General features: G+C 43.8%; 49 protein-coding genes (1 of these 49 cut by a window edge). 25 read left to right on the top strand and 24 right to left on the bottom strand.

The window, feature by feature from the left end:
• The 3 genes in view from lolC to lolE are tightly spaced (at most 2 nt apart) and all read left to right on the top strand, a layout consistent with a single transcriptional unit that may run on beyond the window.
• Nucleotides 1-591 carry the final stretch of a lipoprotein-releasing ABC transporter permease subunit LolC gene (gene lolC, locus L3V27_RS11560; RefSeq protein ID WP_237311887.1) on the top strand. 618 nt of this gene lie to the left of the window's left edge, so 591 of the gene's 1,209 nt are visible here — the last part of the coding sequence; its start codon lies beyond the left edge, outside the window; its stop codon occupies nucleotides 589-591.
• Nucleotides 584-1,291 (top strand): lipoprotein-releasing ABC transporter ATP-binding protein LolD, encoded by a 708-nt coding sequence (gene lolD / locus L3V27_RS11555; protein ID WP_005378457.1) that lies wholly within the window; start codon nucleotides 584-586, stop codon nucleotides 1,289-1,291. Before lolC ends, lolD begins: the two co-directional genes overlap by 8 nt.
• A 2-nt stretch (nucleotides 1,292-1,293) precedes the next feature.
• A complete protein-coding gene (lolE, locus tag L3V27_RS11550; RefSeq protein WP_237311885.1) occupies nucleotides 1,294-2,538 on the top strand; it encodes a lipoprotein-releasing ABC transporter permease subunit LolE in 1,245 nt (414 codons plus the stop codon).
• Between the two features lie 148 nt (nucleotides 2,539-2,686).
• On the opposite strand, the gene L3V27_RS11545 is transcribed toward lolE, so the two are convergent.
• Complete coding sequence (locus L3V27_RS11545) at nucleotides 2,687-3,196, bottom strand: DUF2062 domain-containing protein (RefSeq protein ID WP_006742150.1); 510 nt, start codon at nucleotides 3,194-3,196, stop codon at nucleotides 2,687-2,689.
• Between the two features lie 8 nt (nucleotides 3,197-3,204).
• Here L3V27_RS11545 and L3V27_RS11540 point away from each other — a divergent pair, with 8 nt between their 5' ends.
• Genes L3V27_RS11540 through kdsB form a run of 5 tightly spaced genes read left to right on the top strand, consistent with a single transcriptional unit; the run spans nucleotide 3,205 to nucleotide 9,171 of the window.
• The gene (locus L3V27_RS11540) at nucleotides 3,205-5,463 is read left to right on the top strand and encodes a DNA internalization-related competence protein ComEC/Rec2 (RefSeq protein ID WP_134646961.1); all 2,259 of its coding nucleotides are present in this window, start codon (nucleotides 3,205-3,207) and stop codon (nucleotides 5,461-5,463) included.
• A 31-nt stretch (nucleotides 5,464-5,494) separates the two neighbouring features.
• A complete protein-coding gene (gene msbA, locus L3V27_RS11535; RefSeq protein WP_005390646.1) occupies nucleotides 5,495-7,243 on the top strand; it encodes a lipid A ABC transporter ATP-binding protein/permease MsbA in 1,749 nt (582 codons plus the stop codon).
• A gap of 5 nt (nucleotides 7,244-7,248) precedes the next feature.
• Complete coding sequence (lpxK, locus tag L3V27_RS11530; protein ID WP_237311884.1) at nucleotides 7,249-8,256, top strand: tetraacyldisaccharide 4'-kinase; 1,008 nt, start codon at nucleotides 7,249-7,251, stop codon at nucleotides 8,254-8,256.
• Nucleotides 8,237-8,416 carry a Trm112 family protein gene (locus L3V27_RS11525; RefSeq protein WP_005390649.1) on the top strand — a complete coding sequence of 60 codons (180 nt, stop codon included), beginning with the start codon at nucleotides 8,237-8,239 and terminating at the stop codon, nucleotides 8,414-8,416. Before lpxK ends, L3V27_RS11525 begins: the two co-directional genes overlap by 20 nt.
• The gene (gene kdsB, locus L3V27_RS11520) at nucleotides 8,416-9,171 is read left to right on the top strand and encodes a 3-deoxy-manno-octulosonate cytidylyltransferase (protein WP_005390653.1); all 756 of its coding nucleotides are present in this window, start codon (nucleotides 8,416-8,418) and stop codon (nucleotides 9,169-9,171) included. Before L3V27_RS11525 ends, kdsB begins: the two co-directional genes overlap by 1 nt.
• A gap of 77 nt (nucleotides 9,172-9,248) precedes the next feature.
• Here the strand turns inward: kdsB and L3V27_RS11515 are convergent, their stop codons facing one another.
• The 9 genes from L3V27_RS11515 to L3V27_RS11475 all read right to left on the bottom strand — a co-directional run bounded on the left by L3V27_RS11515 (nucleotide 9,249) and on the right by L3V27_RS11475 (nucleotide 22,228).
• Nucleotides 9,249-10,808, bottom strand: coding sequence for a SpoVR family protein (locus L3V27_RS11515; protein WP_006742146.1), 1,560 nt, complete (start codon nucleotides 10,806-10,808; stop codon nucleotides 9,249-9,251).
• Between the two features lie 11 nt (nucleotides 10,809-10,819).
• A complete protein-coding gene (locus L3V27_RS11510) occupies nucleotides 10,820-12,091 on the bottom strand; it encodes a YeaH/YhbH family protein (protein WP_005390656.1) in 1,272 nt (423 codons plus the stop codon).
• A 47-nt stretch (nucleotides 12,092-12,138) separates the two neighbouring features.
• Entirely contained in the window at nucleotides 12,139-14,073 is a 1,935-nt protein-coding gene (locus L3V27_RS11505; RefSeq protein WP_005390658.1) for a PrkA family serine protein kinase, read from the bottom strand.
• A 486-nt stretch (nucleotides 14,074-14,559) separates the two neighbouring features.
• The gene (locus tag L3V27_RS11500) at nucleotides 14,560-15,060 is read right to left on the bottom strand and encodes a YfbU family protein (protein ID WP_005390659.1); all 501 of its coding nucleotides are present in this window, start codon (nucleotides 15,058-15,060) and stop codon (nucleotides 14,560-14,562) included.
• Nucleotides 15,061-15,196: 136 nt separating this feature from the next.
• Nucleotides 15,197-15,862 carry an energy-coupling factor ABC transporter permease gene (locus L3V27_RS11495; protein ID WP_006742143.1) on the bottom strand — a complete coding sequence of 222 codons (666 nt, stop codon included), beginning with the start codon at nucleotides 15,860-15,862 and terminating at the stop codon, nucleotides 15,197-15,199.
• A 154-nt stretch (nucleotides 15,863-16,016) separates the two neighbouring features.
• Nucleotides 16,017-16,757 (bottom strand): pyruvate formate lyase 1-activating protein, encoded by a 741-nt coding sequence (gene pflA, locus L3V27_RS11490; protein WP_005390663.1) that lies wholly within the window; start codon nucleotides 16,755-16,757, stop codon nucleotides 16,017-16,019.
• A 211-nt stretch (nucleotides 16,758-16,968) separates the two neighbouring features.
• Complete coding sequence (locus L3V27_RS11485; RefSeq protein ID WP_167394145.1) at nucleotides 16,969-17,946, bottom strand: lipid A deacylase LpxR family protein; 978 nt, start codon at nucleotides 17,944-17,946, stop codon at nucleotides 16,969-16,971.
• A gap of 152 nt (nucleotides 17,947-18,098) precedes the next feature.
• Nucleotides 18,099-20,375: a formate C-acetyltransferase gene (gene pflB, locus L3V27_RS11480; RefSeq protein ID WP_005390666.1), complete on the bottom strand. Its 2,277-nt coding sequence runs from the start codon at nucleotides 20,373-20,375 to the stop codon at nucleotides 18,099-18,101.
• A gap of 305 nt (nucleotides 20,376-20,680) precedes the next feature.
• A complete protein-coding gene (locus tag L3V27_RS11475) occupies nucleotides 20,681-22,228 on the bottom strand; it encodes a DUF3360 family protein (RefSeq protein WP_005390668.1) in 1,548 nt (515 codons plus the stop codon).
• Between the two features lie 457 nt (nucleotides 22,229-22,685).
• On the opposite strand from L3V27_RS11475, the gene L3V27_RS11470 reads away from it, so the two are divergent.
• The 6 genes from L3V27_RS11470 to L3V27_RS11445 all read left to right on the top strand — a co-directional run bounded on the left by L3V27_RS11470 (nucleotide 22,686) and on the right by L3V27_RS11445 (nucleotide 30,428).
• Complete coding sequence (locus L3V27_RS11470; RefSeq protein WP_085343553.1) at nucleotides 22,686-24,161, top strand: 54K polar flagellar sheath protein A; 1,476 nt, start codon at nucleotides 22,686-22,688, stop codon at nucleotides 24,159-24,161.
• Nucleotides 24,162-24,425: 264 nt separating this feature from the next.
• Nucleotides 24,426-25,196, top strand: coding sequence for an ABC transporter ATP-binding protein (locus tag L3V27_RS11465; RefSeq protein ID WP_005378438.1), 771 nt, complete (start codon nucleotides 24,426-24,428; stop codon nucleotides 25,194-25,196).
• Between the two features lie 82 nt (nucleotides 25,197-25,278).
• Nucleotides 25,279-26,049, top strand: coding sequence for an ABC transporter substrate-binding protein (locus L3V27_RS11460; protein WP_012841998.1), 771 nt, complete (start codon nucleotides 25,279-25,281; stop codon nucleotides 26,047-26,049).
• A gap of 81 nt (nucleotides 26,050-26,130) precedes the next feature.
• On the top strand, nucleotides 26,131-26,871 hold the full coding sequence (locus L3V27_RS11455) for an ABC transporter permease (protein ID WP_006742137.1): 741 nt from the start codon (nucleotides 26,131-26,133) through the stop codon (nucleotides 26,869-26,871).
• 3 nt (nucleotides 26,872-26,874) lie between these two features.
• Nucleotides 26,875-27,552 (top strand): ABC transporter permease, encoded by a 678-nt coding sequence (locus L3V27_RS11450; protein ID WP_053807157.1) that lies wholly within the window; start codon nucleotides 26,875-26,877, stop codon nucleotides 27,550-27,552.
• 155 nt (nucleotides 27,553-27,707) lie between these two features.
• Nucleotides 27,708-30,428, top strand: coding sequence for an ImpA family metalloprotease (locus L3V27_RS11445; protein WP_237311883.1), 2,721 nt, complete (start codon nucleotides 27,708-27,710; stop codon nucleotides 30,426-30,428).
• Nucleotides 30,429-30,525: 97 nt separating this feature from the next.
• Here L3V27_RS11445 and xthA read toward each other — a convergent pair whose 3' ends face one another.
• The 5 genes from xthA to dinG form a co-directional block, all read right to left on the bottom strand.
• Nucleotides 30,526-31,332 (bottom strand): exodeoxyribonuclease III, encoded by an 807-nt coding sequence (gene xthA, locus L3V27_RS11440; protein ID WP_048626179.1) that lies wholly within the window; start codon nucleotides 31,330-31,332, stop codon nucleotides 30,526-30,528.
• Between the two features lie 94 nt (nucleotides 31,333-31,426).
• The gene (rsmS, locus tag L3V27_RS11435; RefSeq protein ID WP_005378432.1) at nucleotides 31,427-31,591 is read right to left on the bottom strand and encodes a pleiotropic regulatory protein RsmS; all 165 of its coding nucleotides are present in this window, start codon (nucleotides 31,589-31,591) and stop codon (nucleotides 31,427-31,429) included.
• On the bottom strand, nucleotides 31,591-32,136 hold the full coding sequence (locus L3V27_RS11430; RefSeq protein WP_012841995.1) for a primosomal replication protein: 546 nt from the start codon (nucleotides 32,134-32,136) through the stop codon (nucleotides 31,591-31,593). Before L3V27_RS11430 ends, rsmS begins: the two co-directional genes overlap by 1 nt.
• Nucleotides 32,133-32,918, bottom strand: a complete 786-nt coding sequence (locus L3V27_RS11425; RefSeq protein WP_005390688.1) for a TSUP family transporter — start codon at nucleotides 32,916-32,918, stop codon at nucleotides 32,133-32,135. The genes L3V27_RS11430 and L3V27_RS11425 overlap by 4 nt, the downstream gene beginning before the upstream one ends.
• Before the next feature lie 14 nt (nucleotides 32,919-32,932).
• Nucleotides 32,933-35,008: an ATP-dependent DNA helicase DinG gene (gene dinG / locus L3V27_RS11420; protein ID WP_237311882.1), complete on the bottom strand. Its 2,076-nt coding sequence runs from the start codon at nucleotides 35,006-35,008 to the stop codon at nucleotides 32,933-32,935.
• Nucleotides 35,009-35,523: 515 nt separating this feature from the next.
• Between dinG and L3V27_RS11415 the strand changes: the two genes are divergently transcribed.
• Together L3V27_RS11415 and L3V27_RS11410 are read left to right on the top strand one after the other, a co-directional pair.
• Complete coding sequence (locus L3V27_RS11415; protein WP_006742133.1) at nucleotides 35,524-36,555, top strand: porin; 1,032 nt, start codon at nucleotides 35,524-35,526, stop codon at nucleotides 36,553-36,555.
• Between the two features lie 76 nt (nucleotides 36,556-36,631).
• Nucleotides 36,632-37,309, top strand: coding sequence for a DUF2057 family protein (locus tag L3V27_RS11410; protein WP_012841993.1), 678 nt, complete (start codon nucleotides 36,632-36,634; stop codon nucleotides 37,307-37,309).
• Nucleotides 37,310-37,394: 85 nt separating this feature from the next.
• On the opposite strand, the gene L3V27_RS11405 is transcribed toward L3V27_RS11410, so the two are convergent.
• On the bottom strand, nucleotides 37,395-38,096 hold the full coding sequence (locus L3V27_RS11405; protein ID WP_237311881.1) for a pseudouridine synthase: 702 nt from the start codon (nucleotides 38,094-38,096) through the stop codon (nucleotides 37,395-37,397).
• Between the two features lie 311 nt (nucleotides 38,097-38,407).
• On the opposite strand from L3V27_RS11405, the gene L3V27_RS11400 reads away from it, so the two are divergent.
• Entirely contained in the window at nucleotides 38,408-40,633 is a 2,226-nt protein-coding gene (locus tag L3V27_RS11400; protein ID WP_237311880.1) for an NADP-dependent isocitrate dehydrogenase, read from the top strand.
• 187 nt (nucleotides 40,634-40,820) lie between these two features.
• Here the strand turns inward: L3V27_RS11400 and cspD are convergent, their stop codons facing one another.
• The gene (gene cspD / locus L3V27_RS11395) at nucleotides 40,821-41,039 is read right to left on the bottom strand and encodes a cold shock domain-containing protein CspD (protein WP_005378407.1); all 219 of its coding nucleotides are present in this window, start codon (nucleotides 41,037-41,039) and stop codon (nucleotides 40,821-40,823) included.
• A 704-nt stretch (nucleotides 41,040-41,743) separates the two neighbouring features.
• Here cspD and clpS point away from each other — a divergent pair.
• Nucleotides 41,744-42,064, top strand: coding sequence for an ATP-dependent Clp protease adapter ClpS (clpS, locus tag L3V27_RS11390; RefSeq protein ID WP_031780157.1), 321 nt, complete (start codon nucleotides 41,744-41,746; stop codon nucleotides 42,062-42,064).
• Nucleotides 42,065-42,114: 50 nt separating this feature from the next.
• Nucleotides 42,115-44,382 carry an ATP-dependent Clp protease ATP-binding subunit ClpA gene (gene clpA, locus L3V27_RS11385; protein WP_005390700.1) on the top strand — a complete coding sequence of 756 codons (2,268 nt, stop codon included), beginning with the start codon at nucleotides 42,115-42,117 and terminating at the stop codon, nucleotides 44,380-44,382.
• 135 nt (nucleotides 44,383-44,517) lie between these two features.
• Here clpA and infA read toward each other — a convergent pair whose 3' ends face one another.
• The 3 genes from infA to aat form a co-directional block, all read right to left on the bottom strand.
• On the bottom strand, nucleotides 44,518-44,736 hold the full coding sequence (infA, locus tag L3V27_RS11380) for a translation initiation factor IF-1 (RefSeq protein ID WP_001040192.1): 219 nt from the start codon (nucleotides 44,734-44,736) through the stop codon (nucleotides 44,518-44,520).
• An 81-nt stretch (nucleotides 44,737-44,817) separates the two neighbouring features.
• The gene (locus L3V27_RS11375; RefSeq protein WP_145474280.1) at nucleotides 44,818-45,519 is read right to left on the bottom strand and encodes an arginyltransferase; all 702 of its coding nucleotides are present in this window, start codon (nucleotides 45,517-45,519) and stop codon (nucleotides 44,818-44,820) included.
• Complete coding sequence (gene aat / locus L3V27_RS11370; protein ID WP_237311879.1) at nucleotides 45,516-46,223, bottom strand: leucyl/phenylalanyl-tRNA--protein transferase; 708 nt, start codon at nucleotides 46,221-46,223, stop codon at nucleotides 45,516-45,518. The genes L3V27_RS11375 and aat overlap by 4 nt, the downstream gene beginning before the upstream one ends.
• 39 nt (nucleotides 46,224-46,262) lie before the next feature.
• On the opposite strand from aat, the gene L3V27_RS11365 reads away from it, so the two are divergent.
• Both L3V27_RS11365 and aroA read left to right on the top strand, forming a co-directional pair.
• Nucleotides 46,263-46,739 (top strand): glycine zipper 2TM domain-containing protein, encoded by a 477-nt coding sequence (locus L3V27_RS11365; RefSeq protein WP_085343563.1) that lies wholly within the window; start codon nucleotides 46,263-46,265, stop codon nucleotides 46,737-46,739.
• A 290-nt stretch (nucleotides 46,740-47,029) separates the two neighbouring features.
• Nucleotides 47,030-48,310, top strand: a complete 1,281-nt coding sequence (aroA, locus tag L3V27_RS11360) for a 3-phosphoshikimate 1-carboxyvinyltransferase (protein WP_104971467.1) — start codon at nucleotides 47,030-47,032, stop codon at nucleotides 48,308-48,310.
• Between the two features lie 65 nt (nucleotides 48,311-48,375).
• Here the strand turns inward: aroA and L3V27_RS11355 are convergent, their stop codons facing one another.
• Nucleotides 48,376-48,624: a YciN family protein gene (locus L3V27_RS11355; RefSeq protein WP_005387884.1), complete on the bottom strand. Its 249-nt coding sequence runs from the start codon at nucleotides 48,622-48,624 to the stop codon at nucleotides 48,376-48,378.
• Nucleotides 48,625-49,061: 437 nt separating this feature from the next.
• Here L3V27_RS11355 and topA point away from each other — a divergent pair, with 437 nt between their 5' ends.
• From topA to L3V27_RS11335, 4 genes are all read left to right on the top strand, one after another.
• A complete protein-coding gene (gene topA / locus L3V27_RS11350; protein ID WP_237311878.1) occupies nucleotides 49,062-51,692 on the top strand; it encodes a type I DNA topoisomerase in 2,631 nt (876 codons plus the stop codon).
• Nucleotides 51,693-52,302: 610 nt separating this feature from the next.
• Nucleotides 52,303-53,520: a glucose-1-phosphate adenylyltransferase gene (gene glgC / locus L3V27_RS11345; protein ID WP_104971468.1), complete on the top strand. Its 1,218-nt coding sequence runs from the start codon at nucleotides 52,303-52,305 to the stop codon at nucleotides 53,518-53,520.
• Nucleotides 53,510-54,967 carry a glycogen synthase GlgA gene (gene glgA, locus L3V27_RS11340; RefSeq protein WP_074191078.1) on the top strand — a complete coding sequence of 486 codons (1,458 nt, stop codon included), beginning with the start codon at nucleotides 53,510-53,512 and terminating at the stop codon, nucleotides 54,965-54,967. The genes glgC and glgA overlap by 11 nt, the downstream gene beginning before the upstream one ends.
• 110 nt (nucleotides 54,968-55,077) lie before the next feature.
• Nucleotides 55,078-55,881: an alpha/beta hydrolase gene (locus L3V27_RS11335; RefSeq protein WP_006742124.1), complete on the top strand. Its 804-nt coding sequence runs from the start codon at nucleotides 55,078-55,080 to the stop codon at nucleotides 55,879-55,881.
• A gap of 37 nt (nucleotides 55,882-55,918) precedes the next feature.
• Here the strand turns inward: L3V27_RS11335 and L3V27_RS11330 are convergent, their stop codons facing one another.
• From L3V27_RS11330 to L3V27_RS11320, 3 genes are all read right to left on the bottom strand, one after another.
• The gene (locus tag L3V27_RS11330) at nucleotides 55,919-56,239 is read right to left on the bottom strand and encodes a hypothetical protein (protein ID WP_005390719.1); all 321 of its coding nucleotides are present in this window, start codon (nucleotides 56,237-56,239) and stop codon (nucleotides 55,919-55,921) included.
• A 20-nt stretch (nucleotides 56,240-56,259) separates the two neighbouring features.
• On the bottom strand, nucleotides 56,260-56,946 hold the full coding sequence (locus tag L3V27_RS11325; RefSeq protein ID WP_046874737.1) for a TVP38/TMEM64 family protein: 687 nt from the start codon (nucleotides 56,944-56,946) through the stop codon (nucleotides 56,260-56,262).
• 115 nt (nucleotides 56,947-57,061) lie between these two features.
• Nucleotides 57,062-57,652, bottom strand: a complete 591-nt coding sequence (locus L3V27_RS11320; protein ID WP_237311876.1) for a TfoX/Sxy family DNA transformation protein — start codon at nucleotides 57,650-57,652, stop codon at nucleotides 57,062-57,064.
• Nucleotides 57,653-57,671 lie beyond the last annotated feature (19 nt).

Below are 57,671 nucleotides of genomic sequence, written 5' to 3'. Positions count from 1 at the left end.
ACGGATGCATCTAAGCTGATGCGTTTTCCGAAAGACACGGTTTCTGGTTGGCGTGTCTTTTTCTCTGATCCATTTATGGTGACGGATTTTGCTGATCAACCCATGCCTGACGGGTGGCAATGGAGTGATTGGCGCGAGCAGCGTGGTGAGCTTTTCCAAGCGGTGAAAATGGAAAAGAACATGATGGGACTCATGCTAGGTCTGATAGTGGGCGTTGCTGCATTCAATATTATCTCCGCCTTAATCATGGTGGTGATGGAGAAACAATCAGAAGTCGCAATATTGAAAACTCAAGGCATGACTCAATCTCAAGTGATGACCATTTTCATGGTACAAGGGGCGAGCAGCGGTGTAATTGGCGCGATTGTCGGTGGCGCTGCGGGCGTGATCTTGTCACTTTACCTGAATGCGATTCTTGAATCTGCCGGTGTGGCGCTATTCAGTTTCGGTGGCCATCTACCTATTTTGATTGATTCACTGCAAATTCTTTTAGTGGTGGTGTTGGCGATTGCTCTTAGCCTCGCTGCTACGCTTTATCCTTCTTATCGAGCATCTTCTGTTAAACCTGCTGAGGCACTTCGCTATGAATAAGCTATTAGAATGTCGTGATATTCGTAAAGTCTACCGAGAGGGTTCGTTAGATACGGAAGTGTTGAAAGGCGTAAGTTTCGATATCGACAAAGGGGAGTTGGTTTCTATTGTTGGCTCTTCTGGTTCGGGAAAAAGTACCTTATTGCATATTTTAGGGGCGTTAGATGACGCAACTCATGGTGAAGTTGATTTTCTAGGGCAAAACCTATCGGCTTTAAGTTCGAATAAACAGGCGGCTTTACGCAACAAGCACCTTGGTTTTGTATACCAGTTCCATCACTTGTTAGCTGATTTTACTGCGCTTGAAAACGTGGCGATGCCACTGATGATTGGCGGCGCTAAAGTAGCGGATGCAAAACAGGCGGCTAAAGCGTTGTTAGATAAAGTTGGTTTGAGTCATCGGATGCAACACAGGCCTTCTGAGTTATCGGGCGGTGAGCGTCAACGTGTTGCGATTGCGCGTGCATTGGTGAATAAGCCTGATCTGGTTTTGGCCGATGAACCTACGGGGAACTTAGATCACAATACGGCACTGTCTATCTATGATTTGATGCGCGAGCTCAATAAAGAGTCAAACATTGCATTTTTGGTTGTCACGCATGACAAAGAGCTGGCAGCGAAAATGGATCGTCAAATGCACATGCAAGATGGTTTGCTCGTAGATCGTTTTGTGACTGATACTGCGTCTGCGGAGGGCTAATTTTGTTTTCATCTTTAGCATTGATGATTGGTGGTCGCTTCAGTCGAGCGAAAAAGCGCAACAAGATGGTGTCTTTCATTTCGCTTTCTTCAACGATTGGTATTGCGGTTGGTGTAGCCGTGATCATTATCGGTCTTTCTGCAATGAATGGCTTTGAGCGCGAGCTGCAATCGCGTGTGTTGTCAGTTATTCCACACGGTGAGTTGGAAGGCGTTAATGGTCCGCTTCATAACTACACCAAAACGATGAATCAAGCCCTAAACCATGAAGATGTTGTTGCGGCAGCGCCGTACGTTCGTTTTACGGGGTTAGCAGAAAAAGGCAGTAAGCTAAAAGCGATAGAAGTTCGTGGCGTAGAGCCTACTTTCGAGCAAGCGGTGTCGAGCTTATCGAATTTTATTGACCAAGAAGCTTGGCAAAACTTTTATGCCGGTCAGAAGCAAGTGATCTTAGGCCGAGGTGTTGCAAACGAGCTAAATGTCGCAGTGGGGGATTACATTACGTTGATGATTCCGCAAACAGGCGGCGCAAACAAAGTGCAGGCTCCCAAGCGTGTGCGCGTGAAGGTGTCTGGGTTCTTAACGTTGAATGGCCAAATAGACCATTCTTTAGCGTTAGTGCCATTAGCGGATGCTCAGCAATACGCGAGGTTAGGGGATGGGGTCACTGGCATTTCACTAAAAACGGATGATGTTCTCAATGCGCCTTCTATTGTTCGTGAGGTAGGTAGCATGGTGGATGTTTACGTGTATTTGAAAAGCTGGCAGCAAAAGTTTGGTTTTTTGTATCGCGATATTCAGCTCGTACGCACCATTATGTACTTGGTGATGGTACTCGTGATTGGTGTGGCATGTTTTAACATTGTGTCTACGCTGATGATGGCAGTGAAAGATCGAGCCGCAGAAATTGCAATTTTGCGAACAATGGGAGCAAAAGATAGCCTAATCAAACGTATCTTTGTTTGGCAAGGCGTGTTCTCTGGTGTATTTGGCAGTCTCGTCGGCAGTGTTATTGGTGTCTTAGTGGCGTTAAACCTGACTCCGTTAATTAAAGGGTTAGAGAGCTTAATCGGTCATCAGTTTTTATCGGGTGATATTTACTTCGTCGACTTCTTACCATCACAGTTACACTGGCCAGACGTAGCATTGGTGTCGGTGACGGCGATCGTTTTGAGTTTGCTTGCAACGTGGTATCCCGCTTCTCGCGCCGCGAAGTTAAATCCGGCAGCGGTGCTGAGTTCTAAATAACCAACCGTTTTACAATACGAGAAAAGCAAAAAGGACCGAATTCGGTCCTTTTTTGTATTTATCCAACTTGAGCGACATCGTGTTTCATTCTAACTGTTAGGTGCCCCTCAACTGATAGCGCAAATGCTGATTTTTATGCAGTAACGTCTTATCTTATTTTGCGTTTTTGCCAGCTCCGAACCACTGAGTAGCGCCAAAGTCCTCTAATGCCGAAGTAGCCAATAATCGCGGATATGACACCACAGATAGCACAGCCTAATAAGAATGGAGGGCCAATAGTGCTCATCTGTTGCATGATGAACTCCCACGAAAGTTCAAAGTGGAAAGGTTGCGGAGGAACATGCATCACTAAAGCGCCAAGCTTATACGCAAAATAAAATAACACAGGCATGGTGATGGGGTTGCTTATCCATACCAAAGCGACGGAGAGAGGTAAATTGACGCCAAGCATGATTGCCAAACCTGCAGCCATGATCATTTGGCTTGGTAGCGGAACAAATGCCATAAATAACCCGACAGCAAAAGCCCCAGATGCCGAGCGACGATTTAAACACCACAAGTTCGGGTTGTACAACACATTGCCGAAGACCTTCAATGCTTTTTGGCGTTTGATCAATTCATGATCTGGCATGAAGCGTTTTATCAGCTTTCTAGGCATAGGACAGCATGACTCTCTCAGAAAAAAGTTGGACCTTGGCGTTATTTGTAGCGAGCGTAATTTCGTCAGCTTGGTGGCCGACAATACCAGATTGGCGTTGGCTGCTGCTGGGAATAATAACCACTGGCTCAATAATCAAATTACGTCGTGGCTTAATTAGCATAGGCGCAATTGCGGGCTTTATGGTTGTCATCGTCCACGGCAATGTATTGGAGTCTCAGAGACAAGCCCTTTTTCAAGCAGGGGAGAATATTACCATAATTGGTAAAGTTGACAGCCCTTTTACGCAAATAAGTCACGGATATGAAGGCATTGTGGCTCTAAAAAAGGTAAATTCTCAAACTCTGTTACCTTTTCTTAAACCTAAAATCCGTCTTATTACGCCTTTTCCACTCGATGTTAACAGTGAGTTTACGACATCCGTCTCGTTAAAGCCGATTACAGGCCTACGCAACGAAGCTGGTTTTGACGCTGAAAAGCACGCAATGGGTAAAAGTATTATCGCACGCGGTGTTGTTAACAAGGATGTTACCTGGATTATTCGTTCTACTACATCTTTGCGCCAAGCCATTATCGCTGATGTTTCGGAGGATGTGTCCTCCCTTCATCATTTCTCGTTAATAAATGCGTTAGTTTTTGCCGATCGCTCTTGGTTATCTAAGGAGGATTGGCAAGCACTCAGAGACAGTGGTTTACTGCACTTGGTCTCGATTTCGGGCTTACATATTGGTATGGCGTTTACTTTTGGGGTAGTGGTGGGCGGTGCCATTCGTTATGCGTTACCTCAATACCAGCTATTGCCTAGCTTATGTGGGCTGATGTTTGCCGTTGCCTATGCTTGGTTAGCGGACTTCTCATTACCTACTACCCGCGCGGTGTCTGTATGTGTTATTTACGTCGTTCTCAAATATACCTTAGTGCACTGGGCTTCCTGGCGGGTACTTTTGCTCGCGGTAGCGCTACAACTGCTTGTTCAACCTTTTGCATCGTATAGCATGAGTTTTTGGTTATCGTATTTGTCAGTTTGCGCAGTGCTGTTTGCAATCAATTTGATTCGGCATCAAAACGGGGGCTGGAAGGCGAAGTTAAAAGTGTTATTGCTTACTCAATTGATGTTGAGTGCGTTAATCGTGCCTATTAGTGGCTATTACTTTTCTGGTTTCAGTTTGTCATCAATTGCATACAACTTGGCGTTTATTCCTTGGTTCGGATTTATCGTTGTGCCTTTGATGTTTCTGGCCCTGTTCTCATCTTTATTTCTTGAAATGATAGCAAAGCCTCTGTGGCAGTTGGTGGACTGGTCATTGCAGCCATTGAGCACGTCAATTCAGTACGCGATAGGCTCCTGGCAACCCATTAGTATAGAAATGACAGGGTTGATTCTGGCGGGAATTATTTGCTTGGTGTTTCAACGATTCATGTTTCAGTACGCGTGGTGTTTGTTACTTGGCATTGTAATTAGTATTAAGCTCACATCGGAATATGATCAGCAACATTGGCGCATTGATGTACTAGATGTGGGCCATGGCCTTGCGGTGATTGTAGAAAAAGACGATAAAGTGTTGCTCTATGATACAGGTAAAGCATGGCAAAATGGCAGTATTGCGGAGCAGGTCGTCACTCCGGTCTTGCATCAACGAGGTTATGAAAGCATCGATACGATGATCCTCAGCCACTCCGACAATGACCATGCAGGAGGACGCTTGTTCATTGAAGATTCCTTTTCGCCACAGCGCAAACTCAGTAGCCAAAACTTTATCGGATATGAGTCTTGTACTCGCGGCGATCATTGGAAATGGCAAGGGTTAAATATAGAAGTACTTTGGCCTCCTGCTCTTGTTCAACGTGCATATAATCCGCACTCTTGTGTACTACGCCTTACCGACCCTATTTCTACGTTCAGTATGCTTTTTACTGGTGATATTGAGACCATTAGCGAGTGGATCTTGCTCAGGGAGCCTGAAAAGTTAAAAAGTGATGTGATGTTGGTCCCTCATCATGGTAGTAAAAGTTCGTCGAATCCTCGCTTTATTGAGGCGGTAAAACCGAGTGTGGCCGTTGCTTCTTTGGCAAAAAATAATCAATGGGGAATGCCGGCAGAACATGTTGTTGCAGCATATCGCAAGCTTGACATTACTTGGCTTGATACTGGGGAATATGGTCAGGTAAGCTTCTCTATTCACCGTGATAATTGGCGCTCAGAAACCAAACGTAGCGATACATTTGAGCCTTGGTATAGGCAGATGCTGCGTAAGGGAGTAGAATGAGAGTCTTAATGTAAGAAAATAAAGCACTTCTATGTCGATAAATACTGATGAAACGACTTGGCAGACGTTTAAGCGTCTATGGCAATTTATTCGCCTTTACAAGTCAGGTCTTGTCGTTGCAGTCATTGCATTAGTTATTAATGCTATATCAGATACCTATATGATTTCCCTATTAAAACCATTACTAGATGAAGGTTTTGGGAACGCTGAATCTGATTTTCTACGCACGCTTCCATTGATTATTTTTGCCATGATGTTTGTCCGTGGCATAAGTGGATTTGTCTCCACATACTGTTTGAGCTGGGTATCCGGCAATGTGGTTATGCAAGTCCGCCGTATGGTATTCAATCACTTTATGCATATGCCTGTGTCTTACTTCGATAAGGAAAAGACGGGCAATTTATTGTCACGTATTACCTACGATTCAGAGCAAGTATCTGCGGCAACTAGCCAAGCGTTAGTGAGCATCGTTCGCGAAGGTGCAAGTATCATTGGCCTGTTAGTCCTGATGTTTTACAACAGCTGGCAGTTGTCGTTAGTGCTGTTTGCTGTTGCTCCTGTTGTCGCGTGGGGTATTGGTGTCGTTTCTAAACGTTTTAGAAAAATATCCAAAAATATGCAGACAATGATGGGCAACGTGACTGCGTCAGCAGAGCAGATGCTGAAAGGCCATAAAGTCGTGTTGAGCTACGGCGGCCAGGATATCGAACGTAAACGATTTGAAAAAGTCAGCAACCAAATGCGTCAACAAAGCATGAAGTTGGTGACAGCTCAAGCAGCGGCTAACCCTATCATCCAAATGATTGCGTCACTTGCTATTGTTGCCGTTCTTTACTTAGCAAGTATTGACTCGATTAAAGAGCAACTGACTCCAGGTACATTTACCGTTGTCTTCTCTGCGATGTTTGGTTTGATGCGTCCGCTTAAAGCGCTTACTAACGTTACCTCTCAGTTCCAACGTGGTATGGCCGCGAGCCAAACGCTCTTTGCGTTGATTGACCTTGAGCCTGAGAAAAACGAAGGTAAGTTGACAGTTGAACGCGCAAATGGCGATGTTTCAGTTAAAAACGTAAGCTTTACTTATACTGGCGCAGAAAAGCCAGCATTGGAAAATGTCAGCTTCGATATTCCAAGAGGGAAGACCGTTGCGCTGGTTGGTCGTTCCGGTTCCGGTAAAAGTACCATCGCGAACTTGTTCAATCGTTTCTATGATGTTGATAGTGGCTCCATCACATTAGACGGACATGATATTCGTGAATACGAGCTAAAGAACTTGCGTCAGCAGTTTGCGCTAGTATCACAAAATGTTCATTTATTTAATGACACGATTGCAAACAATATTGCTTACGCAACGGATGGAAAATACGAGCGCAGTGATATCGAGAAAGCGGCAAAACTCGCGCATGCTATGGAATTCATCAGCAAAATGGATGATGGGCTTGATACCATGATTGGTGAAAATGGCGCGAGTCTATCTGGCGGTCAACGTCAACGTGTCGCTATTGCACGTGCTCTATTGCGTGATGCACCGGTATTGATTCTTGATGAGGCGACCTCTGCTTTGGATACGGAATCCGAACGCGCTATCCAAGCTGCATTAGATGAACTGCAGAAAGACAAAACGGTACTCGTGATTGCGCACCGCTTATCCACAATCGAGAAAGCCGATGAAATTCTTGTGGTTGATGATGGCGCCATCATTGAGCGTGGCAACCACGCCGATCTTATTGCAAAAAATGGTGCGTATGCACAACTGCACCGTATTCAGTTTGGTGAATAGACGCGGTGGTTGAAAAAATCTGGTTTGAAAACCATCCAATAAAATACCTCTTGTGGCCGCTTTTGTGGCCACTGAGTGTATTATTTGGAGCAATAAGTAAGTCTAAGCGAAAGCAATATCAAGCAGGCCGTAAGCAAGTCTACAACGCGCCTATCCCTGTTATTGTTGTCGGCAATATCACGGCTGGTGGTAATGGCAAAACACCAGTTGTGGTTTGGCTTGTTGAGCAACTGCAACAGCTTGGGCTTAAGCCAGGGGTTGTTTCTCGTGGCTATGGAGCAAAAGCGCCTGCCTATCCGTTAGTTCTAAAAGAAGATACGCCTGCGAAACATTGTGGTGATGAGCCTAAGTTGATTCATCGCCGCACAGGAGCGCCTGTTGCGGTAGACCCGGTGCGTTCAAATGCTGTGAAAGCACTGTTAGAGTCAGGTGTAGATATCATTATTACGGACGATGGGTTACAGCATTATGCGTTAGGCCGTGATATTGAGTTAGTGATTGTGGATGGGAATCGCCGATTTGGGAATGAAAGCCTCATTCCGCTTGGCCCACTTCGTGAAGGGGTCGAGCGTCTTGCTGAAGTCGACTTTATCATCACCAATGGCGGTCAAGCACATACGGGCGAAATCGCAATGACTTTAGCGCCATCTAAAGCCATTAACCTCAAGACTAAGCAACTTGTGGAAGTTTCTGAGTTAAAAGAGCTAGTGGCATTTGCAGGGATTGGGCATCCACCACGATTTTTTCATACATTAAACTCGATGAACGCAGATGTTAAAGTCACAAAAGGTTTTGCTGACCATCAAGACTTTGACCAACAAGAATTAGAAGCATTGGCTCAACAAGGAGCCAATGTGATTATGACCGAGAAAGATGCCGTCAAGTGCAGCCATTATGCGCAAGATAATTGGTGGTATCTGCCTGTATCTGCCCAGTTTGAACCAAACGATGCAGAGCAAATTTTAAAGAGAATAAAAGAGGTTAAAGCGGCTTATGGATCACCGTCTGCTTGAGATTGTAGCTTGCCCTGTTTGCAAAGGTAAGCTGACGTACGATAAAGAGAATCAAGAGTTGATCTGCAAATTGGATCGCCTCGCTTACCCGATCAAAGAGGGTATTCCCGTTCTGCTGGAGCCTGAGGCTCGTACTATGAGTATGGATGAGGGACGCTAATGTCTTTTACGGTTGTCATTCCTTCGCGTTACGCATCGAGCCGTTTGCCTGGTAAACCGTTGGCGGATATTGGCGGTAAGCCAATGGTTCAGTGGGTTTACGAGCAAGCGCTACAAGCGGGTGCGGAAGATGTTATCGTGGCAACTGATGACGAGCGTGTTGCTGATGCTGTCTCGTCGTTTGGTGGTAAAGTCTGTATGACCTCTCCCAATCACGAGTCAGGTACTGAACGCCTTGCTGAAGTTGTTGAAAAGATGGCTATTCCTGCAGACCACATTATTGTTAATGTGCAAGGGGACGAGCCTTTGATTCCACCGTCTATCATTCGTCAGGTTGCTGATAACTTATCGGGATGTGATGCTCCGATGGCGACATTAGCCGTAGAAATAGACTCGGAAGAAGAAGTGTTCAATCCGAATGCAGTTAAAGTTGTGGCTAATGAGCAAGGCTATGCGATGTACTTTAGCCGAGCAACTATCCCTTGGGATCGCGATAACTTTGCCAAACAAGACAAAATCATTGCCAACCCATTAATGCGTCATATTGGTATTTATGCTTATCGAGCTGGTTTTATTAATACGTATGTAAACTGGGCTCCGAGCGCATTGGAGCAGATCGAGTGCCTTGAGCAACTACGAGTGCTTTGGTACGGTGAAAAAATTCATGTAGCGGTAGCGAAAGAAGCGCCAGCAGCCGGCGTTGATACGCCAGAAGATCTAGAGGCGGTGCGCGCTATTGTGGCGAAGCAAGCATAACTAAAGGTCACATTGAATTAAGAACGAGAAAGGCTCCTGAATTAGGAGCCTTTTTGTTGCTTATATCCAAGTATTAGTTAGATGTTTGTGTCATATTGGTTCCGTTTAGGGCAGGTCGCTAAGACTTCTCGGTGACCTGTGTCTTTTACTTCTTGCAGAATGACATCAAATCCCCACAATCGGTACACGTGTTTCAGAACTTCTTCATAACTGTCATCAAGCGGGATTCGGTTATGAGGTACGTATTGCAACGTGAGTGAGCGATCACCACGAACATCGACATTAAATACCTGAATGTTTGGCTCAAGATTAGATAAGTTGTACTGAGCGGCTAAGGTTTCTCTAATGCGTTTATAACCCATCTCATCGTGTATCGCGGCGACTTCAATAAAGTTTTTGTGGTCATCATCGTTGATCGCAAACAGCTTGAAATCACGCATTAATTTCGGAGAAAGGTATTGGCTAATGAAGCTTTCATCTTTGAAATTATGCATCGCGAAATGTACCGCATCTAACCAATCTGTTCCTGCCAAATCCGGAAACCACTCCTTGTCCTCATCAGTTGGTTCTTCACAGATACGTTTAATATCTCGGAACATTGCAAAGCCCAAGGCGTATGGATTAATACCATTAAAGTAAGGGCTATTATAAGGCGGTTGAGCTACCACACTGGTATGGCTATGTAAGAACTCTAGAATGAACTTTTCGGATACCAAACCCTCATCGTAAAGATGATTGAGAATGGTGTAATGCCAGAATGTTGCCCAGCCTTCGTTCATGACCTGCGTTTGTTTTTGCGGATAAAAATACTGACTGATTTTGCGTACAATCCGCACGACTTCACGTTGCCACGGCTCTAGTAGCGGGGCATGCTTTTCGAAAAAGTAGAGCAAGTTTTCCTGAGGCTCGCTTGGGAATCGCTCTTTAAGATCTTCCTCTTTGGTTTTGGCTCTTGGTACTGTGCGCCACAATTCATTCACTTGAGACTGTAAGTATGCCTCGCGTTCTTCTTGTCGCGCTTTCTCTTCGGTAATGGAGATTTTCTCTGGTCGCTTGTAACGATCCACACCAAAGTTCATTAAGGCGTGGCAGGAGTCGAGCAGTTTTTCCACTTCCTGTACTCCATATCGCTCCTCACATTCAGCTAAATACTTTTTGGCAAACAGCAAATAATCGATGATGGAGCTAGCGTCCGTCCAGGTTTGGAACAGATAATTACCTTTGAAGAAAGAGTTGTGCCCGTAACAAGCGTGAGCAATCACTAGCGCTTGCATTGTCACGGTATTTTCTTCCATCAAATAAGCGATACACGGATTGGAGTTAATGACAATCTCGTAGGCTAACCCCATTTGACCATGCTTATAGTTCTGCTCCGTTTGGATGAACTTCTTACCAAACGACCAGTGGTTGTAATTGATGGGCATACCAATACTTGAGTAGGCATCCATCATTTGCTCGGAAGTAATCACTTCTATCTGGTTAGGGTAAGTGTCTAGGCGATAGTGTTGTGCGACACGCTTAATCTCTTTGTGGTAGCGTTCCAACAGCTCAAATGTCCAATCCGGTCCATCTGGCAGCATTTTACTATTACGCTTCTTAGGCGCCTCTCCTGAGAGGTTTTTCGTTGCGGTACTCATCGCTAGCCTCCTTACGCCGTTTCTTTTTGGAATAGTTCACGGAAGACTGGGAAAATATCCTCCACAGAGCGAATGTTTTTCATTGCGAAGTTCGGAAATTCATCGGTAAGCTTTTCGTACTCATGCCATAGAGTTTGGTGCGAGCGTCGCGTAATTTCTATGTAGGAGTAGTACTGACAGTTTGGCAGTAGTTTGTTCACTAATAGATCGCGGCATCTTGGCGAGTCATCTGCCCAGTTATCGCCATCGGATGCTTGCGCAGCATAAATGTTCCATTGTCCAATTGGATAGCGCTCTTTTACGATTTCGTCCATCAGTTTCAATGCGCTGGATACAATAGTGCCCCCGGTCTCTTGCGAGTAGAAGAACTCGTGTTCGTCCACTTCTTTCGCTTGGGTGTGGTGGCGAATGAAGACAACGTCTACATTCTCGTAAGTACGAGTTAAGAACAGGTATAACAGAACGTAAAAACGTTTTGCGATGTCTTTTGTTGCTTGATCCATCGAGCCCGATACGTCCATCAAACAAAACATCACAGCTTGACTAGAAGGTACAGGGCGTTTTTCATAGTTTTTAAAGCGTAAGTCGAAGGTGTCAATAAATGGAACCCCCTCAATTTTCTTACGCAGCTCTTCAATTTCAGCCTTCAAGCGGTTCTCTTCAAACTGCTGAGCGGGTTCAATGTTTTTGATGCGAGCAAGTTCATCTTCTAGCTCTTTGAGAAGACGTTTCTTACCCGCGGTCATTGCCGTACGTCGTGCAAGAGATTGTTGCAGCGAACGTACTACCGCAATGTTTGAAGGGATACCAGCAGTTTGAAAGCCTGCGCGGTGCGTTTTCCATTCAGTAATTTTGGCAATTTGGTTTTTTTCTAGATTAGGCAGCTCGAGATCTTCGAACAAAATATCGAGGTACTCATCTTTTGATATTTGGAATACAAATTCGTCTTGGCCTTCTCCATCTGGACTGGCATTGCCTTCTCCCGAGCCACTACCTTGACCGCCACCTTTGGGACGCTCAATTTTATCACCAGTAATGAATTGGTCATTGCCGGGATGAACTCGTTCGCGAACACCACCTTTGCCTTGATGAAAGATCGGCTCATTGATGTCTTTGTGAGGGATAGAGACGTCTTCGCCCGTTTCCGTATTCGTAATCGAGCGTCGATTCACTGCGTCTGCTACCGACTCTTTTATTTGCTCTTTGTGGCGCTTCAAGAAGCGCTGTCGATTAACAGCGCTCTTGTTCTTGCCATTGAGCCTTCGGTCTATAAATTGCGCCATGAAATAGCCCTCTTCATGTTTCACAAGCGACCTAACTCAATACTGGGTTAGGATGACTTACGTACTCGTAGGTACCACTCAGAAAGTAGGCGAACCTGTTTCTCGGTATAGCCTTTTTCCATCATGCGAGCGACAAAGTCGTCATGCTTCTTCTGATCTTCAGAAGAGGTTTTCGCATTAAATGAGATAACCGGAAGTAGCTCTTCGGTATTGGAGAACATTTTCTTCTCGATTACTGTGCGCAGTTTTTCGTAGCTGGTCCAAACCGGGTTTTGACCATTGTTATTCGCTTTCGCACGAAGCACAAAGTTAACGATTTCGTTTCGGAAATCTTTCGGGTTAGAAATACCAGCGGTTTTCTCGATCTTCTCTAGCTCAGCGTTGAGTGAAGATCGATCAAATAGCTGACCAGTTTCTGGATCTCGGTACTCTTGGTCTTGAATCCAGAAGTCTGCGTAGGTGACATAGCGGTCGAAGATGTTCTGACCGTATTCAGAGTAAGACTCGAGATAAGCGGTCTGAATCTCTTTACCAATAAATTCAACGTAGCGAGGCACTAGGTAGCCTTTCAAGAACTCGAGATATTTCTCTGCCGTTTCAGCAGGGAACTGTTCACGTTCAACCTGTTGTTCAATCACATAGAACAGGTGTACAGGGTTGGCTGCCACCTCGGTTTGGTCGAAGTTAAATACGCGTGACAAAATCTTAAAGGCGAAACGTGTAGAGAGACCATTCATGCCTTCATCGACACCCGCATAATCACGATACTCTTGATAGCTTTTTGCCTTTGGATCGGTGTCTTTGAGTGTTTCACCATCGTAGACGCGCATTTTTGAGAAAATGGATGAGTTTTCAGGCTCTTTCAGGCGTGAAAGAATACTGAATTGCGCTAAAGTTTCGAGCGTGCTTGGAGAACAAGGAGCCTGAGACAGCTCACTGTTTTCGAGCAGTTTTTGGTAAATTTTCACTTCTTCGGATACGCGGAGACAGTAAGGTACTTTTACAATGTACACACGGTCGAGGAAGGCTTCGTTATTTTTGTTGTTACGGAAAGTCTGCCACTCAGATTCGTTCGAGTGAGCCAGAATCATACCGTCGAATGGAATCGCAGAAAGACCTTCAGTACCGTTGAAGTTACCTTCTTGCGTTGCCGTCAATAGTGGGTGAAGTACTTTGATCGGCGCTTTGAACATCTCAACGAATTCCATTAAACCTTGGTTTGCTTTACACAGCGCACCGGAGTAGCTGTAGGCATCTGGGTCGTCTTGCGAGTAATGTTCGAGTTTACGGATATCGACTTTACCAACCAGTGATGAAATATCTTGGTTGTTTTCATCCCCTGGTTCTGTTTTAGCAATACCGATCTGATCGAGAATTGAAGGGCGAACTTTCACTACCTTAAATTTAGTGATATCGCCGCCAAATTCATGAAGGCGTTTAGCGGCCCATGGCGACATAATCGAGCGAAGATAACGTTGCTCGATGCCATATTCTTTTTTCAAAATATCGCCGTCTTCCGTGGCTTTGAATAGACAGAATGGATGGTCATTCACTGGGCTACGTTCGCCATTAGCAGTAAGAACATAGATAGGCATCTGTTCCATCAAAGCCTTAAGTTTTTCAGCAAGTGAGGACTTACCACCGCCGACAGGACCGAGTAGGTAAAGGATCTGCTTACGTTCCTCTAAACCTTGCGCCGCGTGTTTTAGGTAAGACACAATTTGCTCTATGGCATCTTCCATACCATAAAAATCTTTAAAGGTTTCATAACGAGAGATAACACGATTCGAGAAGATGCGGCTCAATCTCGGGTCTTTTGCCGTATCAATTATCTCTGGTTCACCGATCGCCATCAGTAGGCGTTCTGCTGCATTAGCATAAGCGCTTTTGTCATCCTTACACAGGGCTAGAAACTCCTGTAACGACATCTCTTCATCTTTTGCAGCTTCATATCTTGATTGATAGTGGTCGAAAATACTCATGTCGCTTTCCCCTTTAATAGTCAGTCTACCGACGAACGTTGATTCAGGCTTTCCCACCTATTGTTATGCTCCTTGTTGTTTGAATATACGTCCTGTTATCACATTTGGTTCGTACAGAATGTAAGATTGGCGACACCAAAGACTTTGCTTTATGGACAGTTTTTTCATTACAACGGTGAGCGGTGGGTATGAATCTTTCAATCACAGCCTTTCTCTACTTAAGCCTAGTCGGGGATTTGCAATTTTGCTTAACAATTATGAATTTATTGCAAAAGTGACATTTGAATCACTCTTTCACTGAAGATGAATTTATGTCGTGAATAGGTGCAATAGAAATCAGATATTTGGCAAAGACAGAAGAGTCTCAGTGATTCATTGCTCTACATCGCACAAGGGAAGCGTAAGAAGGTGAAAAAGCAGCGGTAAGGTTGTGACAGGGCAAATAAAAAAGGAAAGCGAGTGCTTTCCTTTTCGTAGACGAATAGTTTATGCGCTGAAGATTTGTGCAAGCTCGTTTTCGCATAAATGGTACTGACGAGGGCAGTTGCGCCAAGTTTGTAGCATACGACGGTATTTATCCAGCATTGGCATTTGGCTGTTAAAGTGATGGTCTGCTTTATCAAATTGAGGGTACAGACCTTCAGAATCAATAAGGAAGCGTACGTAATGGACTTGTTGGGCCTCTGAAGCAATATCAAACCCAAGGAACTGCAAGCGGCGCTGATCCACTTTGTTACGATCTTCGGTATCGAGCATGTTGTAAGATTCTTGCATCGCGTGATACATCTCCATAACGTCGATGATCTCACGACACTCCGCTTCTGACAGACAGCCGAAATCTTTATTCAACTCACGCATTTGTAGCTCATAGCCACGTTCAACGATCGTTTGTAAGCGTTTGTATTTGGCCGCATTACTTGGATCAAGTTGAGACATAAGGTTGTATTGGTTTGATAGAATCAAACGTTGAGCGTTTGACATTTCCATGATGACCTCACTAGATATCTAATACATTTTTAATGTGCTTAGGTTAACGCTTAAGACATGAGTGAAACATGATCTCAACACATATTTAATACTAAAAAATGGCAAGAACTGTCACTTTTGACCAGTTTAAAAACACTTATTTATGGTAATGATTGTATATGTAGTCTCGGTCTGAAAATACTCTTAGCCACTCTGGCTTGAATACGGTTAAAACCGCCAGTGACATACCATTTAATAGGCCCTCAGGGAAGGCAAGCAACGGTACAAAAATAAAGTAGTTATGTTGAATGGTTTCCCAATCGTAATGACCAACCGATAAATGGTAAAAGGAGTTAATCAGCAGATGCAGGCTTCCTGTTATCGCGCCGTTGAAAAAACCTGCAACGAAGATGAACACAAAAATGTTTCTTGGCAAGTAGTGATAACTCAAAAGAAAGACGAGGTAACTAATGAAGATAGGAAGCAGGGCAGACAATACTAAAGACGTGGGTAACTGCAACAACGACACATCATGTAGCAGGTGGTTGACCAGCATTGCGGGGATACTGATTAGAAAGGCCATACGCCAACCATACATCATCGTCAGCGTTGTTAGCGCGAGAAAATGAATCTGTAGTCCTTCTTTTACGCCTGCTTGAGTTGCCCATAGGATGCTGAAAAAAAAGAGTGTTGCAAAAACGAGGTGCTGAAATGCTTTTTCCTTTTCAAGCTTGGGCCAAACTACTTTTTTCCAATCTGGTAGACAGTAGGCGAGCACTATCCAAAGTATGACAACCAGAGAGCCCAAGTTAAACCAATCCATGTTACTTCCTTCCTATGCGATCATGACGCAATCATTTCTATTGTTCTTTTTATACCTAAATCAACTCATAGAGATTCATTGAAGGTACTTAGGTATAGTTAAAAAAATACCAGCAATATGCTGGTATTTTAAAGAGGTTAGTCTTGCTGTTCACTTAGTATTTTACGTTATCGTTGTACTGCGCAAGAATGGATTGAATCTCGTCCATAGTTTCTTTCGGTGGAGGGTTTACCCCTTCGAGTGGGTATTCTAAGCCCAATGCTTCCCATTTATGGGCACCCAATTTGTGATAAGGAAGTAACTCGACCTTTTCGATGTTATCCATATCTTTAATAAACTCACCAAGCATGTGTGCTGCTTCAGGGTCATCTGTGTAACCAGGCACGACTACATAGCGAATCCAAGTTTTCTTTCCGATTTTTTGCAAGTAACGAGCAAAGTCCAATGTACGTCGGTTCGATACGCCGATGAGATCTTGGTGCACTTCATCTTTCATGTGCTTGATATCAAGCATTACTAAGTCTGTTGCATCCAGTACTTCATCAATAACATCAGTGTGTTTACGAACATAACCGTTCGTATCTAGACACGTATGAATACCTTCTGCTTTAGCTGCGCGGAAAAAGTCCCGTACAAATTCAGGTTGAAGCATCGCTTCGCCGCCAGAACAAGTAACGCCACCACCTGATGCATTCATGAAGTGGCGGTAACTTTTCGCTTCGGAAATGATCTCTTCAACCGTAACTTCTTTGCCATCATGCGTATCCCATGTATCGCGATTGTGGCAATACTTACAGCGCATCAAACAACCTTGCAAGAAGACGATAAAACGAATACCAGGTCCGTCTACGGTACCACATGACTCAAATGAGTGAATACGACCAGTTGTTGACATCTTTTGCTCTCATTACTAGTAAATTCTAGCTGTTATTTTATTACAAAAAGCAGGGTTAAAACAGCTTTGTCGGTACTAAAGGCAAGGTTATGTGAAGAAAGAAAATAGATAGACCAATCTAAATAAATGCTTGATCACAGGGTTGGTTAATACCAAACGAGAGAACTTGCCTTGTATTTAGATTGGTGTGGATACAGGGATAAGTCAGCTTTTAGAAAAAGGCGAACACAGAGAAGGAGCCTGTCCCATAAACATCAGTTTGGGATTCTTCATAATCTGGCGTTTTTATCGTAAAGGTTAGGCTTGCACCGTAATTTTGGTTATACCAAGTTGCACCCGCTACGGCGCTTGCTTGCCAATTTTGCAGTGTGACGTCGTATGGCGCGGATGGCTCAGGAATACCAGGGCGATCACCTTCGATGGTCATGTCATTGAAACGGTAACGACCTTCAAACCCCGTAAATAAGAACCAGCTTGAAGTATCCTGTGCGAGCATACTCGCTGAGAACGGGCTCTCAACACTAATATTGGCGGCTCCGATGCTGCTTGCTAGGTTTGTACCCCAACGAAACATGACGCCTTGAGAGACATCACTACGGAAGTTACCTGCATTGATGTCGTTAATGTTGGTGATTTCCCATTGCGTTTTTTGTTCTTCGCTGCGCATCAATTTATTAAATACGCGGTAGCCAAGGCTAAACGCCACTTTATCGTCGATCTGGTAATCCCAACCTTGTGGGTCAGTCGAGCCTGTTATGCCGTGAACGATTTCTTGCGCTTTTTCTGAAAGCGAACTTTCACCTGTTGCACCGATGGTGAAGTTGTAGCGGACGGCCTTATCATCAGTCAAAGAAAGATAGTTGATCTCAGTATGTAGATAACCCGCATATGGGCGATCATTGACCAGTGGATAATCCGCTTCAATGTCGCTCGGAGTCCACATTTTGTGGCCAAGAACCAACTCTATTTTATCGATATTGGCGTGTTCTGAGTCAGCCAGACTCAGCCATTTCCATTGGCTTTCTTGTTTCAGTTGGCCTGTTGCGTAGGAAAGAAAAATACCATTTGTGTAGTCTTGGTCGACGCCGAAAATACCATCATTGTCGAGTGTAAAAGAGACCGTAGACTTAGTGGATGCCATCGCAACTGGAGAAAGAAGAGTAAGAACAATTAATTTACTGAGTTTCATATACTTTATTTACTAACTTTTTTCGCATCATACGTAAGAATGTGGGCAAAATCTTTCGTAATATCACAACTTTCATTCAAGAAATAAAAAAAGGCTGATGCTTAGAAGCATCAGCCTTTGTTGTATCACTAAAACGTTATTTCATTAAAGTCTTATAGAGACTCTGTGAATGTACGTGCGATTACGTCAGCTTGTTGCTCTGCAGTTAGAGAGTTAAAGCGAACAGCGTAACCAGATACACGGATTGTTAGCTGAGGGTATTTCTCTGGGTGCTTAACGGCGTCTTCTAGAGTTTCGCGGTTAAGAACGTTCACGTTTAGGTGTTGACCACCTTCGATACCCGCTTCGTGGTGGAAGTAACCATCCATCAGACCAGCAAGGTTAGCGCGTTGTGAACCCTCATCTTTACCTAGTGCATTAGGTACGATAGAGAATGTGTAAGAGATACCATCTTGTGCGTCAGCAAACGGCAGTTTTGCAACTGAAGTTAGTGATGCTACGGCACCTTTCTCATCGCGACCGTGCATTGGGTTAGCACCTGGAGCAAATGGAGCACCAGCACGACGACCGTCAGGTGTGTTACCAGTTTTCTTACCGTAAACCACGTTTGAAGTGATAGTAAGAATTGACTGAGTAGGGATTGCATCACGGTAAGTCTTAAGCTTACGGATTTTGCCCATAAATACAGAAACAAGTTCACATGCGATATCATCAACGCGTGGGTCGTTGTTACCAAATTTAGGGTAATCACCTTCGATTTCGAAGTCGATTGCTAGACCGTCTTCGTCACGGATTGGCTTAACTTTTGCGTATTTGATTGCAGACAGAGAGTCAGCCGCAACAGATAGACCAGCAATACCACAAGCCATAGTACGTTTAACGTCACGGTCATGTAGAGCCATTAGTGCCGCTTCGTAGCTGTACTTGTCGTGCATGAAGTGGATAGCGTTTAGTGCAGTCACGTACTGCTTCGCTAGCCAATCCATGAAGTGGTCCATTTTCTCCCACAACTCATCGTAGTTCAGTACATCGCCTTCGATCTTCGGCATTTGTGGACCAACTTGGATTTTTAGCTTCTCATCCACACCACCGTTGATGGTGTAAAGCATAGTTTTCGCAAGGTTAGCACGAGCACCAAAGAACTGCATTTGCTTACCAACAACCATTGGCGATACACAACATGCGATTGCGTAGTCGTCAGAGTTCATGTCTGGACGCATTAGGTCGTCGTTTTCGTACTGGATTGAAGAAGTATCGATAGACACTTTCGCACAGAACTTCTTGAAGCCTTCAGGTAGTTGCTCAGACCAAAGAACAGTGATGTTTGGCTCTGGAGAAGGACCCATTGTGTATAGTGAGTTTAGGAAACGGAAGTTTGTACGAGTAACTAGCGTACGACCGTCAAGACCCATACCACCCATAGACTCAGTTGCCCAGATAGGGTCGCCAGAGAATAGATCATCGTACTCAGGAGTACGTAGGAAACGAACCATACGTAGTTTCATTACGAAGTGGTCGATCATTTCCTGAGCTTGTTCTTCTGTGATGCGGCCAGCAGCGATATCGCGCTCGATGAAGATGTCTAGGAACGTAGACGTACGGCCTAGAGACATTGCCGCGCCGTTTTGAGATTTAACAGCAGCTAGGTAACCGAAGTAAGTCCACTGGATAGCTTCTTGTGCAGTTTCAGCAGGACGAGAAATGTCACAACCGTATTTTGCAGCCATTTCTTTGATTTGACCTAGAGCACGGTGTTGCTCTGCGATCTCTTCACGAAGCTGCATTGTCATTTGTAGGTCTTCGCCGTTCTCGAAACGCTCTTGTAGAGAAGAGAACTGTGCGAATTTATCCTTCATTAGGAAATCAATACCGTATAGAGCAACACGACGGTAGTCACCGATGATACGACCACGACCGTATGCATCAGGAAGACCAGTCAATACGCCAGACTTACGACACGCCATGATTTGTGGAGTGTAGATGTCGAAAACGCCTTGGTTGTGAGTTTTACGGTATTCTGTGTAGATTTTCTTAACTTGTGGGTCAAGCTCGCGGTTGTAGGCTTTGCATGAACCTTCAACCATACGGATACCACCGTTAGGGATGATCGCACGTTTTAGAGGAGCGTCAGTTTGAAGACCTACGATAGTTTCTAGGTCTTTTTCGATGTAGCCTGCATCGTGAGCAGTGATGGTAGAGATAACTGAAGTATCAAAATCAACAGGAGCGTGAGTCGCGTTCTCTTGTTTGATGCCTTCCATTACCTTAGCCCAAAGCTTGTTAGTCGCTTCAGTACCTTCAGAAACTAGGAAAGATTCGTCGCCTTCGTACGGAGTGTAGTTCTTCTGAATGAAATCACGAACGTTTACTTCGTTTTGCCAGTCGCCTGCAGCAAAACCTTCCCAAGCTTTAGCAAATTGCTCTGCCATGACATACCTACCTTTTTAGTAGAAAAAAATACGTACTGCTTCGCCGTTGAGCCAGCTATCCCCAAGTTAAAGAGGGGAACAGTACACTCTTATGAATAACAATATTTATAGTCTTAAATTTAAATGTTCGAGTTACAAAACTATAAATATTGTCACTAGTTTTAACGTTTCTCTTTTTAAGCAACAGTTAGAGGTTAAACTAAAATTTTTTTGCAAACCTTAAACTAAATCAATAAATCCTCAAAAATCTCGATAAAAATGGGGTAGCGACTAGCGCTACCCACACATTTTCTGAACTGTCAGCTTTACAGCCAAGCTTGGATGCCATATTGGCCTTCAAGCATACCAACTGCAAGCATAGCAACTAAACAGATAATAAGTACGCTTACTGGGATCACAATCTTGTCTACAAACGACAAGCGAGACGCGCGCTCTTTATCACCAATTAAGCCGTTGTTATCTAAAAGCATAGTTAGTGCCCAAGCTAGAACAGGGTTAACGACTGCTGAACCAAAGATACAGATGCCTGCTGCTTGTGAATCTTTTGAGTCTTTCACCATCTGCATGCCTGCTTCAAGTAGTGGTAGAGAGACACCAACGAGAAGAGCAACGCGCATAACTGGTGGCCATACAGCAACATCCATAGGGAAACCAAGGATTGCAACAATAATACATAGAGAACCTAGTAAGATTGCACCGCCAGGAATAGGGCGCTTCGCGATTGCTGCAGGGATCATGTAAGTCCCCCAAGATGATGTGATGTTACCACCACCGACAGCGGTACCGACCATTTGGCGCACAGAACACATTGTCATTGTGTCATCAACGTCCATCAGTACTTTTTCACTCTTACGTGGGTAGTTCATTTCTTGGAAGATGCGGTGACCCAAGAAGTCAGGAGACCACATTGCTACAGCAAGAATTGCGAATGGTAGAGAAGCAATGAAGTGTTCCATATTAGGAAGACCAAGCATCCAACCTTCTTCTGTTGAACCCCACCAGTAGATTGGGTTTAGGTTTGGAAGACCCGTCTCGGTTACGAATTTAATATCGAAGCCTGCGCCAAGAACAAGTGCGATTGCAAGGCCAGTGAAGGCACAAACAGGGATTGCTAGCCAGCGTTTGTTCACTTTAGCAAGGAACGCGTATAGGCCAATAGTAACCGCAAGAACGATGAGACCGATGTAACCCATGCTACCTGCGGCAACTGTGTCGGATTGCAAACCAACAGCCCAAGCTTGAATGGAATTAATTTGGCTCATCGTTCCGGTTAAACCCAAGAAGATGAGAAGGCCACCAGCCGTACCTTCAGAGGTGAGGTTAACCAGTTTTGAACCACCTTTTAACAGGCTCAGAATTAAACCAAACACACCAATAAGAATTGCCAATGCAAGAGGGTGAGCACCAGCAAGCGCGATGGTACCAATAAGAGGGATCATTGGGCCGTGGTTACCTGCTAGGTTGGCTTTAGGGTTAATAAAGCCAGAAGCAAGTACACAGAAAAGAAGTGCAGGAATGAGCATCTCTACACGGGCAACTTCGATGGCGAAATCTTTGCCCAGATTAACATGGTCCCATGCGGCAGTTAGGCCTTCAGCCCAAGACATCATTACCGCAGAGTACATCGCGATAATACCAATCGTACCGGCAAGTGCTGGAACAAGATCTTCAAGTTCAAAACGGAAGTCACGACCTGGCAAGTTTAAGCCGAAACGACGCGGCTTCATAATTTGTAGTTCGTGGTCTAGGTAGTCTGAACGGCTTGCGAACTCAGATGCTGGACGATGAAGCTCACGGTAGCTCTTGGTCTCGATATCTGAATCAGAGTGCGTTTTGTTAACTGCGTCTGACATAGATTCCTCATATATTTAAAAGTTATGAATTCTTCATTCAATTGTGTTAATCCGCATCCTGCGGCACGCTTATGCTAGCTATTATTAGATTTGTTACACGTCGACATTGTGCCTAAGCATAGCTAATAACTTATTGTGTTGAGGCACAAAAAAATCCTCATCTTTTGGCAGGAGTCTAACAAGATAGCCATTTAGGGTGATTGATTTAGATCACTTTAAGAATGGTTGTGAAATAAAACTACAGAAAGTTTCTGGCATGCGAATGAGATGGTGAAATCTTGTGTAATTTCATTACACAAGTTGCATAAAATTAGAATTTGTTGCTCTTATCGTTCGAGGGATTCGGGGTAAATATCAATATTCATGATGATTATATAAAGCTGGCTTTATTCTTGCTTTCTACAGGGCAAAGACGATTTTTTTGGCTAATCATTGCCGCTCAGTTTAGGAAAAAGACATGAAACAGCTTAAAGTACTGCCACTAGTGGCAATCATCTCAGGGTTAATGGTCGGTTGTGGCGGCGGTGGCGGTGGCGGCGGTGGTGCTGCGCCGAAAACAGCGTTTACTTTTGATTTTGCTATACCAGCAACAATGACTGAAAGTGAAGCTACTGCGAAAGGTTGTACGGTGTATGACCACAAAACTGAGCTGAACGGTGATAAAACGGTTTTAACCTATAGCGCAGCGTCAAAAGAGCAAGTGACTAACTATGTTATCGGTTACTACTCTGATGCAGATGGCAAAAGAGCCGGAGACATCATCAAACCAACCACTGATAACTTTAAGTTTTATCTTGAAGATATTCCTGACGGCGGCTTTGTAACGTTTCAAGCAATAGAATTTAACGGTAGAGAAGCTCGCGTAAATACGTTTTCAAAAGAATTCTTACAAGATAAGAAACTACGTAATGCCACGTTTGCCCTTAACCGAGACTCTTTGAACAAGTGCTTTACTGGCGGTAACTTAGCAAGCAATAAGTTTACTAACCTAGATTACCGAAATGCTGAATCAGGTGGTGGAGACTACAACTTTGTCTCGCAAACCGATGTTTTCACGTCACCTAACCCTGATATGTTGCCTACCGATGAGCTTATGGGGCTTAAAGGTGAGCCTACGGCGTTGTTCCAGTATGAATCTGGTTCAAGCGACAAAGCGCTTTACCAGTATGGTATTGGGTCGTGGGGGACTGGTGAGATTGCCTTAGTCAGAGCGGATAATACGTCAAACATTTATTCGTCTTCTGATTATACTTACGACACTCTCCACATTGGTTTTATTACTAACGGCTTTGCGTATGATGCGCTGAAGCTAGATAAAACGGCCGTTGAATATAATCGCCCTAGCGCAACGAATAAAGAAACTTGGGTCTACATGGCGTTCTCAGAGAATCAAGTTAATGGTTGGGACTCTCTACTTAACGAAACGGTCTCTGATGGGTGGGATATTGACGTTGATCCAAGCTCTTACTTAAATATTGATAACCTGCCAAACACAAAACCAAGTGTATCAACACAAGGAAGTGCAGACTCGGTGATTGATCTGGACATGGGTTTAACATCGTCTACAGAAGGCTTTACTCGTGTCGCTTACTTTGCGGCTTCAGGCGACTATAAAGTCACACATCGTATTTTCACAAAGAGCGACAGTGACTCTGTTGTTGTTCCTGAGCTCCATTACTACAATTTCCCAACATCAGCCGTTAACGGTTTGAAAGTTTCAGCTTCGGACGATTTTAATCGCACTGCTTTGGTATTGAGTGACGATAGCAATATCGACTCTAAAGTTTTCATGAGCTTCTTTTCTAATGGTGAAGCGTCAGAGCCTGAGCTAGATGAAGACTTGGATGGCATCATTACTTCTGAAAAAGAAGGCCTAGAAAATGAAGTGACATTACGTACTTCAAACTCATTGGTAGTCAGTCGTTTTAATTAATTCATTACGACCCTAAATAAGTTTCAATTAACACTTTTGTAAATTTATTAAGCCCCTTCTAAAGGGGCTTTTTTATATTTAATATTCAGCTTTTGAAGAATAAGTTGCTATATATTGCATATTAATTTGGCTATCGTATCTTTCTATTCGAATTATTTAGGTTAATAATTTGTTGCAAGTTTCAGGGTGTGGTGCTAATTTGTTCCGAATTAGAGAGGGCGGAGTCCCTTAATTGCAGTGACAAAAACACAGGGAGTAGAGCGCATGAATGATGTACCAGCGCTAGATATAAAAGACCTGCACAAAACATTTGGACAAAATGAAGTTCTCAAGGGAATTTCTCTTGCCGCGCACAAAGGAGATGTCATCTCCATCATTGGCTCTTCCGGTTCTGGTAAGAGTACCTTTCTTAGATGTATCAACTTGCTAGAAACGCCTACCGCAGGCGAAATTTGGGTGAATGGTGAATTAATCCAAATGAAGAACAACCGAGCAGGGGAATCCGTTCCTGCTAATGAAAAGCAAGTGCAACGTATTCGCTCACGTCTAGCGATGGTGTTCCAAGGTTTCAACTTATGGTCACACCTGACAGTACTAGAAAACGTGATTGAAGCCCCTGTTCATGTTCTAGGCGTACCAAAAGCCCAAGCGATTGAAAACGCAGAAGTCTTGCTTAAGAAAGTAGGCCTGTATGAGCGTAAAGACTATTATCCTGGGCACTTATCTGGCGGTCAGCAGCAACGTGCCGCTATTGCCCGTGCGCTAGCAGTTGACCCTGAAGTGATGTTGTTTGACGAGCCAACCTCTGCGCTTGACCCAGAACTTGTTGGGGAAGTATTAGGGGTAATGAGAGATTTGGCAGATGAAGGACGAACCATGCTGGTGGTCACGCACGAAATGGCGTTTGCGCGAGACGTATCAAACCATGTGATGTTCTTGCATCAAGGCTTAGTGGAAGAACAGGGAAATCCAGCTAAGCTATTTACAAACCCGGATTCGGAACGATTACAGCAGTTTATCTCATCCATTTACTAATATTTTTAGGCGGCAGACTATTGCCTCCTAAGCCAGCACAACAAACAAAACGAAATAAAATAGCAATCACAGGAGTATGGAAATGAAAAAGTGGTTATTAGCAGCAACGATCGCTGCAACGGCAGTATCTGGTGTCGCTCAAGCGAAAGAATGGAAAACAGTTCGCTTCGGCATTGAGGGTGCTTACCCTCCGTTTAGCTGGACAGAAACGGATGGTTCTCTGAAAGGCTTCGACGTAGACATGGCCAACGCGCTTTGTGAAGAAATGCAGGTGAAATGTAAGATTGTCGCGCAAGATTGGGATGGCATCATTCCTTCTCTATTAGCGCGTAAGTACGACGCAATCATCGCTGCGATGTCTATTACTGAAGAACGTAAGAAGAAAGTCGATTTCACTGGCAAATACGCACTGATTCCAAACAAATTTATTGCCAAGAAGGGTGCGAATCTGGATTTTGACAACCTAGATGGCAAGAAAATCGCCGTTCAACGTGCAACAACACACGACAAATATCTGACAGATAACTATGGCGATAAAGTAGAAATTGTTCGTTACGGTTCTTTTGATGAGGCTTACCTAGATTTAGCCAATGGTCGTGTTGCCGCTGTATTGGGCGACGCCTCTGCTCTAGAAGAAGGTGTGCTTAATAAAGCGGGCGGCGACGCGTACGAGTTTGTTGGTCCGTCATTGACCGATCCTAAGTGGTTCGGTGAAGGTTTTGGTATTGCCGTGCGTAAACAAGATAAAGATCTAACGAAGAAATTGGACGCGGCGATAATTTCACTACGTGAGAAAGGTGTTTATCAAGAAATTGCTGGTAAATACTTTAACTACGATGTGTACGGTGAATAAACCGTAATTAAGCGACCGTTGGCTTGTTCCTAGAAGTAGTCAACGGTCGATTTTTTGAGTTTAGGGATTAGGAACTCACCTATGCTAGATTTACAAGGATACGAAGCTTCGATTTTAAAAGGGGCTTTAGTAACGATAGAAGTTGCAGTGCTTTCACTCCTTCTTGCGGTGATCTTAGGTATGCTTGGCGCACTAGCTAAGTTAGCGCCTTACAAATGGGCAAGGGCGATTGCCACTCTTTACACCACCGTCATTCGCGGCATTCCAGATTTGGTTCTGATGATGCTGATTTTCTTTGGTGGACAAATACTTTTAAACAATAGCCTGTACTCCATTAACGAAACGCTCAATGAGTGGTTTGCTTCGAGTGATCCAAACCATGAATGGACGTCTTACTTACCCGACTATATTGATGTCAGCCCATTTATTGCAGGTGTACTCACGATTGGTTTTATCTTTGGTGCCTACATGGCGGAGACTTTTCGCGGAGCGATCATGGCGGTGGACAAAGGTGAACTAGAAGCGGCGAAAGCTTATGGTATGAGCTCAGCCTTATCGTTTAGAAGAATCTTACTGCCTCAGATGATTCGTCATGCATTACCTGGATTTGGTAATAACTGGTTAGTGTTACTCAAGACCACAGCGTTAGTTTCCATCATCGGCCTGGATGACATGGTGAGAATGAGCTCGTTGGCGGCAGGTACGACGAAAATGCCGTTTACCTTTTACATGGCTGTCGCGCTCATCTTTCTGTTTTTTACCAGCGTTTCGACCGGGCTACTCAAGCTTGTTGAGCGTAAGTTCAGTATTCATGCGAGGTAAGTTATGGATTTTTCTTTGATTATTGAAAGCTTCCCAACTTATCTTCAGGGACTTTGGACGACAGTTTGGCTGGTAGGATTAGCGTTGGTTATCGGTTTGTGTGTCTCGATTCCATTAGCTGTGGCACGTAATAGTGCGAATTATGCCTTTAGCTTACCTTCTTGGGGATTCATTTACTTTTTCCGTGGAACACCGTTGTTGGTCCAGTTGTATTTGATTTATTACGGTATGGATCAGTTCTTTCCTGTGAAAGATACCTTGTGGGAAAACGCCTGGTTTTGTGCTTTAGTCGCTTTTATTCTTAATACGTCGGCTTATACAGCAGAAATTATTCGTGGTGCGATTAATGGCTTGCCCAAAGGTGAAGTAGAAGCTGCCAAAGCGTATGGGATGAGTAAGTTTATGACATACAGACGTATTATCTTGCCGAGTGCACTGCGTCGAGCATTACCAGCTTATTCAAACGAAGTGATTTTCATGCTGCACGGTAGTGCGGTCGCGGGTATCGTTACCATTATGGATCTAACTGGCGCTGCGCGCTTAGTTAACTCACGTTACTATGCGCCATTTGAATCTTTCCTTACGGCGGGGCTGTTCTACATGGCACTGACGTTTATGATCTTGTGGTGCTTTAAAGTGGCAGAGAAGCGCTTCTTGGCATACCTACGTCCTTTAAGTTAATAATTAATGTCAGCAATGGTATCGGAATGGGTACCATTGCTTTTTGATGATTTTGTTATCTTCATTCCTATTTTTCCTACCGATACAAAAGACTATTTCTTTTTATTCATGTACTTACATTAATATCTGATAAACCCATTGTTTAGTAAGTAAAAATGAAAAAAACAATTCTATCGTTGGGCCTTGCCGCCGTTGCCACTGGATGTGGTGGGGGAGAGGGAGAGTCACAATCTAATGCTCAAGTAAAACCAACGCCAGCTCCAGTTCAACAAGCTCTGGAAACTGGTAATGCACTGCTCGTTTCTGATCCGAACGATTTCATCCGAGAAAGTCGGCAAGTTGTGGAAGGGCACAAGAAACAGTCGAATACGATCAAATCTGCAATTGCGAAAAACCTTTCTGGCCTTTATTGGGATCCAACCCATGATGCAGCGATCTTGGCACCTCAGTATGGGTTCAACGACACCATCTTGATGACCAACAAGGCCATGGCTAGCGGTTATAAAGATCAGGCGTTGTCAATTGGCGTTGCTGGAGAAAACGCTAATGGTCAACGTTATGCGCTATTAGGTAGTAACCCATTTAGAACGGCACAACGCTTTCCCGAGTCTTCGAATGCAGCGATGACTCAATGGCTAAGCAACCTGGTCACTTGGTTGTCAGGCGGAACTACTTCAAACGTTGTCATCGCGCAAATGGATCAGTCTTATTACTTCCCTGATGAGCAAGCGACTCGGAATTGGCTGAAAGACAATGTTTCACAAGAGTTGGCGTTTAACGAGGCCAACCTATGCGATGGTTCGAAGCTACTTAGCTGCTTGCAAACCAATACTCCAAACTTATTGATCTTGTCACAGCATCTGCAATCTGGCGACACCAACCAACAAGTACTCGATGCTCTGGCATACGCTGAGCAAGCCCAAATTCCTGTTCTATACCTGCATTGGGATGGAGGACTAACTGAACTTGGCCGAGACATTTTGGAAAAATTCCATGTTGATTATGTGGGAGATAACTATTGGCGTAAGTTAGGCTTGGTTGATTGGGCGCCTTCATCACTCATGAACTTAGTGCCAGACTCTGTTGCTACGCAACAAGCGCTGTTGTCTCGTTTTGAATCTCAAAACTTCAATGTTGACTTGTCACAGTGTGATGACAAATCTTGTCCTGACACTGCGAATATGGAAAGTCAATTTTATGCAGGGGCAAACAGTATTCGCCATCGGTTGCAAAAGCTTGATGAACAAAAAGTAGATTTGTTTAATCAAGATGGCTACCAATACGAAAAACTCATGGTATTGCTGGCTGATCACTATCGTCAAACGGTTGTGTTCCCAATGGACAAACAATCAACCCAAACGACCGAATTCCTAAAATCGTATTTTGCCGATTACGTACAATACAACAGCCGAAGCGTGAACCCAAAACAACCAAATATGGGGAACTTCAGCCGTAGTGAGTTTAGCCCTGAAGTAAAGAGAATCAGCGCAACGATTAATATGGAATCAAAGCGTAACTTCCGCTCTGCTGGTGTGTATGCGCTTCCTGGGGAGACCTTTACGGTCACGCGCAATGACAGTAATGAAGTGACGACTAAAATTGTCATCAACAGTTTAAGAAGTGGCGCAACTCATGAGTTCAGCAAAGATGGATACACGCGACCAAAAATGCTGACTTCATTTGCTTACGAAGTTAAAGCGGGTGAAACCATCACGCTGACATCTCCTTATGGCGGCCCAGTACAGGTTCACTTTGACAAAAATGATATTCCGGTTGAACTGAGATTTAACCATGTGGCACAGCATCCTGTATGGAGAAGTGAGAAGGATAACGATGCGTTTATTCAGGAGCTTGAAGCGAATTTGTTCGATTGGGCTGAACTGATCACGCCTGGATTTGAGGTACATTCTAAACGTGACAAAATGCTTGAATCTGTCAACGATGAGATGTGGTCGACACCAGCTGAAATGGCGCTGGCGACAGAAGAGTATGTTCATAACTACCCACATGTCTTGGCTGGTTTCCAAGGGCCGGGTATCGATGAGGTTCCGGAAATTATCCAGTATGCCAAAAATCAAGGTTGGGAAATCGCCAATATTGATATGGTGAAGCATATGAACGCTGACCAAGCGACGTGTGGTTACGGCTGTTCTGGTAACCCATACGATGCTTACTGGTCATTCAGCCCACTCGGTCACGGTGATTTACATGAGCTTGGTCATGGCTTGGAAAAAGGTCGATTCCGATTTGCAGGCTGGGAAGGGCATTCAACGACTAATTACTACTCGTATTACAGTAAGTCTCGTTTCTTCCAGAATACGGGGAAAGTTTCAACTTGCCAAAGCTTAGATTTCAAAGGCCAGTTTGAATTATTGCAAGCAAGCCGAACTCAAGCGGATCCAAACGCTTACATGGCAGCGCAAAATCAAACTGGTTGGAGTTGGGGAGCTCGCGTTTACATTCAAATGATGATGGCGACGCAGCATGAAGGTGTACTGCAAAATGGTTGGCATTTATTGGCGCGATTGCACCTGATTGAACGTGAGTTTAACCGCTTAAAATCGGATGATGCGCTTTGGAATGAGAGACGATTGAGTATTGGTTTCGCCAACTACTCTCGTGAAGAGGCAAATAGCATCTCAAACAACGACTGGTTGCTTATTGCTCTGAGCTACATCTCTCAGCGAGACATGACGAGCTATTTAGATATGTGGGGCTTCTCGTTCACAGAAAAAGCGAAACAGCAGGTTGTGGCGCTGAATCTACCACCGATGCCTCTCACTTACTTTGCAAGCAGCAATACCGGCTACTGTCTGAACGAATTTGCTCAAACGCCAGTCAGTGTTGATGGTCAAACGGTTTGGCCGCTGAACTAGCTGAGTAGAAAGTAACTTGCATGAAAAAGGGAGACAGAGTCTCCCTTTTTCATGGGTTAAGCTTAGCGTTGAGTCCCGCTTATTGCTCAGTTATGTATTACTTGAACGTCGACCAAATTGGAGCGTGGTCTGAAGGTTTTTCAATACCGCGCAATTCATAATCGATACCCGACTCAATACATTTTTGCGCGAGAGAAGGGGTCGCCAAAATGACATCAATTCGTAGACCTCGGTTATCATCAAATCCGCGAGAGCGATAATCAAACCACGAGAATTGATCGTTCACTTCTGGATATAGCTTGCGGAAGGTGTCCTCAAAGCCCCAATCTAGCAAGGTTTTCAGCCATTCGCGCTCTTCCGGTTGGAATGAACATTTACCTGTTTTTAGCCAACGCTTACGGTTTGGTTCGCCGATACCGATATCTGCATCAATAGGGCTGATGTTGATGTCACCCATAACAATCAATTGCTCGTCACTATTGTGATGATCGTTTAGGTAAGTCATCAGATCTTTATAGAACTGACGTTTGTATGGGAATTTTGTTTCGTGGCTGATGTTATCCCCTTGAGGGAAGTAGCCGTTTAGCACCGTGACCTTTTCGCCGTTTTCATTTAAAAACGTTGCCATGATCATGCGCTTTTGGTGCTCTTCGTTATCCGTCGGGAACCCTTTTTGTACGTGTAGAGGTTCTTGCTTACAAAGCATTGCGACGCCGTAATGCGCTTTTTGACCATGGAAATACACTTTGTAGCCCATGGCTTCGACAGCTTCAATCGGGAATGCTTCATCGTGAACTTTAATTTCCTGAAGGCCAATCACATCTGGTTGGTGTTTGTCGATTAGCGCTTGGAGTTGGTGCAGTCGCGCACGTAGTCCATTGATGTTAAAGCTGATTACTTTCATTGTTTATCCTTTTTGAGGGCGTACTTTTTTATGAATAGTATCATTGTGCAAGAGCACTGAAAACGAGTCTCGGTGAAAGGAGCGAAACGTTGGGCTACTTTGCTTTTAATTTGTTTTCTAAGTCGTTTTGCACGATCTTCAAAGCGTTAAGCGCAACTTCTGGATCTATCTCATTGCTCTCAAGTAAATAGATCAAATCGACAGCCAATTTGATCTCTTCAGGTGCGTCATCTAAAGGCGAGGTTGGTTGATCGGCCATTATTGGTGTTTTTCCCTATGTGTAATTTGGTTCTCTAGTTTCAGAAGCGCTGCCTCACAACGTGCCAAACGTTGCTCGGTCGCTAGTAACACTTTCTGAGCCTCGGCACGCATAAAACTAGGAGCGGTTTCGACAGCACGTTCTTTTTCTAACACCATTTCGCGCAAGCGTCTTGCCCACTCTTGGTGTTGAGCGAGTTCCTGATAAAGCACGTTAATAGGCTTGCGGAAATGGCTGCTATGTTTGATCTCATTCTTGCGAATTTTGGTGGTAGAAATCTCGCGTTGAATCGCACCTATTTGCGCTACTAACCGTTCAGTGAGGTACTCAGCACGCAAAGCGGTGAGCTTACCTTCATTTTGCTCACGCACAATCGCATCCAGCGTGGCTTTTGCTTCTTTTACGCAAGGAGTAAGTAAGCGAGAGCGACAACCAAATAAGCGCTCATCAAAAAGCGGAACATGGTGTTCGCCTCTTTGACGGTCAAGAACAGCGGCTTGCTTCGCCATTTGTTCTAGGTTTTCCTGGAGTTGAGAAATGTTCATGACAAACCTACAAACCATGCGTCATAAGCCAATTTTATGGCCAGTATACTGACGACAGTAACAAATACAGGGCGAATGAATTTAGAACCAAACCGAATGGCGGAATGCGCGCCAACAAAAGCGCCAGCCATTAAACATACCCCCATTGTTAAGCCTAGCACCCAGTTGATATGACCGAGGACTGCAAACGTAATCAAAGAGGTAAAGTTGCTGGTAAAGTTCATTGCTTTTGCTAAGCCAGAGGCGAGCAAGATATTCAGCCGATAAAGAGCCATTGAACTTACCGTCCAAAAAGCCCCAGTTCCAGGCCCTGCGAGCCCGTCATAGAACCCTATGGATAATCCTTGCATGTACTGTTTTCTATGAAGTTTTGGGCAAGGCTCGGGAATTGGACTTTGATGAGGAGAGTGCGGTGTTTTATGGAAGACGGTGTATAACGCCGCCGCTAAAATAACAAGAGGTAACCCTTTTTCTAGCCAATCCGTGCTAATCGCGTCCACAAGTAGGGTACCTAATGTTGCTCCGACAAGCGTCGCAACAAATGCTCTTCCCCAGCATTGAGGCTTGAATAAACGTTTCTTGTAGTACGTAAATGCCGCAGTAGAAGAGGCAAAGGTAGCCGCAAGTTTATTGGTGCCTAGTGCAATATGGGGCGGCAAGCCCAACGATAGTAGAGCAGGTACGGTTAGCATGCCACCACCACCGGCAACTGCATCAATAAATCCAGCGACAAAAGCGACAAGCGCCAACACCAACAGCATAGTTGGCTCAATCATTTCCATAAATGGTGATTCTTCTAATATTCTACTTTACGTTTAAATGGAGGTAGTGAGTCGATTAAGGCTTGTCCGTATCGCTTAGTGACTAGGCGTCGATCAAGAATCGTTACTCTACCAGAATCTCTCTCTTTACGCAGTAAGCGACCTACGCTCTGGATCAGCTTTTTGCTTGCGTCAGGTACAGTTATTTGCATAAACGGGTTCCCACCTTTTTTCTCGATATATTCGGAGTGAGCCTGTTCGACAGGAGAGGTTGGAACACCAAATGGAATTTTTGTAATCACCAAGTTTTCAAGTAATTCGCCAGGTAAATCTAGCCCCTCAGAGAAACTGCCAGTACCAAATAAGATGCTGGTTTTATTTGATTCTATTAGCTTTTTATGTTTTTTTAGAATTTCTTGACGTGAGCTTTCACCTTGAACTTGCAACGCCCAGCCTTTTTTTATGAACTCCGAAGACAGCGCCTTCGCAACTTTGTTCATCTGCCAATAGGATGAGAATAATACTAAGTTGGCTTTCTTGTCTTCCAAGTACTTAGGCAATATCTCAATAAGATATTCAGTAAATTGAGGCGCTGGTGGTTCATATTTCATCGCAGGGATGAGCAATTCTGCCTGGTTTTGGTAATCGAATGGTGACGCAAGCGCTAAAAACTGTGTGCCTGATTCTGGTTTTCCATCAATACCAACCTGATGGCAAAAGTAATGGAAGGAGTTTAATGCACGCATCGTTGCGGAAACTAAAATGGCGCCAATGCACCTGCTCCAAATTTGTTGGTCGAGTTGCCATCCAATTTCAAGCGGAGAAACACTCACAATGAAATCACCCTCGCGATCGGGGTGGGTTTCTAACCAGCGAGCCAAAGGCGCACCTTTTTCACGAGTTGGCTCAGCCATCAAGTGCCAGACTTGCGCTAGGTTTTCTAACCTTTGAATGTAGAAGCCGAGCTCTGCAAGCGCTGGTTCAGCCAATCTTGTCGCAAGCTCCCCATCTTTTACTCTTTCCGCAATAAGGTCGGCAATTTTTGCCACACTTTGATTTGCTTTTTTACTGAACTGCTTTAACTCTTTGGATTGGTTCTCTAGCCATTCTGGTAGTTCACCGTGCTCAAAGCGGTAGATACTCTCTTCAAATTGAGCTGGATCGAACTGTTTAGGCAGTTGAGTCAGTGCTGGTATCAAGTTCTGAACCGCGTCTTGAAGGTCGTTGCGAAATCGAGCTACGCGCTTCTCGTCTGCGAGCGATGAAAACTTGCTAATCGACTGATTTAACTTCTCAAGCCATGCTGCCGCACCTTTTAAGCTCGCAGATGCTGAAGCATGATCGCGGGCGACATGAGGCAAGTGATGTGCCTCGTCAAAGACGTATATCGTGTTTTCTGGCTCAGGTAAGATTACTCCGCCCCCCAAGTCTGCGTCTGCCATGACGAGAGAGTGGTTCGCAATGATGACATCATTCTTATCCAACTCTGAGCGCGCTTTTTGGAATGGGCAGCCGCGATGGCCGGGTAAGCTGTTATTACAACTGTGTTTATCACTAACAATCAGTTGCCATAGCTTATCATCAATGGTTTTAGGCCAAGAATCACGGTCACCGTCCCACTTACCTTGCGCAAGAGAGCGATGCATTGTTTCCAACAGCTCTATATCTCTTTGCTTAGGCTTGGTTTCGAACATGGCTAACTGACCACCATCAGCGCCACAAGCTGAAGCAAGTTTTTCTGCACAACAATATCGTTGACGGCCTTTTGCCAAAATAAAAGAAAACTCTCGGTCGGTAATCCGACGAAAAAGAGGGAGGTCTTTATTTATGAGCTGTTCTTGCAGAGCTACGGTCGCCGTTGAGATAACCACTTTTCTATTGTTATTTACAGCCACGGGGATGGCAGCCATTAGATAGGAGAGCGACTTACCAATTCCAGTCCCTGCTTCTGCAACCAGTATTCGGTTAGATTTGTGGTACTGACCGCACAGCGTTTTTGCAATCTCTGCAACAAGGTAGTTTTGTGCTCTTCTAGGTACAAAGTTATCAAGTTGATCTTGCAGGTTTTGATAGCTATTACGAATCGATTTTTGAATGTTACTGGTCAGCATACGGGCCTCAAATGCGTTGGAGGCGAATAGTAGCACACATCACTAGTTGTACAGTAGTTCACAAAACGGAATGCTTTTATGAGGAATGTAGATCTTCTTCACAAAAAAATATTGAACCTTATCTAAATGAAATTAATTTCATTATATGAAAAATACAAAACTCCAAATATGATATTTGTATGGTTTTTTATTCTATATATTTTGTTTTTTAGTATTTGTTTTGGGTTTAAAATCTCATTGTTAATGGTTTTATAAATTATGAAAAATCAAGAGGATTGATTAGATGTTCGTCGAATAAATAAAGATAAACTTTTCAAGTTGTTGTTTTTAAATGTTATTTTTGTTTTTTTACATTGGTATTTAGAAAATTTGACAGCCAGAATAATCTTTTGCACTCTTAGCTCCAGATTTTGAGAAGGCGCTGTATAACGTTTTGTTAACGCTCTATCTCAAACATATAAAAAAAGGGAACCGGACAAGGATATCCCGAACTAAGAAAAGGCAGTGGATTAATTATGAAAAAAACTCTATTAGCACTAGCTGTAGTTGCGTCTGCAACTTCAGTGAACGCAGCTGAAGTATTCAAATCTGAAGAAGGTTCTGTAGATTTCTACGGTCAGCTACGTCCAACTCTTCTATTCCTAGACAGCACAGACCACACTGCAGAGCTAAACACTAGCTCTTCTCGTATGGGTGTAAATGGTGTTTACGTTGTAAACGACAACCTAAAAGTTCTAGGTGAAGTTGAAATCGGTGTTGCTCTAGGTGACAACTACGGTGCAGGTGCTGATTCAAGCGAGCGTACTGATGACTCAGTATACGTACGCCGTCACATCTTTGGCTTCGACATGGGCGATATGGGTACACTTCGTTTTGGTAAAGAAGGTACTTGGGCTGATGACATCTACGGAGCTGATTACTCATACTTCTTCGGTGGTTCTGCACTTCTTTACGGACACGCGTGGAACAACTCTTCTCAAATTAAATACGCTTACGAAAATGACGCATTCTGGCTAAAAGCTGGTTACGCGCTAGGTGAGAAAGATCAAAACGAAGAAATCCGCGAAGTATTCGTAGGTAAGTCTTTCAATGACCTATCTGTACACGCTGGCGTTCTTTCTTCTGAGAACAAGATTGCTTCTAAAGGTAACAACACTGAGAACCTATCTTTCGAAGTAACTGCTGAATACGCTCTAGATGAGCACACTCTAGGTGCTACGTACTACTACAACGAAAATGAAGACAAAGCAGCTAACGAGACTATCGATTCTCACGGTATCTCTCTAGCAGGCATGTTCGCTGTAGCTCCTAAAACAACACTTTACTCTGGCTACGAGCTAGTAATGTCATCTTCTGACAAATCTGGCAAGAAAGATGGCGACCAATCTAAGTTTTACGCTGGCGTTGAATACAAGTTCTCTAAATGGGCTCGCGTATTCGCAGAAGCGGGTTACAATTTTGATGGTGATAAGCTAGAAGCTGGTAAAACAACTGCAGAAACTGATTCTAAAACTGACTTCGGTGTTGGTGCACGTTTCTACTGGTAATCAATACCCAGTTTGATATTGTAAGACCCAGCTATATGCTGGGTCTTTTACTATGAAGATAAGGATGAAAAACTCTATGCAGTTATCATTAAAAGTGGCAATGGCGTTGTCTATTCTTGCCAGTACAAACCTTTATGCTGCAACGACTTTAGTGGTTCCAGAAGACGTGAAGTTACTGGCCGTCAATATGGAGAAGCCAAAACTTGAGGGGGGACTTTTCTCTAGTGAGAAGACAATTGAGATCCCCGACGGAACTAACCAAATTGTCTTCAAATATCAACCTGCTTTTGAAACAAACGAAAACCTTAAGACAGTTTACAGTGACGTGATCATCGCTAAGTTTGATGTTGAAAATGAAAAACTAAAGTTTGAACTACCAGAGTTTAAAACTCTTCGTCAAGCGCAAAACAACATCTCACCTTTAGATTGGCAACTGCTGGACACCAAAGGTCAACCTATTGCTTTGGTCGAAGATGTATTAGAGTCAGATGGTGTTCAAATTGGTCGTAATTACCCTCAAGAATCTCGTAACTACAATATTGCTGGCGGTATCGCGAGTGTTGCCGTTAGTTATGTAACTGTGAATCAGCATCAACAATCAGTAAGTGATATCGAGCCTCGAGTTGAGAGTAGTGATACCCGTTCAACAGTCGCATCGAACGACAGCCCAATGGTTGATGTATTAAAGACGATGTACCAGAAAGCGTCTCCGGCGGAAAAAGAGGCATTTAAAAACTGGCTTGCTGAGCAGTAATCCCTTAGTTCATTAGATAGGGCTTAACTGAAAAAGTACGAATCTAAAAAGCAGGCTTTAAGCCTGCTTTTATCTTTTCTGCCTATTAGAGAGAGATTTCTCTCCATTCACCAGGCATTAGGTCTTTAAGGTCGATATCACCCATCGAATGACGAATGAGGCGCAAAGTAGGGAAGCCAATGTGCGCAGTCATGCGACGCACCTGACGATTTCTTCCTTCAATAATGGTAATGGCTAACCAAGTGGTAGGGATATTTGCGCGAAAACGAACAGGAGGGGTTCTATCCCAGACTTGTGGTTCTGGAATCACTTCAACTTCGGCTGGTAGGGTCATACCATCTTTTAGCTCTACTCCCTTTCTCAATTTTTCAAGATCTTGCTCTAGAGGAGCGCCATCGACTTGAACCCAATAAGTCTTCGGGGATTTTGACTTTGGCTGCGTGAGCTTCGCCTGCAAGATGCCATCGTTAGTGAGCACCATCAAACCTTCGCTGTCTCGGTCCAATCGGCCAGCCGCATAGACATCTTTGATTGGGATATAGTCCGCTAACGTTTTGCGACCATCACCATCGGTAAATTGACTGAGCGTGTCGTAAGGCTTGTTGAATATAATGACTTTACGGTCTTTTGGATCCACTTTTGGCTTTTGGTTTCTTGCTGAGCGAACAGGGCGACGGTTTGTTTGAGTACGAGTCTTTGAGCTATTGCGAGCTCCTGAGTGTTTAAATCGGCCCGTTTGGGATTGATTGCGACCGCGACCTTTTTCATGACCTGTACGAGATGACATGTTAACTACCCTGCAAAAATGTAAATGAACTGTGTTTGAAAGTTTTAAGTTTTCTCATGATCGGATATGATTTGCGCGCCTAAAACTAACAAACGCGCACAGAATGATAGACTAATTCGTGTTATTTGTTTAATTATATCAGTGCACTCATGGATTCAGAGCCCAGAGCTTCAAACTACAACAAAGAGTGCGAACCGCATGTGGCGTTAGTGAGGAGACATGTACTGCTAACGTGCAGCAATGCGTCAATTAAACCAACTCAGACGCTGAGTTGATCAGCCAACAAGTTGATTAAAAAATAGGGAAATTTCATGCCTACAGAAAAACCTACAATTATCTACACCATCACTGATGAAGCGCCGGCGCTAGCAACTTATTCATTACTACCAATCATTCAATCATTCACAGCATCGTCTGGCATCAATGTAGATACTCGTGATATTTCACTAGCAGGTCGAATTATCGCTAACTTCCCAGAGCATCTAAAAGAAGAACAGCGCATTGGCGATGCGTTGACAGAGCTTGGTGAACTAGCTCAAACTCCAGAAGCAAATATCATCAAGCTACCTAACATTTCAGCTTCAGTTCCTCAGCTTAAAGCGGCGATTAAAGAGCTTCAGGCGAAAGGTTACGATTTACCAAACTACCCAGAAGAACCGAGCACGTACGAAGAGAAAGCGATTAAAGCGGCTTACGACAAAATCAAAGGTAGTGCGGTTAACCCAGTACTTCGTGAAGGTAACTCAGACCGTCGTGCTCCAACTTCGGTTAAGAACTACGCGAAGAAAAATCCACATTCAATGGGTGCGTGGTCATCAGAGTCTAAGTCTCATGTTGCGAGCATGTCAGACAATGACTTCTTTGGTAGCGAAAAGTCCACGACTATCTCTGGTGCAACAGAGGTAAAAATCGAGTTTGTTGGTAATGACGGTACAGTTAAAGAGCTCAAGTCTGCGTTCCCATTACTAGATAAAGAAGTCATTGACACTTCAGTGATGAAGAAGAAGGCGCTGGTTGAATTTTTCGAGAAAGAGATTGCTGGAGCGAAAGCACAAGACGTGCTGCTGTCTCTTCATATGAAAGCGACAATGATGAAAGTTTCTGACCCTGTCATTTTCGGCCATGCAGTAAAAGTTTACTACAAAGACGTTTTCGATAAGTACGGCAAGCTGTTTGAAGAGCTAGGCGTTGATGTAAACAATGGCATCGGTGATGTTTACTCAAAAATTGAGTCTCTACCTGAAGCGCAAAAAGCAGAAATTGAAGCGGCCATTCAAGCGGTTTACCAAACTCAACCAGAACTTGCGATGGTTGATTCTGATCGTGGTATCACAAACTTACATGTACCAAGCGACATTATTGTAGATGCTTCTATGCCAGCAATGCTTCGCTCTTCTGGTCAAATGTGGGGACCAGATGGTAAACAAAAAGACACCAAAGCGATGATACCAGATCGTAGCTACGCAGGTATTTACCAAGCGGTGATTGATTTCTGTAAAGAGCACGGCGCATTTGACCCGACCACTATGGGTAGCGTGCCTAACGTTGGCTTAATGGCTCAAAAGGCAGAAGAGTATGGTTCTCACGACAAGACATTCATTCTAGACGCAGCGGGTACTGTTCGCGTTGTTGATACTGCGGGTAACGTATTGTTAGAGCAAGCGGTTGAAGAAGGCGATATCTTCCGTATGTGTCAGGTGAAGGACGCACCAATCCAAGATTGGGTTAAACTAGCAGTGACTCGCGCACGTGCAACAGGTGTTCCAGCCGTATTCTGGCTAGACGAAAACCGTGCGCACGATGCTGAACTCATTAAGAAAGTAAATACCTACTTACCAGAGCACGATACTGACGGTCTAGAGATTAAGATCCTATCTCCTGTTGATGCTTGTAAGTACTCGCTAGAGCGTATGAAAGCGGGTCTGGATACTATCTCTGTAACGGGTAACGTTCTTCGTGACTACCTAACAGACCTGTTCCCAATTCTAGAGTTAGGTACGTCAGCTAAGATGCTATCTATCGTTCCATTGATGAATGGCGGTGGTCTATTTGAAACAGGTGCTGGTGGTTCTGCTCCTAAGCATGTTCAACAAGTAGAAAAAGAGAATCACCTTCGTTGGGATTCTTTAGGTGAGTTCTTAGCACTAGCTGCATCCCTAGAACATCTAAGTGTGGTGGCAAACAACCCGAAAGCGCAAGTTTTGGCGGATACGCTAGACAAAGCGACTGGTGAGTTTTTAGATACCAACAAGTCTCCGTCACGTAAAGTGGGCGAATTAGATAACCGCGGTAGTCATTTCTACCTCGCACTTTACTGGGCGAAAGCACTTGCCGAGCAAACAGACGATGCTGATCTCGCTGCTGAGTTTGCACCGATTGCGAAAGCGTTGTCAGAGCATGAAGAAAAAATCGTCGCTGAGCTAAACAACGCACAGGGTGTGAAAGGAGAACTGGGCGGTTACTATCTGCTAGATGATGCATTGGTTTCTAAGTTGATGCGCCCAAGCGAAACCTTTAACGCGATCATTAACAAGTAAAATAGATGAAAAGAGCACGTCGCTTTCGGCGTGTTTCTTCTTTTATCAATACTTTGTATGTGGTCTATCTGTATTTCATAAGCTACAAATAGTAAGAAACCCGCTATCTTGGCGGGTTTATTTTTCTCTTCAGAACATCAAAATGACGTTTCGAGAGCAATATTTTTATTTTTCGACAGCGCTCTAATTATTTGGCTTGACCTTCAAGAGGCACGACGCTACTCGCGTGACAGCCTTTGGGACCTTTTTCAATCTCGTATGAGACTTGTTGGCCTGCTTTCAGTGTACGATAACCGTCCATCTGGATAGTTGAGTAGTGGGCAAAGATATCTCCCTCTTCTTCATCTGAACAAATAAACCCAAATCCTTTGGCATTGTTAAACCACTTTACTGTACCTGTAGCCATGCTTTTACATCCCTCATGCATTTTTTACTGAGTTGTTACGACAACCAAGTTATACCTTTAACCTGGTACTACTATTGTCAGCGAACGCTAACAAACATCTAGTCAATGAGAAATCACATTCACCAAGCTGCTTAAAAACAAATGGATTCAAAATGACGATTTATGCATCAACACTTTCCACTGTAGTCAATGAATCCCGACAGTCAATAGCATTAAGCAACAAACAGAAACATAATTGAAAACAAATCACTTTTGAGATTAACAAATTTGCAAACAGTTTTTCGTATATACGCGGAAGTTTGGTCAATTAGCCTGCAAAGTAGTATTCACTGGAAAAACCATACTGTTCGTGTTGCTTATGATAGATGAATCCTCTAACTGAATAAAAAATGAAGTTTTCGTGATAATTACCCCATTCTCAGTTAGGAAGTGTGATCTCGGTAGAAGACTGAGAGATGTTTCGCAATAGCTCGGAGGGGGTAAAAAGAAAGTTATTTTATAAGTAAAAATGTGTAACTTATCGACAAGCATCTTTTATTTGCGCCCCCTCAAGACCTGCATTAGTCTCTATATTAGGTAGCAACTTTTATCGATCAAAGATCGAATTCGGTGCCATATCTCACTACACCGCGCTGCACGCTTGTGGTAGATTGTTTTTATAGGTCGAAAACATCAACCCTTTGATACGATATCTTTGAATTGCCATGAGTAAAAATTTTGAATGGGTCACTCCGGACTCTGATCTTCTGGAGCGAGAAAGTACGAAAGTTCAGCCACCTAAGCTGTACAATGTTGTACTAAATAATGATGACTATACACCTATGGATTTCGTCATAGAGGTACTTGAGCGATTCTTTTCACATGACATTGATAAAGCGACTCAGATCATGCTCAAGATTCACTATGAAGGAAAGGCAATCTGTGGTACATACAGTGCAGAAATTGCCGAAACAAAAGTAGCGCAAGTTACGATGTACGCAAGGGAAAATGAACATCCGCTACTTTGCACTATGGAGCAAGCGTAAACAAAGAAGACTTGCTCGAACAACCCAAGTTGTTTTTTCGGGAGGTACTTATGCTAAATAAAGAACTAGAGTCAAGCCTTAACGGTGCATTTGCTCGGGCGCGAGATAAACGCCACGAGTTTATGACTGTCGAACACCTCCTACTTGCATTATTGGAAAATGATGCAGCTAAGGAAGCCCTTTTAGCTTGTAAAGCGGATCTTGACGCTTTACGTAACGAACTCGATATATTCATCGATCAAACTACGCCTCTTATCCCAGACAGTGATGAGACGCGTGAAACCCAGCCGACTTTGAGTTTTCAACGTGTGCTACAACGCGCCGTCTTTCATGTACAGTCGTCTGGCCGCAACGAAGTAACAGGTGCAAACGTGCTTGTGGCGATCTTCAGTGAGCAAGAGTCGCATGCCGCCTACCTACTGAAGAAAAACGACATCTCCCGATTAGATATTGTTAACTTTATCTCCCATGGTATTACTAAAGCGTCAGGTGCAAGCGAAGACCCATCATCAGATTCGTTCAGTTCAGAGAGTGTCGAAGAGCCGAATTCTGAAGAACGTTTGGAAAGCTTTGCGACTAACCTTAATCAGGTCGCTAAAGATGGCAATATCGATCCACTGATTGGTCGCGATAAAGAGCTAGAGCGCACTATTCAAGTACTTTGCCGCCGCCGCAAGAATAACCCATTACTAGTGGGTGAAGCCGGGGTAGGTAAAACAGCCATCGCAGAAGGTCTTGCTTGGCGAATTGTAGAAGGGCAGGTCCCGGAAGTTATTCAAAACAGCGTGATTTACTCATTGGATATTGGTTCTCTATTGGCTGGTACTAAGTACCGTGGTGATTTTGAAAAACGCTTCAAGGCGATTTTGAAACAGCTTGAAAAAGAAGAAGATGCAATTTTGTTCATCGATGAGATACACACAATCATCGGTGCCGGTGCGGCTTCTGGTGGTCAAGTTGATGCCGCAAACCTTATCAAACCTCTACTAAGTAGTGGTAAGTTGCGTTGTATCGGCTCGACTACATACCAAGAATACAGCAACATTTTCGAGAAAGAGCGTGCGTTGTCCCGTCGCTTCCAAAAGATTGACGTTGTAGAGCCTTCTCTGGATGACACAACTAAAATCTTGATGGGCTTGAAGCCGAAGTACGAAGCACACCATGAAGTACGTTACACCAATAAAGCACTGCGTGCCGCGGTAGAACTTTCGGCGAAATACATCAATGAACGTCATTTACCAGATAAAGCCATTGATGTCATTGATGAAGCTGGCGCTCGCAGTCGTCTTGCTCCTGCAAGCCGCCGTAAGAAAACGGTTGGTGTTGCCGATATCGAAGCGATGGTTGCCAAGATGGCACGAATCCCAGAGAAGTCGGTTTCTTCTTCAGATAAAGACATCTTGAAGAACCTAGATAGCAAGATGAAGATGTTGGTATTTGGTCAAGATAATGCGATTGATGCATTATCCGAAGCGATCAAGCTGACACGTGCAGGTTTGGGCGTGGATAACAAACCAGTTGGTTCATTCTTGTTTGCTGGCCCTACTGGGGTGGGTAAAACAGAGGTGACGGTGCAGCTATCTAAGCTTCTAGGGATCGAGCTACTTCGTTTTGATATGTCGGAATATGGTGAGCGTCACTCCGTGAGTCGCTTAATTGGTGCACCTCCTGGTTATGTCGGTTACGACCAAGGTGGTTTGCTGACAGACGCTGTTATCAAGCACCCACATTCAGTCGTATTGCTTGATGAGATTGAGAAAGCGCATCCAGATATCTTTAATTTGCTATTGCAAGTGATGGATAATGGTACGCTAACGGACAACAACGGTCGTAAAGCAGACTTCCGTAATGTTATCCTCGTTATGACAACCAACGCGGGTGTGGCTGAAACTGAGAAGAAATCAATTGGTTTGATTCAGCAAGACAACAGTCACGATGCGATGGCGGAAATTAAGAAGGTGTTCACTCCTGAGTTCCGTAACCGTCTTGATAACATCATCTGGTTTAACAGCCTTGATGAAAGCGTTATCCATCAAGTTGTTGATAAGTTTATTGTTGAACTTCAGGTGCAACTTGATGCTCGTGGCGTATCAATGGAGGTATCGCAAGATGCACGCCATTGGTTAGCGAATAAAGGTTATGATAAGGCGATGGGTGCTCGCCCAATGGGACGCGTTATCCAAGAGCAACTTAAGAAACCTTTGGCTAATGAATTGTTGTTTGGCTCTCTAGTCGACGGCGGCACTGTGAAAGTAACGCTAGTGAATGACACACTTAAATTTGAATATTTGAGTGAGAAAGAGGCAGCGATGCATTAATTGCTCCGTAGGGAAGTAAAAGCGCACGATTTTATCGTGCGCTTTTTGTTTGTCTGAACCTACTCGGAAATAAAAATCATGCAATAAAAAACGGAGCAAACTGCTCCGTTTTTTATTGCATCCGAAAATCAGAGATTAACGAGCGCGGAAGACGATGCGGCCTTTTGACAGGTCGTATGGAGTCATCTCTACAGTTACTTTGTCACCCGTTAGGATACGGATGTAGTTCTTACGCATCTTGCCAGAGATGTGAGCAGTCACAACGTGACCGTTTTCAAGTTCAACACGGAACATAGTGTTTGGTAGAGTGTCAAGGACCGTGCCTTGCATCTCGATTACGTCTTCTTTAGCCATTTAATCCTCTTTAGAAATTAGGCAATATTAGCGGGCTATATTCTGCCGCTAAATAGTAATTATGTAAAGTTGAGGCGTATTCTACCCTCGCCAACGCTGATTTACTAGCCTTTGGTGGCGTTGAAAGCGTGTTTTATAGTTCATTGCTGGACACTCATCAATCTGATAACCCAAATAAAGCCACTGTTGTTTGTTTTCTTGGCAGTATTTTATTTGATAGAGCACTGCCAAAGTGCCAAGAGATAACGGGTAGTCAGGGTCAAAAAAAGTATAAAATGCACTCGAACATTGAGTCATTACATCCGTTACCGCAATGGCGAGTAATTGATTTGACTCATCGTAAATATGCAAAAATGAAGTGGTCAACCAGCTGGTTTGGGCAAACCGATAAAATTCATCACGCTTTGGTGGATACATAGTGCCGTTTTTATGCCGTTTGCAGATGTACCGACTGTAAAGCGCAAACCATTCCTCATCCATTTCGGGTTTCATTTCCCAACGTAAAGGCTGTGCTTTACTGAGCAGCCTCTTCTGACTTTTTGATAGTCTAACGTCTGGAATCGAGACTCGAATTGGCTGGCAAGCGGTGCAATGCTCGCAGTGCGGTTTATATATGGTATCTCCACTACGACGAAAACCGTTGGCCATCAGCAGTTGATAGTTTTCTTCAGTATGCAGCCCTGCATCAAGTGCCACCGCCACACGCTCTTGCCGTTCAGGCAAGTAACTGCAAGGGTGATTATTCGTTAATCCAATTCGAATATGTTGTATATCCGTACTCATACTGAATCCTGCAAAACTTGGGGCTTATAGGTATCAAATAGTGTTTGTTTTTCTCTTAAAGATAGTAGTTTTTGCATAAACTCGTCACGCTCTAGTTCAAATGCGCCAAGTGATGCCAAGTGCGAGTTCATAACCTGACAATCGATTAATTGACCTTGCTTTGACGCCAAATGGTTGCATAAGTACCACAATGCAATTTTAGATGCGTTATCTTTTAGGCTAAACATCGACTCTCCGCAAAAAAGTTGACCAACGCAGATGCCATATAGTCCCCCAATGAGCTCGTTGTCATGCCATACTTCTACAGAGTGACAGTGACCAAGTTTAGCTAACTCAATGTAAGACGCTTGCATTTCCTCGTTGAGCCAAGTTTCCTCTGCAGGACGTGTTGATGAACATAGTCTAATCACTTCTTCTGTCGCGAAATTGAGCGTTACTTTATAGTTATGTTTACGCTGAAATTTTTTGAGACTTTTAGACGGTTTAAACGCTAAGGGATCAAAAACAGCGCGTGGGGAAGGGCTCCACCATAGAATAGGTTCTCCAGGACCATACCAAGGGAAAATGCCTTGATAGTAACCATTGAGGATTCTCATGGGATCTAAGTCACCGCCAAAAGCAAGCAAACCATTGGGATCGCTGAGTGCTTTATAGGGTGAGGGAAAGTTGAACGTTTCATCGAGTTCAGTTAAATAAATAGCCATAAGAAGTCGTTACCAACATTGGAGTCAGAGGAGTTTATGATGACCTGGTTAAGAAATATCGTAAAAGTATGGCTTGGGATCATACTGTTTTTACCACTTGTCGCCAACGCAGCCTATGAAAGAAATGTTGCCAAGCCGGTAAATGAAGTGGTGTATGGGAAGATTGACTCTGTCCGTTATATTACTCAGCAAGAGGTCGTTCAATCGAAAAATAATGGTTGGAAAACGCTACTTGGTGCCACAATAGGCGGTTTAGTCGGCAATCAATTTGGTGGTGGTACTGGACGAGAAGTTGCGACGGCAGTGGGTGCACTTGCAGGTGCAGCGGTTGCACAAAATCAAAGTAATTACCAATACACGGTTGAATATAAGTTAGTTGAGCTACTCATCAAAGTGAAGGGCGACAAGCTGATTAATGTTATCCAAGATGTTGATAAAAATATGCTATTTAGTCGAGGGGATGAAGTTCGTATCTTATATTTTGATGATGGAGTCAGGGTTGATATCGCTTATTAATCCTACGTTATTTTAACCTAAGGTAGCCTAACCAGGCATGCACAGTAGGGCTGGCTTATCGTCAAATAAAGTCGAAATAGCTTGCTGTTTCGTCGCGCCTCTTTCGCTCTTATTTACATCGCTGGCAATGCCTTTAATTCTGCATCTTTAGGCTACTTGAGTATATTCATAAATTAGCGCCGATTTGCTCTGGTTTTGTCGTGTTTTTTTGGGTAGTCTGAATTCACGAAGAATTGTTTAGCTCTCATAAAAAATCGTATGTTGAGGGCACAAAGGATTATCAACTTTTAATGGAAAGCCTAACGTTACAACCTATCAATAAAATTCAAGGGGAAGTGAATCTTCCTGGCTCTAAAAGCGTTTCTAATCGAGCTCTTTTACTTGCTGCTCTTGCTAAAGGCAGAACTCGCCTTACTAACCTCCTCGACAGTGATGATATCCGTCATATGCTGAATGCGCTGACTAAACTCGGCGTTCAATACCAACTTTCCGAAGATAAAACAGAATGTCTCGTTGAAGGCCTTGGGCGTCCGTTTTCTGTCTCAGAACCGGTAGAGTTATTTCTCGGTAATGCTGGCACTGCGATGCGACCGTTAGCTGCGGCTCTTTGTCTTGGAGAAGGGGAGTATGTACTGACGGGCGAACCTCGTATGAAAGAGCGTCCAATTGGTCACCTTGTCACGGCACTGAAAGATGCTGGTGCGAACGTTGAGTTCATGGAAAACGAGAACTTTCCGCCTCTTAAAATAGTCGGTACTGGTCTAAAAGCAGGTACAGTTTCTATCGATGGATCCATTTCAAGTCAGTTCTTGACCGCTTTCTTAATGTCTGCGCCATTGGCTGAAGGTGAAATTCGCATCAACATCGAAGGCGAGTTGGTTTCTAAGCCTTATATCGATATCACCCTGCATATCATGAAGCAGTTTGGGGTCGATGTGATCAACAACGACTATCAAGAGTTTGTGATTCCTGCCGGTCAGCAATACATCGCTCCAGGTGATTTCTTGGTTGAAGGTGACGCGTCTTCTGCTTCTTACTTCTTGGCGGCGGCAGCCATCAAAGGCGGAGAAGTTAAAGTCACGGGTATCGGTAAAAACAGCATTCAAGGTGATATTCAATTTGCTGATGCGCTTGAAAAAATGGGTGCAGAAATTGAATGGGGTGATGACTACGTAATTTCACGTGCTGGTCAATTGAAAGGCATCGATATGGATTACAACCATATCCCTGATGCTGCAATGACCATCGCGACAACAGCGCTATTTGCCGAAGGCACTACTGCTATTCGTAACGTTTATAACTGGCGTGTAAAAGAAACAGACCGTTTGTCAGCTATGGCGACGGAATTACGTAAAGTTGGTGCGGAAGTGGAAGAAGGGGAAGACTACATCATTGTCAAACCTGTCTCTCAGTTAAAGCATGCTGCAATTGATACTTACGATGATCATCGAATGGCGATGTGTTTTTCGCTGGTGGCACTTAGTGATACGCCTGTGACGATTAACGATCCAAAGTGTACGTCGAAAACGTTCCCTGACTACTTCGACAAACTTAAGGCTTTAAGCTGCTAAATATTCTGACCTGAAACAAAAAAAGCCAGAGTGAATAACACTCTGGCTTTTTTTGTTTTCCGCTACTATTTAACCAGCGTAAATTCCTTGGAAAGGTGGTGCGCTAAGTATTTGAACATATTGAATACTGCAGTCGTATTTGAAGTTGGTAAACCTTTGTCATCAAGGAAGTATTCACCTTTAAAAACTAAAACACCTTCTTTTTCTTCTACGCTTGTTGCTCGCATCCCTTCGATGTAATCATCGTGTTCTTGGATGATTTGGTTAGCGATCAAAAGAAGGTCGAACTCTTCGATAAACGTTCTATCAGACATACTTTTTCTACCATTCATTTCAGTTAAGAACGCTGAGTATACCTACAACTAAAATGGGTTTGCATGATTAATTCAGTCAATCGTTCACTTAGCCTAAACAGATCAATTTTTAGAGTGTAAGTATGATTAGTTGGAGGATATGGAAGAGCCACTGAACGAAACTATTTTGTGATGGGTAACAAAATTTATTGCATTGGATTAGCGGATGCTAAGTTTGCCTGTTTAGATATGCCGCTCAATACCTTTCAGAACCCTGTCTCTTTGAAGTACAAAGACGATGAATTGTCAACCAATCGGATCTGAATTTCAAAAAAGCAGTTGATCTTCTTTTCATCTCGCACAATAGTAAAAAAAGAAGCAATGAAATAGAACATTATGCGGGTGGCCTTTAAACAAGGTTTCTACCCGCATTATTATGAAGGACGTTAGAGTCAGTTATGGGTAAATCACTCGTTATAGTGGAGTCACCAGCCAAGGCAAAGACGATAAATAAGTACCTTGGTAAAGACTTTATTGTTAAGTCTAGTGTTGGTCATGTGCGTGATCTTCCTACGGCCGGTCAAAGCACTGGTGAGAAAAAAGCCGCAGCCATCTCAACAAAAGGGATGAGTCCGGAAGAGAAAGCGCGCGTTAAAAAAGAGAAAGACCGCAAAGCGTTGATCAAAAAAATGGGGATTAACCCATATCATGACTGGGAAGCGAATTACCAAATCCTTCCAGGCAAAGAAAAAGTTGTCAACGAACTACAAAAACTCGCCAAAGACGCAGATTGCGTTTATCTCGCAACCGACTTGGACCGCGAAGGGGAAGCAATCGCATGGCACCTTCGTGAGATCATCGGTGGCGATGAAGAGCGATACAAACGTGTAGTTTTTAACGAAATTACGAAAAACGCGATCCAACAAGCTTTCCAAACACCTGGAGAGCTGAACATGGATGGTGTTAATGCCCAACAAGCGCGTCGCTTCATGGACCGTGTCGTTGGTTTTATGGTTTCACCTTTACTTTGGAAGAAAGTGGCTCGTGGTTTATCTGCTGGTCGCGTGCAGTCTGTTGCGGTGAAACTATTAGTTGAGCGTGAGCGTGAGATTAACGCGTTTGTACCAGAAGAATTCTGGGATATTCATGCGAATACGAAAACGAAAGACAAAGCGGACTTTAAACTACTTGTTGCTCAGAAAGATGGTTCTGCGTTTAAGCCAGTTAATGAGGCAGAAACCAAAGCAGCGATGTCTGTGCTTGAGAATGCAAGTTACGAAGTATGTAAGCGTGAAGATCGCCCGACGAAGAGCAAGCCTTCAGCACCTTACATCACCTCTACGCTTCAACAGGCAGCGAGTACACGTCTGGGCTACGGCGTGAAAAAGACCATGATGCTAGCTCAGCGCCTCTATGAGGCCGGTTACATCACTTATATGCGTACGGACTCGACTAACCTAAGTGCCGAGGCTGTGGACGCTGTACGTGACTTTATTGGTTCTGAGTTTGGTGATAAGTATTTACCAGCGAAACCGCTGACGTATGGCAGTAAAGAAGGGGCACAGGAAGCGCACGAAGCGATCCGTCCTTCAAATGTGGGTGTTAAAGCGGAAGACCTGCAAGGTGTCGATGCTGATGCGCACAAACTTTACGCTTTGATTTGGAATCAGTTTGTCGCGTGTCAAATGACACCAGCAGAATACGATTCAACAACCATCAGCGTAAAAGCAGCAGAATACACGCTTAAAGCGAAAGGCCGTATCCTTAAATTTGACGGCTGGACTCGTGTACAACGTCCAATGGGCAAAAGCGAGGATACAATCCTTCCTGCGGTACAACTTGGCGATAAGCTAAGCTTAGAGTCACTTGACCCTAAACAGCACTTTACAAAGCCACCTGCGCGCTACACTGAAGCAGCACTGGTTAAAGAGCTGGAAAAACGAGGTATTGGTCGTCCTTCGACTTATGCATCGATCATTTCTACGATTCAAGATCGTGGTTACGTAAAAGTTGATCAGCGTCGTTTCTACGCCGAAAAAATGGGCGAAATTGTTACCGACCGCCTTGATGACAGCTTTAACGATTTAATGAACTACGACTTCACCGCCCGCATGGAACAGAAACTGGACCAAATCGCTGAAGGTGAAGTGAACTGGAAAGCAGTGCTAGATAACTTCTTTGCTGATTTCACTGGCGATCTTGAAAAAGCGGAATTGGATGAGTCAGAAGGCGGTATGAAGCTAAACCATATCGTCATGACGGATATCGAATGTCCGACGTGTAGCCGTCCAATGGGTATCCGTACTGCTTCGACAGGTGTGTTCTTAGGCTGTTCTGGTTACGCGTTACCACCAAAAGAGCGTTGTAAGACAACCATCAACTTGGGTGACGAAGAAGGTATTATTAACGTTTTAGAAGAAGACGTTGAAACGGCCGCGCTTCGTGCTAAAAAGCGTTGTCCGATCTGTGAAACGGCGATGGATGCGTACCTGATTGATGACAAGCGTAAGATGCATGTTTGTGGTAATAACCCGAACTGTGAAGGTTACCTTGTTGAATACGGTGAGTTCAAAGTCAAAGGCTATGATGGTCCAGTTGTTGAATGTGACAAATGTGGCTCTGATATGGTGCTTAAGAACGGTCGCTTTGGTAAATACATGGACTGTACGAGTGAAACGTGTAAGAACACTCGTAAGATTCTGAAGAATGGCGAAGTCGCGCCACCGAAAGAAGATCCTGTTCATTTCCCCGAGTTGCCTTGTGAAAACTCAGATGCGTATTTCGTACTTCGTGATGGTGCTTCAGGTCTATTTATGGCGGCAAGCAACTTCCCGAAATCGCGCGAGACACGTGCTCCTTTGGTTGCTGAACTGGCACGTTTTGAAGAGCGTTTACCTGAGAAGTTCAAATACCTAGCGACCGCACCGCAAGAAGATCCTGATGGTCGTCCTGCAGTTGTACGCTTTAGTCGCAAAACAAAAGAGAACTACGTTCGTTCGGAAGAGAACGGCAAACCATCTGGTTGGACAGCGCTCTTTGTTGAAGGTAAGTGGGAAGTCACAGATAAGCGTAAAAAAGCGAAAGCATAAAAATGCACCATTAAAGTAATGTAAAAAGGCAGCGATATCGCTGCCTTTTTTGCGTAGGGGCCTACAGTTTTCTTCTGCGCATTCTTCCTCTAATCGACCTTTCCTCACTTTAACAAGCACCATTGTCGCTAGAAAACACCAGAGTCACGATTTATTAGTAGTGAACGTATTTTTTATGTAAAAAACATTCGTCGTAACTTTCATTTTGCGTTCATATATTTGTTATATATTAAGCTCAAAAAGTCGGTGGTGTAGTGAATCCGTTCGTAAATTGTTTTCATAATGTAATCGTTTGCTTTTGCATGTGTGATCTAGATATCGTCTTGAGTAAGCAAGAACTGTATGGAACACAGAATGGCGTATTAAAAATTGTAATTTAGAACCTGCTTAGATAATTTATTACAAAAATTAGTGCAACTGTGTGCATTTTGCGTCGAAAAATAAGAAAAGAGTGGACGTTGCATACTGGAAGTGCCGTAGCTTTTTTATCGTGTTGTAAGAGTTCAAAGAAACTCCTGATACGGTTAGTAAATGTATTCGCTTGACTCCCCGAGTATGACTCATTCAAGCGAGTACCAAATCCAAGCTATAACGATATGGAGAACAACAAATGGCTGGTGTTTTGGGAATGATTCTTGCTGGCGGTGAAGGCTCTCGTTTGAGACCTTTAACAGAATCTCGTAGTAAACCTTCGGTACCGTTTGGTGGTAGCTATCGATTGATCGATTTTGCTCTAAACAATTTTGTAAATGCGGATTTAATGCGCATTTACGTCCTCACCCAATTTAAATCTCAATCTTTGTTCCATCATTTAAAAAAGGGCTGGAACATTAATGGCATCACTGACCGCTTTATCGATCCTATTCCTGCTCAAATGCGCACTGGTAAGCGTTGGTACGAAGGAACGGCAGACGCGATCTATCAAAACCTCCGTTTTATGGAACTAGAGGAACCGGATCAAGTTTGTATTTTTGGTTCTGACCATATCTATAAGATGGATATTAAACAAATGCTGAATTTCCACTCAGAGAAACAGGCTTCTCTCACGGTATCTGCATTGCGTATGCCACTAAAAGAGGCGTCGCAATTTGGGGTTATCGAAGTGGACAGTGAAGGTCGCATGGTAGGCTTTGAAGAGAAACCAGCAAACCCGAAGTCGATTCCTGGCGATCCTGATTACGCTTTAGTTTCAATGGGTAACTACGTTTTTGAGGCTCAGGTGTTATTCTCTGAGTTGGTTGAAGATGCGGATAATGAAGCTTCATCACATGATTTTGGGAAGGACATTATTCCTAAGATGTTCCCTCGAGGTGACGTGTACGTGTATGACTTCAGTACTAACAAAATCAGCGGCGAAAGAGAAGAGGTGTATTGGCGTGACGTGGGAACCATTGATGCGTACTGGGAAGCGCACATGGATCTGCTAGAAAAAGACGCACCGTTTTCACTATATAACCGTAAATGGCCGCTGCATACTTATTATCCTCCATTGCCGCCAGCGACATTTACAGACTCTGATAATGGCCGTGTTCAGATCATCGACAGTTTGGTATGTAATGGCAGTTACGTCAGAGGCTCAAGAATAGAAAAGTCGGTGCTTGGGTTCCGCAGTAATATTGCATCTGCTTGCGATATCAGCGAATGTATCCTTCTTGGTGACGTGAAAATTGGCGAAGGCTGTGTTTTACGTCGTGTGATTGTCGATAAGGATGCCGATATTGCCCCTGGTACTCAGATTGGTGTGAATCTTCAAGAAGATAAAAAACACTTCCACGTGTCTGAGGAGGGCATTGTTGTTATTCCGAAAGGAGCTCGAGTTGGCTACTAACAACTTATCTATTCTGTTTGTAGCTTCTGAGGTTGAAGGTCTCATTAAAAGTGGTGGCTTGGCAGACGTTGCCAAGGCACTACCGGAAGCCCTTCAAAACCTACAGCAAGACGTAAGAATTACCATCCCTGCGTACAGCAGTATTGATAAACTCGCTGACGCAGAAGTTGTATTAGAAACAGAACTAACATCATGGCCGCATACGGAGTATCGAGTTCTGCGGCTCATGCTAGGTCAAAATCCTGTTTATCTGATTGATTGTCAGCCGTATTTCAATCGACCATCGATGTATGCGGAGAACAACCAAGCGTATACCGATAACGGTGAGCGCTTTGCGTTTTTTAGTGCGGCATGTTTAGACATGTTGCCAAAGCTTGCTTTTCAGCCGGATATCATACACGCGAACGATTGGCACACTGGTCTTGTTCCATTTTTGCTCAAGCACAGGTATGGCAATGATCCGTTTTTTGCTCATACTAAAAGCGTCATTTCAATTCACAATGCGGTCTTTAAAGGCGTATTTAGTTATGAAGACGTGCAGTGCTTGCCAGAGTTTCATTGTCGAAACGTTCCCGATGCTGCGGTGAGTGCAACGCATATTACGATGCTCAAAGCTGGTGTAATGAATGCAGATAAGATAAACGCGGTCAGCCCTACGTACGCAGAGGAACTCAAAACAGAGCTTGGCAGTCATGGAATGGCTTGGGAGTTTCAGCAACGCGCGCAGGACTTAGTTGGTATTTTGAACGGTTGTGATTACAGTGCTTGGAACCCGGAAACGGATACTTACTTGCCAGTTAATTACTGCGCTGACCAACAAAGTATGACGCAAGGCAAGAAAGCGTGTAAACAAGCATTACAACTGCGGCTAAATTTGCCTGAAAAAGATGTAGCCATGTTCGGTATGGTTTGTCGGTTAACCCAGCAAAAAGGTGTGCATTACTTGTTGCCTGCTTTGGCCGATTTTTTGAAGCACGATGTTCAACTAGTTGTCGTTGGGACCGGAGACCCTGTACTAGCCGCTCAGCTAGAAGAGGTTGCTGCACAGTTTTCTAGTAAATTTGTCTTCGTAGAAGCTTATGATAATGAACTTGCGCATATCGTTGAAGCGGGTTCTGATTTCTTTCTGATGCCTTCTGAGTTTGAACCATGTGGTTTAAACCAAATCTATAGTATGGCTTATGGGACATTGCCGATAGTACGTGGTGTCGGTGGTCTAAAAGACAGCGTCAACGATTATGATGTGAACCCTTCTGAAGCGACGGGGTTTGTTTTTTTCGAACCGACACCGCAGGCATTGTTGTTAACGATGCTAAGGGCACTGTTGCTCTATGCTCAAAACGAACCTGAAGTGAATAAAGTACAGTTGCACGCGATGCAACAAGATTTTTGTTGGCAAAAGGCCGCAGAAGCTTATTTGCAACTTTACAATTCGGCGTTAAATTGACTTAAAATTGTAACGAAAGGCACCGAATAAGGTGCCTTTATTATCTTGAGTAAGGGGAGTGTGGTAGGATGGCTTTTTACTCAATAGCACGACCTTTTTGATACTTGAATATGACCCAGCCGCTACTTTTTCATAAAACCTATTTGCACCCTACTAGTCATGAGTGGGTTGTATTTGTGCATGGTGCTGGCGGTAGCTCTTCTATCTGGTTCAAGCAAATCAAAGCTTACAAGCAACACTTTAACTTATTGCTGATCGATTTAAGAGGTCATGGAAAGTCAAATCAGTTACTTAAAGAGCTCATTGCCAGCCGTTATACCTTTACTGAAGTTACCCAAGATATTTTGAAAGTATTGGACCATTTAAAGATCCAATCCGCTCATTTTGTCGGTATGTCACTTGGTACCATTATTGTTCGAAACCTTGCTGAATTATCAGCGGAACGCGTGCGTTCAATGGTACTCGGTGGCGCTGTCACAAGGCTCAATACTCGTTCTCAAATATTGGTTAAATTAGGTAATTTTTGTAAGCACATTCTGCCGTACATGTGGCTCTACAAACTTTTTGCGTACATTGTTATGCCACAGAGAAGCCAGCGAGAGTCTCGCCATCTTTTTATTCGTGAGGCCAAGAAGCTTTGCCAAAAAGAATTTAAACGTTGGTTTATTCTTGCTGCTGATGTAAATCCTTTAATGAAGTATTTTAAAGATCGAGAGTTACCCATTCCCACACTCTATTTAATGGGCGACAGAGATTACATGTTTATTAAGCCTGTTAAAGAAATGGTTGCGGCGCATAAGCTTAGTGTTTTACGAGAGATCCCAAACTGTGGTCATGTTTGTAATGTTGAGCGCCCTGAAGATTTCAATCAACATTCCATCGAATTTATTAAGCAGCAAACGGTTTCTGCTTAGCGCTGAATAAATCGATTGAGTAGGAGTAGGGGAGTTATTAAGGCTCCCCTATTTGATGTCCACATTGCCAACAAGCACCAAACTGCCCCTCGTTTACCTCATGGCACTTCGGGCACTGCCAATCTTGATACTCATTTCCATCGGATTGTTTGCGGTAGGCTTGTACTATTCCTTCTGCTTTTACTTGTTGTTTGGCGTCAAAAAGCCAGACATAAGGATCGGTATCATCACTAAACGGCAGCTCTCCTTTTAAACCGAAAATACCTTCTCCGCGGACTTCACAGTAGACTTGCTCGGTTTTCAATAATTCGCACACGATATGCGCTTCTGCTGGGTTTTTAGCAATGAATATTTTCATTAAACACGTCCACTTACTAATTATGAGTTTTGCTGACTCGGTGTTGGCCTTACTTTATTCATAACCCATTTAGTGATGATTGGAAACAGCCCCAGTAACGCAAAAGAGGCCAATACCGCAGGTGAAATAATGCCTGACAGGCTTTCAATTGTTGCTAACTGAGTACCGGCGTTTAAGTAAACTGCAGTGCCTGGCAACATACCTACTTGGCTAGTAAGGTAAAATCGACCTACAGACATTGGCGTTAAGCCCATCAACAAATTGATAAGAAAGAAAGGGAATACCGGAATGAGACGCAAGGAAAATAGATAAAATGCACCGTCCTTTTCGACACCTTGGTTAATTGCGATTAACTTATTGCCAAACTTGTTTTGTACCCAGTCACGCAGCAAATATCGGCTGCTTAAAAATGCTAGCGTTGCACCCATAGTACTGGCGAAAGAAACCAGTAATAAGCTCGTCCAAAAACCAAATAGAGCCGCACCAAGTAATGTAACCACAGCAGCCCCAGGAATAGAAAAAGCGGTAATTGCAATGTAGGCAAAAAAGTAAATAGCTGCCGAAAAAACAAAGTTCTGATCGATGTATGTGGTCAGCGCTTCTTGTTGGGCTTTTGCATTTTCCAACGTTAAATACTGACTAAAGTTAACGCCTAAAAAGATAATGATCGCGACCAGGATTAGGCCTAATATCAGTTTCTTATTCATATTTATGATTCCAATTTGGGATATATATAATAAGACAGAAGGAAAGTCGAAAAAATTTCACAAAAAAACCGCAGATTAGACTGCGGTTTTACAAGATAGTTTTTAAGGCCGACTTTTATTGGAGGCCGTTCATCAACTCATCTCGGCGAGCTTGAGGTACAACGCTCCAATGAGTACCGTTAATAGCCCCTTCTAGTGCCCATAACAGCTCAATGTTGACGGTTGCAGAGTGCGTATCTCTTATCGCTTTATAAGCGTTAAGTGCACCTTCCTCTTCCAGTTTTTCTACTGACTCAATGCCTGCTTTTTTCAGCATGCGTTCAGTCGCCAGTCGTAAGTTAGGCAAATCTTTTAAGCGATTAGGCTTTGCAGTTGCTTGCTGTTCTTTTTCAAGCTTTGCCTTTTTCAACGATTGGTTAGCTACTTCGATTAAGCGTTCGCTAGACTCCCATAAATCGTTGGAAATTGCGTAGTACTTAGTAACGACTGGGAAGCCACGTTTCTTATAAACGTAAGGCTTTAGCCCTTGTTTCTCGAAGTCAGATGAAGTTTGTTGGTCTGCTCTTATATGAAGCTGATTATTTACAACTAGTGCAAACATTGTTTCATCAGCGAATAGTCCGAAGCCACCAAACATTGAGCGCGACTTGATATTACCAAGTGCCTCAAATAGCTTCATAGAGTCTTTGAGTATCGGTTTATCCATGTTTTGTTATCTCGGTGTA

The sequence above is a fragment of the Vibrio sp. J2-3(2022) genome, from assembly GCF_021725735.1.
In the GTDB taxonomy this organism is placed as follows: Bacteria; Pseudomonadota; Gammaproteobacteria; order Enterobacterales; family Vibrionaceae; genus Vibrio; species Vibrio diabolicus.
This window is presented reverse-complemented; position numbering and strand designations above follow the sequence as displayed.

Bases quoted from the DNA above. Each gene is read 5' to 3' on its own strand.
- lolD (WP_005378457.1), top strand. From the start codon at position 584: ATGAATAAGCTATTAGAATGTCGTGATATTCGTAAAGTCTACCGAGAG.
- L3V27_RS11545 (WP_006742150.1), bottom strand. From the start codon at position 3,196: ATGCCTAGAAAGCTGATAAAACGCTTCATGCCAGATCATGAATTGATC.
- L3V27_RS11540 (WP_134646961.1), top strand. From the start codon at position 3,205: ATGACTCTCTCAGAAAAAAGTTGGACCTTGGCGTTATTTGTAGCGAGC.
- msbA (WP_005390646.1), top strand. From the start codon at position 5,495: ATGTCGATAAATACTGATGAAACGACTTGGCAGACGTTTAAGCGTCTA.
- L3V27_RS11525 (WP_005390649.1), top strand. From the start codon at position 8,237: ATGGATCACCGTCTGCTTGAGATTGTAGCTTGCCCTGTTTGCAAAGGT.
- kdsB (WP_005390653.1), top strand. From the start codon at position 8,416: ATGTCTTTTACGGTTGTCATTCCTTCGCGTTACGCATCGAGCCGTTTG.
- L3V27_RS11515 (WP_006742146.1), bottom strand. From the start codon at position 10,808: ATGAGTACCGCAACGAAAAACCTCTCAGGAGAGGCGCCTAAGAAGCGT.
- L3V27_RS11510 (WP_005390656.1), bottom strand. From the start codon at position 12,091: ATGGCGCAATTTATAGACCGAAGGCTCAATGGCAAGAACAAGAGCGCT.
- L3V27_RS11505 (WP_005390658.1), bottom strand. From the start codon at position 14,073: ATGAGTATTTTCGACCACTATCAATCAAGATATGAAGCTGCAAAAGAT.
- L3V27_RS11500 (WP_005390659.1), bottom strand. From the start codon at position 15,060: ATGGAAATGTCAAACGCTCAACGTTTGATTCTATCAAACCAATACAAC.
- L3V27_RS11495 (WP_006742143.1), bottom strand. From the start codon at position 15,862: ATGGATTGGTTTAACTTGGGCTCTCTGGTTGTCATACTTTGGATAGTG.
- pflA (WP_005390663.1), bottom strand. From the start codon at position 16,757: ATGTCAACAACTGGTCGTATTCACTCATTTGAGTCATGTGGTACCGTA.
- L3V27_RS11485 (WP_167394145.1), bottom strand. From the start codon at position 17,946: ATGAAACTCAGTAAATTAATTGTTCTTACTCTTCTTTCTCCAGTTGCG.
- pflB (WP_005390666.1), bottom strand. From the start codon at position 20,375: ATGGCAGAGCAATTTGCTAAAGCTTGGGAAGGTTTTGCTGCAGGCGAC.
- L3V27_RS11475 (WP_005390668.1), bottom strand. From the start codon at position 22,228: ATGTCAGACGCAGTTAACAAAACGCACTCTGATTCAGATATCGAGACC.
- L3V27_RS11470 (WP_085343553.1), top strand. From the start codon at position 22,686: ATGAAACAGCTTAAAGTACTGCCACTAGTGGCAATCATCTCAGGGTTA.
- L3V27_RS11465 (WP_005378438.1), top strand. From the start codon at position 24,426: ATGAATGATGTACCAGCGCTAGATATAAAAGACCTGCACAAAACATTT.
- L3V27_RS11460 (WP_012841998.1), top strand. From the start codon at position 25,279: ATGAAAAAGTGGTTATTAGCAGCAACGATCGCTGCAACGGCAGTATCT.
- L3V27_RS11455 (WP_006742137.1), top strand. From the start codon at position 26,131: ATGCTAGATTTACAAGGATACGAAGCTTCGATTTTAAAAGGGGCTTTA.
- L3V27_RS11450 (WP_053807157.1), top strand. From the start codon at position 26,875: ATGGATTTTTCTTTGATTATTGAAAGCTTCCCAACTTATCTTCAGGGA.
- L3V27_RS11445 (WP_237311883.1), top strand. From the start codon at position 27,708: ATGAAAAAAACAATTCTATCGTTGGGCCTTGCCGCCGTTGCCACTGGA.
- xthA (WP_048626179.1), bottom strand. From the start codon at position 31,332: ATGAAAGTAATCAGCTTTAACATCAATGGACTACGTGCGCGACTGCAC.
- rsmS (WP_005378432.1), bottom strand. From the start codon at position 31,591: ATGGCCGATCAACCAACCTCGCCTTTAGATGACGCACCTGAAGAGATC.
- L3V27_RS11430 (WP_012841995.1), bottom strand. From the start codon at position 32,136: ATGAACATTTCTCAACTCCAGGAAAACCTAGAACAAATGGCGAAGCAA.
- L3V27_RS11425 (WP_005390688.1), bottom strand. From the start codon at position 32,918: ATGGAAATGATTGAGCCAACTATGCTGTTGGTGTTGGCGCTTGTCGCT.
- dinG (WP_237311882.1), bottom strand. From the start codon at position 35,008: ATGCTGACCAGTAACATTCAAAAATCGATTCGTAATAGCTATCAAAAC.
- L3V27_RS11415 (WP_006742133.1), top strand. From the start codon at position 35,524: ATGAAAAAAACTCTATTAGCACTAGCTGTAGTTGCGTCTGCAACTTCA.
- L3V27_RS11410 (WP_012841993.1), top strand. From the start codon at position 36,632: ATGCAGTTATCATTAAAAGTGGCAATGGCGTTGTCTATTCTTGCCAGT.
- L3V27_RS11405 (WP_237311881.1), bottom strand. From the start codon at position 38,096: ATGTCATCTCGTACAGGTCATGAAAAAGGTCGCGGTCGCAATCAATCC.
- L3V27_RS11400 (WP_237311880.1), top strand. From the start codon at position 38,408: ATGCCTACAGAAAAACCTACAATTATCTACACCATCACTGATGAAGCG.
- cspD (WP_005378407.1), bottom strand. From the start codon at position 41,039: ATGGCTACAGGTACAGTAAAGTGGTTTAACAATGCCAAAGGATTTGGG.
- clpS (WP_031780157.1), top strand. From the start codon at position 41,744: ATGAGTAAAAATTTTGAATGGGTCACTCCGGACTCTGATCTTCTGGAG.
- clpA (WP_005390700.1), top strand. From the start codon at position 42,115: ATGCTAAATAAAGAACTAGAGTCAAGCCTTAACGGTGCATTTGCTCGG.
- infA (WP_001040192.1), bottom strand. From the start codon at position 44,736: ATGGCTAAAGAAGACGTAATCGAGATGCAAGGCACGGTCCTTGACACT.
- L3V27_RS11375 (WP_145474280.1), bottom strand. From the start codon at position 45,519: ATGAGTACGGATATACAACATATTCGAATTGGATTAACGAATAATCAC.
- aat (WP_237311879.1), bottom strand. From the start codon at position 46,223: ATGGCTATTTATTTAACTGAACTCGATGAAACGTTCAACTTTCCCTCA.
- L3V27_RS11365 (WP_085343563.1), top strand. From the start codon at position 46,263: ATGACCTGGTTAAGAAATATCGTAAAAGTATGGCTTGGGATCATACTG.
- aroA (WP_104971467.1), top strand. From the start codon at position 47,030: ATGGAAAGCCTAACGTTACAACCTATCAATAAAATTCAAGGGGAAGTG.
- L3V27_RS11355 (WP_005387884.1), bottom strand. From the start codon at position 48,624: ATGTCTGATAGAACGTTTATCGAAGAGTTCGACCTTCTTTTGATCGCT.
- topA (WP_237311878.1), top strand. From the start codon at position 49,062: ATGGGTAAATCACTCGTTATAGTGGAGTCACCAGCCAAGGCAAAGACG.
- glgC (WP_104971468.1), top strand. From the start codon at position 52,303: ATGGCTGGTGTTTTGGGAATGATTCTTGCTGGCGGTGAAGGCTCTCGT.
- L3V27_RS11335 (WP_006742124.1), top strand. From the start codon at position 55,078: ATGACCCAGCCGCTACTTTTTCATAAAACCTATTTGCACCCTACTAGT.
- L3V27_RS11330 (WP_005390719.1), bottom strand. From the start codon at position 56,239: ATGAAAATATTCATTGCTAAAAACCCAGCAGAAGCGCATATCGTGTGC.
- L3V27_RS11325 (WP_046874737.1), bottom strand. From the start codon at position 56,946: ATGAATAAGAAACTGATATTAGGCCTAATCCTGGTCGCGATCATTATC.
- L3V27_RS11320 (WP_237311876.1), bottom strand. From the start codon at position 57,652: ATGGATAAACCGATACTCAAAGACTCTATGAAGCTATTTGAGGCACTT.